Here is a 57,671-nt window from a genome sequence, read left to right as displayed (position 1 = left end):
CTGGACCGCAACGGCCGTGACCTGCCCTTCACGCTGACCTACCTGCTCCAGTCCGACGGCTCCGCCCGGCTGGCGGGCAGCACCGGCCTCCCCGCCGGGCACCCCGCGGCCCCCGGCACCTTGCCGGCCGACGGCTCCGGTGTGTGGCCCGCCGGGGCGCCGGCGAACGACGAGTCCGTGCTGGTGCCGCTCGACCGCCCCCCGTTCACCGGGCTGCCGCCCGGCGAGTGGGCCGAGCCGCCCACGCACGCCCTGATGCTGCCCCTGCCGCGGCAGGGCGGGACGCCGTACGGGTTCCTCGTCGCCGGACTCAACCGGTACCGCAGCCTGGACGACGCCTACCGCGGCTTCCTCGAACTCGCGGCCGGTCACCTCGCCGCCGGCATCGCCAGCGCCCGCAGCTACGAGCAGCAGCAGCGGAGGGCCGAGGAACTGGCCGAACTGGACCGGGCCAAGACCACGTTCTTCTCCAACATCAGCCACGAACTGCGCACCCCGCTCACCCTGATCATGGGACCGACCGAGGAACTGCTCACCCGGTTCCCGGAGCCCGCCTCGCCCGTGCGGGAGGAACTGGAGGTCATCCACCGCAACGGGCTGCGGCTGGGCAAGCTCGTCAACACCCTGCTGGACTTCTCCCGCATCGAGGCCGGCCGGATGCAGGCGCGCTACGAGTCCTCCGACCTGTCCCAGGTCACGGCGGACCTGGCCAGCGTCTTCAGGTCCGCCGTGGAGAAGGCCGGACTGGAGTTCCGCGTCGACTGTCCCGCGCTCCCCGAGGAGGTGTACATCGACCGCGGCATGTGGGAGAAGGTGATCCTCAACCTGCTGAGCAACGCGCTCAAGTTCACCTTCGACGGCTCCATCTCCGTCACCGCGCGCGCCCTGGACGGACACGCCGTGATCACCCTCACCGACACCGGCATCGGCGTGGCCCGGGAGGAGATGCCGCGGCTGTTCGAACGGTTCCACCGCATCGAGAACGCCCGCTCCCGCTCCCACGAGGGCAGCGGCATCGGGCTGGCCCTGGTGAAGGAACTCATCGACCTCCACGGCGGCACCATCACCGCCCAGAGCACCCAGGGGGAGGGCACCTCCTTCACCATCCGCCTGCCCTTCGGCGCCGATCACCTGGACCCCGGCACCCTCGTCGCCGCCGGGGAGAGCCGGGCACTGTCGACCGCGGAGCCGTACGTGCAGGAGGCGCTGCGCTGGCTGCCGGACGAGACTCCCGACGAAGGCCGCCCCGTGACGACGGCCGCCGACGCGTCCGGGTACCCCGCCGGATCCGCCCGCGTGCTGGTCGCCGACGACAACGCCGACATGCGTGAATACCTGGCACGCCTCCTGGGCGGCACCGGCTACCGGGTGGAGACCGTCGAGGACGGGCTCGCGGCGTTGCGGGCGGTACGGGCCGAGGCACCCGACCTGGTGATCAGCGACGTGATGATGCCCGGCCTCGACGGCCTCGGCCTCGTGTCCGCGCTGCGCTCCGATCCGCGGACCGCGTCGGTCCCGGTGGTGCTGCTGTCCGCCCGGGCGGGGGAGGAGGCGTCCATCCAGGGACTGCAGGCCGGCGCCGACGACTACCTCGTCAAGCCCTTCGCCGCGGCCGAACTGCTCGCCCGGGTGCGGGCCAACGTCGAGCTGGCCCGTCTGCGCAACCACCAGGCACGCTGGCGCACCGCGCTGGTCGACTCGTTGCAGGAGGCGTTCTTCGTCTGCGACGAGGCGGGCGCCGTCATCGAGATCAACGCGGCCTTCACCGACATCCTCGGCTACGCCGCCGACGGCCTGCCCTACGAGCCGGTCCACCCGTGGTGGCCGGACGCCGGCAGCGACCCCGACGCCCACCAGCAGGTCGCCGAGGCCTTCGACCAGCTGGTGGGCAACCCCAAGGGTTCCTACACCATCCCCGTCGTCCACCAGGACGGGCACCGGCTGTGGGTGACGGCCAACTTCAACCAGGCGCAGGACCCGGACACCGGGCACCGCGTGACCGTCGGCACGTTCCGTGACGTGACCGCCGAGCACTACGCCATCCAGCGGGAGAGCGCGCAGGCGGCCCTGGGCATGTGGCTGACCCGGGCGTCCAGCCTGTCCGACGCGCTGGAGGGGGCCCTGGCGGAACTGAGGAACCTCTGGCGCGCCGACCGTGTGCTCGCCGTCGTCCCGGCGCCGGACGGGCCGCCGTCCCTGTGGTCCACCGACACCGGCCTGCGGTGGGAGGACCTGTCCACGCAGGACCGTGCCAAGGTCACCGCCTGGTCCGACCGGCCGTTGCTCACCCCCCTGCACGACGCCACCGGAGCGGGCATCACGCTCAACCACCCCGAAGGTCCGATGGTGCTCTGGATCGACTTCGGCACGCGGCGTCCGTTCACCGGCGAGGACCAGCTGCTGCTGTCCCTGCTGGCCGGGCAGCTCGCCCAGGGACTGACCCGCGCGCACCAGATCGACCAGCAGCGCGAGACGGCCCTCGCCCTGCAGCGCGCCATCCTCGGCCCCGCCGGTCTCCCCGAGGGCTTCGCGGTCCGCTACGAACCCGCGACACCGCCCCTGGAGGTCGGCGGCGACTGGTACGACACCATCGCCCTGCCCGACGGCCGGATCGGCATCGTGGTCGGCGACTGCGTCGGCCGCGGCCTGGGAGCGGCCACCGTCATGGGACAACTGCGCAGCGCGTGCCGGGCCCTGCTGCTCCAGGACTCGGGCCCGGCCCAGACCCTGATGGCCCTGGACCACTTCGCGGACGGAATCTCCGGAGCGAGGTGCACCACCGTGTTCTGCGGCGTCCTCACCCCCGACACCGGCCAGCTGATCTATTCCAGCGCGGGACACCCACCGGGGATACTCGCCCTCCCCGACGGCACCACCCGCCTCCTCGACGGGGGACGGTCCGTACCGCTGGCGGTGCGGACCGGCGCCACCCGCCCCGAGGGCAGCTGCACCGTCCCGGCCCGGGCGACGCTCCTGCTCTACACCGACGGGCTCGTGGAACGCAGGAGGCGCCCGCTGACGACCGGCATCGACCAGGCGGGCGAAGCCGTCCACGCCGGCCGCGACGCCGCCGTCGACGACCTCGCCGACCAGGTCATGGTCCGCCTGGCCCCTCCCGGCGGCTACGACGACGACGTGGCGCTGCTCCTCTACCGGCGCCCGGCGCCCCTGGACATGGCCTTCCCCGCAGAATCCGCTCAGCTCGCTCCGGTCCGCAAGGCCCTGCGCACCTGGCTGGACCAGTGCGAACTTCCCCGGCACACCGCGCAGAACATCCTGGTGGCGGCGGGCGAGGCCTGTGCCAACGCCATCGAGCACGGTCACCGGAACGCTCCCGGCGCCCCTGTCCGGCTGCGGGCAGAGGCCCGGGCCGGCGATCTGCGCCTGACCGTCGCCGACTCCGGACGGTGGAAGACGCCCCGGCCCGGGTCCGGCACCCACCGGGGCCGTGGAGTGGCGCTGATGCGCGCTCTGATGCACCAGGTCACCATCACTTCCGGTGCGACCGGCACCACCGTCGACATGCAGACGAGGATCGCCTGATGACCACTCCGCTCACCCTCACGCCCGGGCGACGGCCCGACGGCACGGCTCTGCTGACGGTGGCCGGCGAGATCGACATGAACAACGTCGACGAGCTGGCGACGGCCATCGCGACCACGGACGGACGACTCGTGATCGATCTGACCGCCGTCGAGTACCTCGACAGCGCGGGCCTGAGCGTCCTCTTCCAGTACACCGATCGCATCGAACTCGTCGTCACCCCGCTCCTGGCGCCGGTGCTGGAGATCACCGGACTCGCCGACCTGACCACCGTGCACGGCCTGTGATGCCCGTCTCCCGGAACCGCCGCACCCGGTCCGCTTCCCCGGCGCACCGCCGTCGGGGCACGCCGCGGACCCGACCCGGCCCGTCCGTCCCGAGCCGGGGCATGTGATGATCTGCCGGTTGCTCCCTCCATGGCTTCTTCGAGACCGGCCGGACGTCCGGGGCGATGAACTCCCTCGGCGGGCTATCGTCGCGATCGAGGGGTGAGGAGGAGGTATGGCGGTCGACAGCACCGACTCGGGCGACGAGCAGGGCCCCGAGGCTCCCGGGACGGCGATCGGCGAGATGCTGGACGTGCTCGGCACGGGTGCCTATCTGGTCGACGCACGAGGCTGCATCGTGGCCGTCAACGCGGAGGGCGAGCGTTCCCTGGGCCGGCCCGCGGCGGAGCTCGTCGGTCAGGACGCGCACGACCTGCTGCACCGCAACGCCCGCGGCGAGGCGTTCCCCCGGGCGCAGTGCCGCATGCGTCCGGCCTTCATGGAGGGCCGTCCCGCCCAGGCCGCTCTGGAATGGTTCGAACGAGGCGACGGATCGATGCTCCCCGTCTCCTGGTCCCTCGTTCCCTGCGGCTCCGACGACGACGACACCACTCTCGTCATCTTCGCCCCCCAGGACGACCCCGTGGCGCTCGCCGATCAGCCACTGAGCGACGGCACGCTGAACGAACTGGAACGACTCGCGCTGCTGGCCGAGGTGACCACGCAACTGACCTCCACCCTGTCCGTCGACGAGGCGTTGCAGCGCCTGTTGTCCCTCGTCCTGCCGCGGCTGGCGGACTGGGCGGTGATCGACCTGATTGACGAGCACGGCGGCGTGTGGCGCAACAGGGTCGTCCACATCGAGGACGGCATCCTGACGCGCCACCGGGTACTCGAAGGGCCGATGACGCCCGTGTCCGCCGCCTCGCAGATGCCCCTCTCGCGGGCCCTGCGCGGCGTCGCCTCCACGATCGCCGAACCGCGCGTGTACGAGGGATCACCCGACACGGGCATCGCGGTCGAGCAGCACCGGCTGTTCGAGACGACGAACATGCACTCGGCGGCCATCGCGCCGATCCGGGGCCTGCGCGACGTCCTCGGTGCCCTGACCCTGGGTCGCTCCGAACGCCCCGAGAAGTTCAGCGCCGCGGATCTGGCGCTCGTGGAGGACATCACCCGGCGCGCCGGCCTGGCGCTGGACAACGCACGCCTCTACCAACGGCAGCGCAAGGTCGCCGAGACGATGCAGAGGTACCTGCTGCCGCAGCTTCCGCGGGTGGAGGGGCTGGACATGACCGCCCGCTACCTGCCCGCGCCGGACGCCTCCCACGTGGGCGGCGACTGGTACGACGCCTTCCCGCTCACCGACCATGCCACCGCCCTGGCCATCGGTGACGTCTCGGGGCACGACCTGGACGCGGCGGCGGGCATGGCCCAGGTGCGCAACGTGCTGCGCGCCTACGCCTGGTCGCAGAAGGAATCCCCCAGCCGCGTCGTCGAGCGCGTGGACCGGGCGGTCTTGAGCATCACGGACGTCCCCATGGCCACGCTGGTGTTCGGCACCGTCGCCCTGCGCGACGACGGCGCCTGGGAGTTCGAGTGGACCAGCGCGGGCCACCCCCCGCCGTTGCTGATCACACGCGAGGGCGTGACCCGGTACCTCACGGGAGGCAGCGGCATGCTCCTCGGCACCGGCACCCATCCACCGCGCGCCGACACCGCGGACGTGCTCCCGCCCGGCTCGACCCTCCTGCTGTACACCGACGGCCTGATCGAATCGCCCCGCCACTCCATCGACGACGGCCTGGAGCGGCTGCGCCGGCAGGCCGCCGCCCTGGTGCACCGCCCGCTGGAGGTCTTCACCGACGAACTGCTCCGCAGGGTCAGACCGCCCGAGAACGACGACGACATCGCCCTTCTCGCGCTGCGCCTGGGCGCACGCACCTAGACCGCACGCCGCAAGCGGTGGGACCCCCGCCCTCACACCCCTCGGCCGGTCCGATGATCGGCCGGGGGGTGTGAACGGCGGAAGAGGGGTTAGGCGGCTGGGATGAGCAGCTTCTCCGGAACGCCGAGTGAGCGCGGGTTCCCCGCGCCGGCCCCCGCGCGCGACCCGTCCGCCCGCGCGACGCCCGCGGTCTCCGCGGCGCCCATGCAGCCACGCCGCGACGGCGACGGCAGTCTCGCGCACGTCGTCGAGACCCTGCTGGACAAGGGCCTGGTGCTCAACGCCGACATCATGGTGTCGGTGGCCGGCGTCGAACTGCTGGGCATCCGGCTGCGCGCGGCGCTGGCCTCCTTCGAGACGGCCGCCCGCTACGGACTGGAGTTCCCCTCCGGCACGGACACCGAGACCGCCGCGTGGCGCGAGACGAGGGAGGAGAAGGACACCTGCCCGGCGTGCGGGAAGCGCGCGCCCGTCGAGCAGCTGCTGAACCAGTGGTGTCCCTGGTGCGGCTGGCGCAGCGCACAGGCACGGCTGCAGGAAGGATCGGACAAGCCGGAGCTGACGGCGCCTCGGCCCGCGGGCGCCGGCGAGGAGCCGGACGCCGAACCCGCGGCCGGGCGGAAGGCCGGGCGACGTGCCGACTGACCGTCCCCCCATGCGCCCCACCCGGGAACCGAGAGTGACCCTGGACGACCTGCTGGAGGTCGTCCTCAACAAGGGCGCCGTCCTGCACCTGGACCTCATCGTCGCCGTGGCCGACATCCCCCTGATCGGCGTCTCGATCCGGGCGGCCGTGGCCGGCATGGAGACGATGCTGGAGTACGGCATGATGCGCGACTGGGACGAGGCCACCCGCGCCTGGGCCGAGCGCTCGGTCGTCCGCCGCGCCCTCGACCTGCGCGAGGACGAGGGCGTCGTCCGCCGCATGAGCGGCGGTCACCTGCTGACCGAGGGCGTGTACCACGGCTGGCGGCCCGGCACCGTCTACCTCACCGATCAGCGCCTCGTCGTCCTGCGCGCGGAACCGCGGGAGATCCTCTGGCAGACCGAACTGTCCGGCGTACGCTCCGTGCGTCTGAAGCCGGAGCGGACGGTCGGGGGCGAGGACCGCCTACGCCTGGAGCTGACCCTGGCCGACGGCCGGCGCGAACTGCTCTCCGCCAAGGAACCGGAGACCCTGTGCGACCTGATCACCCGGGCCTGCGCCGGGCACCTGGCGCCCGCACTCCCGCCCGGCCCCGTCACCGACGTAGAGCCCCCGCTCGCCGAAGGACACCTGTGGTACCAGGAGCCGCGCCGATCGGGCCCGGTGTGGCGCGGCGGCACCGCACGGCTGACGTCCGGCGGACTGACCTGGAAGTCCCCGCTGGACGCCCGGCCCGCGCTCGTGCTGCCCACGGCCGACCTGGCCGGGGTGCGGCGGGTGCCCGGGCACGGGCCCGCCGGGGAAGGCAGTGTCCTGGTGGTGACCACCGCGGGCGGCGAGGACGTGCGGCTGGCCGCCGGCGACCCCGGCCTGTGGGTCCGGCGGCTGGAGGCCGCCCGACCGGTGGTGGCCGCCGGATGAACCACGTGAGGACGAGCCCGGCGGGCCGCCGGGGGAGGGGAGACGCGACATGCCGTTGACCGTGGACGAGAAGAGCCTCAAGCACGGAGTGCTGTCCCTGGTGGTCACCCTGGTGGAGGTCATCCAGGAGGCTTTGGACCGTCAGGCGATGCGCCGCATCGACGGCGGGGACCTGAACCCGGAGGAGGCCGAGCGCCTGGCCGACGCCCTGCTGGAACTGGACGAGGCGATGGAACAGATCAAGGAGGACCACGGCATCGTCGACTCCGTCGCCGACCTGCACCGCGGTCTGGACGACGTGGTCGACGACGTGGTCGACAAGCTGATCAACCCCCGGCGCTGGGCGGAGGAGGCCGGCCGATGACCGAGCACAGCGCGCTCTACGTGTACGCCCTGCTCCCGGACCGGCAGGGCGCGGCCGACGGCGTCACCGGGCTCGACGGGCGCCCGGTGCGCCTGGCCGGCGTCCCCGGCACCGGCCTCGCCGCGCTCGTGCACGACGCCGCACCGGCCCCCTTCCAGGGCGGCGACGACGAGGTGCGCCGCTGGGTCGCCGAGCAGAGCCGTGCGGTCACCACCGTCTGGGAACGCGTCGGCGGCCTCCTGCCGATGACCTTCAACGTCCTGGTCGCCGCCGACCCCGAGTCCGGACGGAGCGCCGAGCAGTGCCTGGGGGACTGGATCAGGGAGGAACACGACAGCATCACCGGCCGGCTCGAAGCCCTGTCGGGCCGCTGCGAACTCAGGGTCGAGATCACCCTGGACCGCGCGGCCGTCACCGGCGGCGACCCGGTGGACGGCACGCCTGCCGACGACGCCGACGGCAGGTCCCCCGGCATGCGCAGACTGCTCGCCAAGCAGCGGGAGCAGCGTGAACGGCACACGGCCGGCGAGCTCGCCGACGCGTTGCACGCCACGATCCGCCGCCGTCTGCTGGCCGTCGCCGAGGACGTCCGCGACCGCGCGTTCACCCGGCGCACCGCCGACGAGACGGGTGTCCTGTCCGCGGCCCTGCTCGTCCGGCACGAGGACGTCGATGCCGTCGGAGCCGTCCTGAGCGAAGCGCGGGCCGGCCGGCCCGGACTCGGCATCCGCTTCCTGGGCCCCTGGCCCCCGTACTCCTTCGCCGACAGCCCCCAGGAGGAGCACGCGGAACCCGCCTAGACGGGCGCGCGGCGGCTAGGACTTCACGAACTCCAGGATGTCCCGGTTGAGGACGTCCGGGTGGGTCGCCAGCATGCCGTGGGGGAACCCCTCGTACGTCTTCAGGGTGGCGTGCTGCAGCAGCTCGGCCGACAGCGGTGCCGAGTCCGCGTAGGGCACGATCTGGTCGTCGGTGCCGTGCGCCACGAGGACCGGGACGTCGATGGCCTTCAGATCCTCGGTGAAGTCGGTCTCGGAGAACGCCTTGATGCACTCGTAGTGGGCGTTGGCCGCCCCCGCCATCCCCTGCCGCCACCAGTTGTCGATCAGTCCCTGGGAGACCTCCGCGCCGGGCCGGTTGAAACCGTAGAACGGGCCCGACGGCAGGTCGATGTAGAACTGGGCGCGGTTCGCGGCGAGGGCCGCGCGCAGTTCGTCGAAGACCTCGACCGGCAGACCGCCCGGGTTGCTGTCCGACTTGACCATGACCGGCGGGACCGCGCCGACGAGCACCGCCTTGCCGACGCGGCCCCGCTCGGCACGCGCCACGTAGCGGGTGACCTCGCCGCCGCCCGTCGAGTGTCCGATGTGCACGGCGTCCCGCAGGTCGAGGGCGTCCGTCAGCACCGCCACGTCGGCGGCGTAGGTGTCCATCTCGTGGCCGGTCGGCGACTGGCTGGAGCGGCCGTGACCGCGCCGGTCGTGAGCGATCACCCGGTAGCCGTGGGCGAGGAAGAACAGCATCTGGTTGTCCCAGTCATCGCCGCTCAGCGGCCAGCCGTGGTGGAAGACGACCGGCGGGGCGTCGCGCGGCCCCCAGTCCTTGTAGAAGAGGGTCGTGCCGTCAGGAGTGGTGACCGTGCCCATGGTCGGTCCTTCCGCGTGAAGGCTAGGGGTCGTCGCACCCGCGGCCCGCGGACCACGGCAAACGCACCCACATCACCCTACGCTCCCCTCGGGCATGTCTCATCTCGGGTCACGTCATGCCGTACGTGTCATGATCTCGTAGCATTCCGTGCGCTCTATGGTGGTTCGATGCCGATTGTTCCCCGATGGGTCCTGCTCTCGTCCGGGTGTGCGCCGGTGCTGCTGATCGCGGGGTGGGTGGTCGCGGCGTCACTGGAGGGATCCGCGTACGACCCCGTCACCCAGACGATCAGCGTCCTGGCGGCGTACGGGGCCGCGGGGTTCTGGGTGATGACCGGCGCGCTGTTCGCACTGGGTGTCTGTCACCTGCTCACCGCGTGGGGACTGCGTCCGGCGGCGGCCGCCGGACGCCTGGCGCTGGCGGGCGGGGGAGTGGCGGCCCTGGTGGTGGCGCTGATCCCGGCGCCGAGCAGCGGTGGCTCCCTGCGGCACGGTTCGGTGGCCGTCGTCGGATTCGTGCTCCTGGCCGTGTGGCCGGTCCTCGCCGCCGTCGGCGGGAGCGCCGCGCCGTGGGCGCTCCGGCCGGCCCCGGCGTGCGCGGCGACCGCCGCGATGGTCGCCGGCGCGGTCTGGTTCCTGGTGGAGATCCACCTCGAGGGTGTGCCCGGTGTCGCGGAACGGGTGGTGACGGCCCTTCAGTCCGTCTGGCCCTTCGTGGTCGTCACCTCGTGCGTGCGCCACTGCCGGGGCCGCGCAGGGTCGCCCGCGTGAGGTGAGGACGTGCGGCAAGGGCCCGGGCCCACCGGCAGCGGGACGGTCACTCCCGCGTGCCGTCCCGGTCGTTCTCGCTGCCGATGACGCGGCGGGCCGCCTCCGCCTCGGCGGCGGGCGGTGACAGTTCGTCGAGGGAGTCGAGCGCGGTGTCGGCCTCCAGTTCCCGCTCCCACGCGGCCGCCAGCCGTTCCTGTTCCGCCCGCGGTCTGCCGCTGACGGCCTCCCGGTGCTCCGGGTCCAGAGCCGTCAGGAATCGTCCGACCGGGTCCGTGGGCATGCCGTGCTCCTCGTCGCTGGGAAGGGGCCGTCGTGACCCAGGATGGCCAGGGCACCCGGAAACGGCCTCCCGACACGGCATCCGGCCACCCCGATGGCCCTGCTCCCGGGCGGGAGAACCGTGCCGCCCGCCCCCGCGTCCCTCAGGGCCGGGAGCCGTTGTCAGAGCCCTGCTCTAGGGTTCCCGTCACTTGATCATTGTGAGTGCGGGAGGCACGCATGGGGTGGGTGTCGGCCGGCGACTACGAAGTCGCCCTCGACGACGGCAAGGTGGTGTGCCGCAACGCGGCCGGGCGGCGGCTGAAGTCCGTACCGTCGAAGATCGCCGACGATCCCGCGGTGGTGGGGCTGCGGCAGCTCGTCGAGTGGCTCGATCGGCACGAGCGGCAGTGCCTCGCCGACGTCGAGCGGTGGATGGTGCGCTCCCTGCCGGTGCCGTTCGCCGTGCTGGCGCGGGTGTGGCCCGACCCGGCCTGGCAGGCCGCCCTGCGCGACACGGTCGTCACGGGGGCCGACGGCGTGGTGGCCGGGTTCCTGCGGGACGCCGACCCCGAGCGCGGTCTCGGCGTCGTCGACCTCGACGGCGACACCGTCCGGATCACCCCCGGCCTGGTCCGCCTCCCGCACCCGGTGCTGCTCGATGACCTGGAGGACCTGCGCGAGTTCGCCGTCGAGATCGGCATCGAGCAGCGCGCCCAGCAGCTCTTCCGCGAGGTGTGGCACCGGCCCGCCGCCCTCGACACCGGCGCCGCCTCCGTCGAGGAGTACGCGGGCGGGGTCTTCAGGGAACTGAGGTTCCTGCACGGCCGTGCGACCCAGCTCGGATACCGCGTACGCGGCGGACACGCCGTGTGCTCCGTGCTGGAGGACGGCCGCGGCGTCGAGGCCCGCGTCTGGGTCGGTGACTACGACGGCTACGCGGAGACGGAGACCGGCCCGCTGGTCTTCACCGACACCGCCGGCCGGGCACTGAAGCTCGGTCAGGTCGGGCCGGTGGCCTGGTCGGAGGGCATGCGCATGGCGGCCGCGCTGTACGCCGGACGCGACATCGAGGACGAGGAGCGTGCGGCATGACCGCGTACGAGTACGACGGCGTCACCTTCGACGAGGCCACCGCGGCCGCCCTGCTCGACGCCGGCGCCGTACTGCCCCCGGGCACCACGGACCGCGAGGACGCCGATGTCCTCACCGCCCGCACCTACACCCACACCGCGCTCGGTGAGCGGACGGTCGTGCGGCTGGTGCCCGGCACCCTCGGTGAGGCCGAGGACCTCGCCCTGGACTTCCTCGGCCTCACCCGGGAGCCCGAGACCCGCGAGGTCGGACAGGTACGCCGGGAAGCCCTCGGCTTCCCCGCCTGGGCCCTCGTCAACGACCCGGCGAACGGACACCACGCGCTGGCTCTCGTCCGGGACGTCGAGCGGTTCGCCCGGCAGGCCAAGTCCCGCCCCGGCACCGCCAAGGAGGGCTTCGAGGCGCTCGGCGAGCGACTCGGCCGGGCCGTCCCGCACTTCCTGCCCACCTTCTACGAGCAGGCCGCCCGCGTCTTCCTCCAGCACGAGAACACCACCTACGCCGCCGCCTTCTTCGGCAAGGCCCGCGACGCGGAACGGGTGCACGCGCTGACCGTGGACGAGGAGCGGCAGCGCGCCGTGTTCCTGGAGTTCGCCTTCGCCGGCGCGCTGACGGTCAAGGCCCTCAAGGAACACGTGAAGGCCCTCGCGGCACGGCTCACCCCCGCCGAGGCATGGGCGCAGTTCCGGCAGCTGACCGTGGAGCGCTGCGCCGCGGGCATGCCGCCGTACGCCTCGCTGCCCCAGGACGCGCGCACCCTCATCAAGGCGGCCGGACTGGACCGGGTCACCGAGGAGTGCGCTCTCGTCGCGGACCTGCTGACCTCACCCGCCGCCGTGCGCGCCCCCGCCTCCTTCTGGAACACCTACCGGGCGACGCTCGTCGTCCTCGCCGAGCGGCAACCCGCCGTCCGGGCCCGGCTGCTGGAGATCATGCCCGCCGGGCTCGGCCGCTCCGTCGAGGACGACGAGTTCTGGCTGGCACTGCTCGCGGAGACCGGTGCCGACCGGCTGCTCACGGACGGCACCGACACCGCGGACGGCACCGACGCGGCGGACTGGCTCACCCGCTGGGCGCTGCACCGCAAGCACGGCGGCACCGCCGGTGACCGCTCACCGGCCACCCTCGCCCTCGTCCAGCGCATGGCCCCCCGCCTGCGCGCGCACGGCCGCCCCGTCGACCTCTTCACCGGCCGCTGGCACGCCGGCGCCGACCTCGACCTCGTGGACCTGTGCACGGCCGAGGACGTTCCGCTGACCCGGCCCGGCGCCGGCACGGACGTCCACCTCGCCCTCGGCCGGTGGATGGAGGACACCCGCACCGGACGGCGCGACCTGACCGCCCTGGCGGCGGACCCGTACGGACGGCGCCTGCTCTACGACGCCGTGGGCAACGTGCACCGTCAGCGGGCGAGCACCGGCCAACTGGAGAAGATCGCCGGACATCCCGTGCTCGCCGGGGTGCTCCGCGAGTGGCTGGACGACGCAGCCGCCGAGCTGGACGGCGCCGCCGGTCTCGCGGGTGCCCGCGCGGCCCTCGAACGGCTGCGGCCCTTCCGTACCGTCGCCGCCGAGGTCAGTCCGCGGGCCGTCGCCCGGGCCGCCGCACTCGACATCGCACCGCTGCTCGGCAACACCCTGCGCGCCGGCATCCCGGACGAACTGGGCTGGCCGGCACTGGAGGAGGCAGTGCTCCGTCTCGAGGCCGGGACCCGGCGTGACGGTGACGACAACCTCGCCGTCGAGGAGTCCTGGCCGGCCCTGATCCTCTCCCGCGGGCACAAGGCGATCGTGGTGGGACCGCAGGGCATCCTGCTCGAACACGACCTGCGGCTGCCGGCCGGACTGGACCGCTGGCAGCGGCCCTCCTTCCGCTACACGGACGGCGAACTGCTGGTCATGTGGCGGGAGAGCGGGAAACAGCACGGCTACTGGTCGGCCCGCCCGGCCGAGGTGTTCCCGCTCGGCGGCGAGAAGCTCCCCTCCTGGTACAGCAGCGGCGACGCCGGCGAGACCTCGATCCCGCTGCCGGACGGCGGCCGCGCCACCGGCGGGCGCACCCTGCGGGCAGGGGACACGGTCCTGCCGCCCCGCCGCCCCCTCATCGGGGACGGCACCTCGTACTGGCGCCAGGGACGGCAGGGCCTGCGGCAGGTGTGGCTCGAACACGACCCGGCGACCGGCACCCACGGCCGCGCCTCGCTGCCCGCGTTCCTGCGCTCCGCCGTCCGGGACGGCTCCACCCTGCTCCAGCAGCACTGCACGGTACTGCCCCTCCAGCCCGGCCTGGAGCACAGCCCGTTCGGCACCGACGGCACGGTCCTCGGCCGCTGGGTGCGCACCGACGGCGAGGGCGGCGAGGCCCGCACCACCGTCGGCACACCCGACGGCCGGACCACCACGCTCCCCGCGGCGGGCCACCGGATACCGGGCGTTCCGCTCGGCGCGCTGCGGCTGCCCTCGGGCGCCGAGCCCGTCGTCGCCGCCCAGCACCGCCAGGTCACCTGGTACACCACGGACCGGACCACCGGCCTGTGGGAGCTGGGCAGGGTGACACCGCTGCAGCGCGGTGGCGAGTTCGCCGCCGGCACACCGCTCGTCCCGCCGGTCGACTTCTGGCACGCGCTGCGCCCCCGCGACGAGAAGGCCTCGGCGGTCCTGCGCGCGCTGAGCGACGATCAGGCCCGGGAACTGCTGCGCGAGGGAGCCCGTGTGCTGGCCGAGCGGCAGGCCCGGATGGCGGCGGCCAGGCGGGCGAACGCGGACACCGACGGCGGGACCGGCCGGGAGCCGGACCACTCCGGTGTCCCGAGCGCCCAGGAGACCCTGCGCACGGTCGTCGCCCGCTCCCTGCCCGCCCTCACCGAGCCCCGGATACTCACCGGCGTCACCGGCCTCGTGCTCGCGGTCCTCCGCCTCGCCGAGTCCGTCGCCGCCTTCGTCGAACCCCCCGCGCGACAGCCCGGCACGCCGTCCCGGCAGGTCGCCGGCATGTTCGCCGACTACCGCCCCGAGAACGGCGACGACCAGACGCTGCGCGAGGCGACCGCGGGCCTCGCCGAGCAGCACGGCTGGTGGGGCGGCGGACAGCGGTGGAGCGTGCTGCGCCAGATCCGCGCCGTCAACCACGTCCTCACGGGGAAGCCCGCCGAGGGCAAGGCCCTGCCCGCCGCGGCCCGGCTCACCGGCCCCGCCGACGGCTGGACCAGCGACGCGCGCACCGTCCCGGCCGAGGGCCCGGCGTGGCCGTCCGTGCTGGACGCGCTGCGTCCGCTCGCCTACCGTGCCGCCTCACCCGCCCTGACGCAGACGCACCGCGCGGCCCTGCTGCTGCTCTTCGAGGCCATCGCGGAGGGCCCTCTGGCCGCATCCGGAACCGTGCTGCGCGACGTCGTGCTGAGCGAACCGCGCGGCAAGCAGGACCGCGCCGGTCAGGTGCTGCGCCGCGACGGCCGCACCGTCGTCGTCCTCGGCTGCCAGAGCGTCGACCACCATCACCAGCGCGTGAACTGGCTGGCCCTGGACCACGACCCGACCGGCACCTTCGGCGCCGTCGCCCACTTCACCTCGGGACGCGAGAGCGCGCACCCACCGGTGTTCCCGGCCGGTGATCTGGCCGCCGTGACCGCGCTCGTCCGCGACAAGGGCCCGGCGCCCTGGCAGCCGGAAGCACCCGCCGCCCTGGCCGCCGCCACGCAGGGCGGACTGGGACCGCTTCAGGCGACCCTGCTGCTCGCCGGGAAGCCGCCCCAGCTGACCGACGAGGTGAGCGCGACGACGGGCCTGAAGCCGAGGCAGAAGCAGCTGGGGGACGCACTGCTCGGCTCGGTCGAGCCAGGCGACAGGGCGGCCCTCGTCGGCGCCCTGCTGCCCCGCGACCCGGCGGACCTGTGGACCTCCGGGCCGGACACGGACGCGGCGGGCCGGGTGTGGGCCGAGCGCCTCGACGGCGTCCTCCGGCTGCCCGAGGACCTCGCCGGCGACCTGTCCCTTCCGGGGCTGCCCACCGCATCCGTCGAAGAGGTGCTCAATCCGCGCCGCACGCCCTGGCTCAGCCGCACCACCGTCCAGCGGCCCGACAAGGACGGCAACCTCGTACCGGAGGACCCCCGGGCGCTGCCCGGCCGGTACGACCTGACCCGCGCCGTGTCCTCCCTGGCCGGACTCGCCTACGCCCTGCCCTACGGACACCCGCTGCGCGCCTCGCTGCCGGCGGGACTCGGGGCGCTGCGCCGCCGCCTCACGGACCCCGGGCTGCTGCTCGACCTGGACCTGGACTGGACCGAGAAGGGCTCGTCGACCGCCGCCGAACTGCGCAGGGCGTACGGACTTCCCGCCACCGGCGGTGCCGGCCCCGACGGCCTCACCCGTGTCGGCGAGGCCCTGGTCCTGCGCCCCTGGTACGGCGACCAGGAGGCAGTCCTGGTGCGCTCCGCCGCCCTCCGGGACGCGGACGACCCCGTGTTCGGACTGCTCGACGGACTCGTCGGACCCGGACGCGGCGACGGCCTGCGGACACTGCGGACCGTCCTCGACGACGGACTCGCCCGTGCCGTGGCGGCGGGAGGGGACCCCGGGGCCCCCACCGGGTACGCCCACGATCCGTCCGTCAGCGTGCCCGGCCTGGTGGCCGAGGTCGCCTCGGCGCACGGTCTGGGCGAGGACGCGGCGGGGCTCTACCTCCAGCTGCTCGCCCTGCCCGACCCGACGGACCGCAACTGCGTCCGCCGGACCGGCTGGAAGCCCGCCCGTATGAAGAGGGCCCGCGCCGAACTGGCGGCGGCCGACGGGCTGGTCGTCGAGGCGAAGCGGGCCCGGGCCGGACGCACCCTGTTCCTGCCCTGCGGCTGGCTGGACCTGAAGTCGCCCGCGCTGCCGGTGGAGATCTGGAAGCAGGGCCTCTACCCGCCGCACGGCACCGCACCCACGCTGCCGGTCCCCGAGCTGTTCACCCGCGCGTGGGAGCGTGTCCGCGCCGGTGACGCCCCCGCCTACGAGGAACTCGCCACCCGCGCCACCCGCAAGGGCCGCCGCCGATGACCACCCGCCACCCGCACCCGGAAGAAACCGCGCCGATGACCACCACCCTGTGTCCTTCCCCGGCCCGCCAGATCGTCCCGCCCGAGGACCGGCACGCGACCGAACTGGCCTTCCTCGCCGCTCTGGACGACGGGCCGCGCCCGCCCGCCTGGCGGCTCACCCCCCGAGCCGTCGTCACCTTCGTCATGGGCAGCGCGGGCGAGGCGCTGAAGCTGCCCGACGGTGCGCAGGTGCCCGAGGGGGTGCCGCGGCGCCTGGTCGTCGAGGACAAGTTCGTCGGTGACCGGGCATTGGTCGAACGCTGCGTGGTGACCCTCGCGGGCGAGCGCGGACTGCTGCTCGTCGGCGAGCCCGGCACCGCCAAGTCGATGCTGTCGGAGCTGCTCTCCGCCGCGGTCTGCGGCACCAGCGGCCTCGTCGTCCAGGGCACCGCGGGCACCACCGAGGACCAGCTCAAGTACGGCTGGAACTACGCGCTGCTGCTGGCCCAGGGCCCCTCCCGGCAGGCCCTTGTGCCCTCGCCCGTGCTCACCGCGATGGCCCGTGGCGCGGTGGCCCGCGTCGAGGAGATCACCCGCTGCCTGCCCGAAGTGCAGGACGCGCTGGTGTCGTTGCTCTCCGAACGGCGGATCGCCGTACCCGAACTCGCCGGCAGCGAGGACGCGCTGGCGCACGCGGCGCCCGGCTTCAACCTCATCGCCACCGCGAACCTCCGCGACAAGGGTGTCTCCGAGATGTCCGCGGCCCTCAAGCGCCGCTTCAACTTCGAGACGGTGGGGCCCATCGGGGACCTCGACGCGGAGACCGCGCTGGTGCGCGGCCAGGCCCGGGCGTCCGTCGAGCGGGCCGGCGCGCCCTTCCAGGTCGACGACGCCGTGCTGGAGGCGCTGGTCACCGCGTTCCGGGACCTGCGCGAGGGCCGCTCGGCGGAGGGCTGGGAGGTCGAACGGCCCTCCACGGTGATGAGCACCGCGGAGGCCGTGTCCGTCGCCGGGGCCCTGGCCCTCGCCGCGGCCTACTTCCCCGGCGACCGCGACGTGCTCGGACTGCTGCCCGGCCACCTGCTCGGCGTGGTCCGCAAGGACGACCCGGCCGACGCCGCCCGGCTGCGCGGCTACTGGGACGGACCCGTCCGGCGCCGCGCCGAACAGGGCTCCGCCACCTGGCGCACCCTCTGGGACCTGCGCACCGTGCTGGAGGGCTGACCGCCGTGCCCCTCACCCACCCGGCCGCCCCGCAGGGCAGCCCCGCCACGCCCGACGAGGTGCTCGCCGCCCTCACCGACCCCTCCGGGCCCTGTCTCGTCGGCGTACGGCACCACGCGCCCTCCCTGGCCGCCGCCCTGCCCGCCCTGCTGGACGAGGCGGCACCGGAGGTGCTGCTCGTCGAACTGCCCGCCGAGATGCAGCAGTGGCTGCCCTGGCTGGGACACGAGGAGACACGCGCGCCGGTGGCGCTCGCCGCCGCTCCCGCCGACGGGAGCGGCCGGGGACCGGCGTTCTACCCGTTCGCCGACTTCTCGCCCGAACTGGCCGCGGTGCGCTGGGCCACCCGGCGCGGCGTACCGGTGGTCGCCTGCGACCTGCCGCTCGCCGACCCGGCCTGGGGCGAAGGACGGCGGACCGCGGCGACGGGACCCCTCGGGCCCGGGCTCGCCACCGCCGTACGGGCCCGGCTGACCGGCCGCCCGGGGGACGACCTCTGGGACCGGCTCGTCGAGGCGACCGCTCCCGGCTCCCCGCCCGAGGCCCTCCGCCGGGCCGCCCTCCTCACCGGGTGGGCCCTGCGCGAGGACGCGGCCGCCCGGGGCGGCGTGCCCGCACTCGACCTGCGGCGCGAGCGCTGGATGCGGGCCCGGCTGGCCGAGGCCACCGCGGCGGGCCGGCGGGCCGCCGTGGTGGTGGGAGCCTTCCACGCCCCGGCGCTCCTGCGGCCGGTCGCGGGAGAGGACACGGAGCCGGACGCGGGGGACGACGCGACGCCGGACCCGCAGGCGCGGCAGCCCGCCTGGACCACCTCGCTGATCCCGTACACCTACGCGCTCCTCGACGAGCGGTCCGGCTATCCGGCGGGCATCCGCGACCCGGAGTGGCAGGACATGGTGCTGCGCGCGGCGGGCGACCCGGCGGCGCTCGAAGAGGCCCTGACGCGGGCCGCCGTACGCGTCTGCGCCGAACTGCGCGGCCTCGGCCACCCCGCCGGGCCCGCCGACGCGCGGGAGATCAGCCGGCTCGCCTCGGACCTCGCCCGGCTGCGCGGCCTCCCCGCGGCAGGCCGCGGCGAGCTCGTCGAAGCCGTGCAGACGGTGCTCGCGCAGGGCGAGCCCTACGGCAGGGGACGGGCCGTGGCGCGGGCGATGGAACGCGTCCTCGTCGGCACCCGCGGCGGGCGTCCCGCCCCCCGGGCTCCGCGCAGCGGCCTGGCCCCCGCGGTCGAGGCCGACGTGGCCCGACTGGGCCTGCCGGGCCCCGGGGCGGACGGCCCCGCACGCGACCTGCGGCTCGACCCGCTGCGCTCCGACCTCGACCGGCGCCGTGAACTGCTGCTGCGCCGGCTGACGGTGTGCGGGGTGCCCTACGGCGAGCCCAGGGAGGTCGCCGGCGCGGGCGGCGCCGAGGCCCTCACCTCCCGCTGGGAGGTCCGCTGGACACCCGCCACGGCGGCGATGCTGACCGCTGCCGGCATCCGTGGAGTCACCCCGGCGCAGGCCGCCGAAGGGGTGCTGCGGGAGCGTCGGCGCCAGGAACTCGACGAGGGCGGCCCGACGGCTGCGCAGGCCCTCGAAGGGCTCGGACGAGCGGCGGAGTGCGGCCTGACCGCACTCTCCGACGAGCGGCTCGGCGACATCGCCGCGGTCCTGCCCGGAGCCGGCACCCTGCCCGACCTCCTCGCCGGCCTGGCCCTGCTGGACCGGCTGCGGGCAGGCCACGTCCCCGGCCTCGCCCCCGACCCGGACCGCCGGGCCCGGGCGGCCGACGTCGCGGACCTGCTCACGGCGGCGGCGGTACGCCAGGTGGACGGCCTCACCGGATCCGAGGACCCGGCCGACGCCCACGCCCTGCTCGCACTGGCCCAGCGCGCCGACCCGCTGGGCGGCATCCGGCTCACCGACGCCCTGGAGCGCCTGTCCGCGGCCGGCTCCCCGATGATGCGCGGCGCCGCCGGGGCCGTGCGGGTCCTGCTCGGCCACGAGGACGCGCGGGCTCTCGGTGACCGGGTGGCCTCCTGGGTCGACGGGGCCACCGGCCCCGACTCCCGCGCCGCGCTCACCGCCCGGCTCGGCGGACTGCTGACCGCCGCGGGTCCGCTCCTGGAGACGGCGGAGCCCGCCCTGGAACCCCTCCTCACCCGGGTGACGGAGCTGTCCGACCGGGACTTCCTCGACCGGCTGCCCGCGCTGCGCGGCGGTTTCGACACGTTGAGCCCCGCGGCCCGCGACCGTCTCTTCGCCACCGTCGAGGCGCGCCTCGGCACCACGCACGTCGCCGACACCGCCGGCGTCGACCCGGTCGCCCTCGCCGCCTGGACGGAGGCGGATCTCGCGGCCCGCGAGCGGCTGCGCTCCCTGGACCTCCTGCCGCGTCCCGGCACCGGGACCCGCACCCCGGCCGTCCCCCCGGCCGGAGCGCCGGGGGCGTCGGCGCGACCCGGGCCCGGGACCGGGTCGCGGTCCGGACCGGGAGACACCGCGGCCGAGGGCGGCCTCGGCCGCGGTGCCGCGCGGGGCGAGACGCACGTCCTCGCTCCCGCCGACCGCTGGCGCCTCCTCCTCGGCCGCCGCACCGACGCGCTCCCGCGGTCGGCCGCACCGCTCGCGACCGCGCTGGACGAGCTGTACGGCAGCGGACGCGGCGAAGGCAGCCGGGGCGGCCTCGGCACGCCGGGACGCGGCGGGGGACGCCAGGCGCCCTACCCGGGGGCCCGGGAGTGGTCGGAGGAGCTGGCCGCGCTGTTCGGCCCGGGCATCCGTGAGGAAGTCCTGGCCGCGGCCGCCGCCTCCGGCCGCAGCGACGTCCTCACCGAACTGGACCCGGACGGGGTGCGCCCCTCGGTGGACCTGCTGCGCACCGTGCTGCGGCACGCGGGCGGCCTGCCCGAGGCCCGGCTGGCCGCGCTGCGCCCGCTGGTCCGGAGCCTCGTCGAGGCGCTGACCCGGCAGCTGGCCACCCGTCTGCGCCCGGCCCTGCACGGCACCGCCCTGCCCCGCCCCAGCAGACGGCCCGGCGGGGCCCTGGACCTGCCCCGCACCCTGCGGGCCAACCTGGCGACCGCCCGCCGCGGCCCGGACGGCACGGTCGGGGTGATCCCCGAGCGTCCGGTCTTCCGCACCCGGGCGCGCCGGGCCGCCGACTGGCGGCTGATCCTCGTCACCGACGTCTCCGGCTCCATGGAGGCGTCCACGGTGTGGGCCGCGCTGACCGCCTCGGTGCTGGCGGGGGTGCCGACCCTGTCCACCCACTTCCTGGCCTTCTCCACCGAGGTCATCGACCTCACCGGCCACGTGGACGACCCCCTCTCCCTGCTGCTGGAGGTCTCCGTCGGCGGCGGCACCCACATCGCCGCCGGACTGCGGCACGCGCGCGAACTCGTCACCGTGCCGTCCCGCACCCTCGTCGTGGTCGTCAGCGACTTCGAGGAGGGCTATCCGCTCGGCGGTCTGCTCGCCGAGGTCCGCGCGCTGGTGTCGGCGGGCTGCCACGTCCTGGGCTGCGCGAGCCTCGACGACACCGGCAGGCCCCGCTACTCCACGGGGGTCGCCGGCCGGCTGGTCGCCGCGGGGATGCCCGTCGCCGCCCTCAGTCCGCTCGAACTCGCCCGCTGGGTAGGGGAGAAGATCGCATGAGCCCGGACCTGCCTCCGGTCGCCCCGTCCGTCACCGCCGCACTCGTCGCGGCGCTCCCGCCCCGGCTCCGCAAGCGCCTGGACGCGGGCGTCACCAAGCTCCTGGCACGTCCCGTCACCCGGGACGGCGACACCGTACGGATCGCCGTGGACGACGGGACCGACGTCGTCCTGCACGCGCCGGGCGGGTCGGTGACCGGTGCGGACGCGATCCGCTGCGGATGCCTGCTGGCACCCGACTGCCTGCACCGCGCGGCGGCCGCGTCGGCGGCACCCGTCGCCGAGGACACCCCGGACCCGAATGCCGCCGGGGAGTCCGGCTCCGCCGAGGACCCGGGCCCCGCGGGGGAGCCCAACCCCGGTGCGGACGGGGACGCGACCAAGGGGACGGCGGAGGGGGAGCAGCGGGAGCCCGAGACCGCCACGTCCGCACAACACGCCGCCGCCCACGCGGTGTTCGACGCCGCCGCCGCCGTGCTGGAAGCCGGCACCGACGGCGCCGGGGCCGTCCTCCAGGCGGAGCTCCTGCACGCCGCGCACACCGCCCGCCTCGCCGGCCTCCCGCGGGCGTCCGCCGCGGCCGTCGCCGTGGTGACCGCCGTCCGGGCGGCCCGCGCCGCCGACCCCGCGTACCGGCTCGGCGACCTCGCCGGCGCCCTCACCGCCGTCCTCGACGTCGCCCACCGCCTCCCGCACGCCACCGGTCCCGAGCTGTCCGCACTGCGCGGCACCGTCCGGCAGCCGTACCGCCCCGACGGGTCCCTGCGCCTGTACGGGCTGTTCTCCGAACCCGTCCTCACCGCCACCGGCTACGCGGGCGCGGTCACCTGGACGGCCGACGCCGACGGACGCCTCTACACGGTGTCCGACGTGGCACCCGGCGGCCCCGCCCGGGCGACCGGCGCCGCCGACCGGGCCGTACGCGTCGGTGACACCACCCTGACCCACCGCGAACTGTCCCGCGCGGGGCTGGCCGTGTCCGGCGCCACCGTCTCCCCGACGGGCCGCCTCGGCGCGGGCGCGGGCGTGCGGGCGGTCCGCGCCTCCGGCGCCGCCTGGCAGGACGAGCCCCTGGACCGCCTGTGGGCCGTCCCCGCCGCCGACCAGGTCACCAGGGCCCTGGAGGGCGGGCAGGACGTGCTGTTCCTGGAGGTGACCCTCACCGGCACGGTGCGGGAGACGGCGGGCGACTGTCTGCTCGCCGACTGCGCGGGCGTGTCCCTGCGCCTGGCCGCCGCCCATGACGACCCGGCGCTGCCCTGCCGCGAGAACCTCCGCCTGCTCGCCGCCGCCGCGGGCAGCAGGCTGCGGATCGTGGCACGCCTGACACCGGGCCCGCACCCGCGCGCCCTGCTCCTCGCCGTCGCCCACCCCACCGACCCGGCGGCCCGCGTGGACCTGGGCCTGGACCGGCTCCAGCACGCCGACCTGCCCCGGGAGACCTTCGTGCCACCGGGCGGGGGCGCGGCCGGCGGGGACGAGGCGCCGCTGCACCTGCTGCGCCGCCGCGTCCACCAGGCCGTGCCGGGAGGGCGCCGGGTGCTCGCCCTCGCCGCCGGCACGCCGGGAGACGCCGCCCGCCTGCGCCGCCTCGGTCTCGCCACGGCGGCCGACCTGCTCGACGACCTCCGCACCGCCGCCGCGGACCGTTCCCGCGACGTCTTCGGACGCCTGGTCCCGGCCGACCGGGGCCGCTTCGCCCGGTCCTGGCTCGCGGCGGCCGTCTACACCGAGGTGGTCGAACAGGCGCTGTGCGTCCACGCGTGGGGAGGCGCCGCCCGAGCGGCGGCCGCACCGGCCACCGCCTGACCGAGGGGGCCCGAGGGTCCTCCCTCCCCGCCGGGGGCATGGTCCCCCGGCGGCCTCGGTGTCGCCCGGCGGTCCGCGGCCATCACGCCAGGCAGCCCGGACACCGTCGCGGCCGGCACCCCGTACCCGGTCGGACCGGACCACGCCGGCCGGCGTCCAGGGGCACCGGACGACCCGGGGCGCGAGCGCCCTCGCGGCCACGCCCGCCGGGAGTTCACGGCCGTGTCGCGGACGGGACCGGCCCGGCCTCCTGCTCCAGGCGCAGCAGCGGCCAGTGCGCGAGGTCCCGCAGGAGCTGCCGGTCGTGGGTCGCGACGGCCACGGCGGCGCTCGTCCCGCGGATCGCGTCGGTCAGCTCGTCGACCAGCCGCGCCGACAGGTGATTCGTCGGCTCGTCGAGCAGGAGAAGCGTGGGCCGGCCGGACAGGGCGAGCGCCAGGTCGAGGCGCCGCCGCTGCCCCTGGGACATCCGCCCCACCGGTGTCCGCGCCGCCTCGGCGTCCAGCAGTCCGAGCGAGGCGAGCGACCCGGCCTCGCTGGCCCGGAGCTCCCCGCGGGCCGTCAGCCGGCCCACGTGACGCTCGTACACCTCCCGGGCGGTCAGCGACGGTTCCTGACCGGCCGTCTCCTGGCCGACCCGCACGACGCGCGCCCCGCTCGCCGCCCTCACCTGTCCGTCCGTGGGCCGGAGAGCACCGGCCAGCACCGCCAGCAGCGTGGACTTCCCCGCGCCGTTCGGTCCGGTGACGAGCAGCCGGTCGCCGCCGTCGAGGACGACGTCCACCGGACCGGCCAGCCGCCCCCGCACCCTCACACCGTGCGCCCGCACCTGCGGCGCGCCCGCGCGTATCTCCGGTTCCGGCCACCGCAGCGCGGGCGGCGGCTCCGGCACGTCGATCCGGTGCGCGCGCAGGGCCGCCTGCTGCCGGTGCAGGGCCTGTACGACGCCCGGCGCGCGGGACTGACGCCGGTGCTTGCCGGTGCCCTTGTCCGGCCGCCAGCCGGTGGAGAGCCGGTCGCGGGCCTGCGACACCGCGTCCCGCAGCCGCAGGTGCTCGGCCTGCTGCTGCTCGTGCTCCTGCTCCCAGCGCTCACGTTCCCGGCGCCGGGCGTCCTGCCAGGCCTCGTAGCCGCCGGCGTAGAGGAGCGGCTTTCCCTCACGGGACGGGTCGAGGTCGACGAACCGGTCCGCGACGTCGCGGAGCAGCGCCCGGTCGTGACTCACGACGGCGAGGCCGCCGGCGTGCTCCCGCAGACGGCGGGTGAGGAAGTCCAGCCCGGCGGCGTCGAGATGGTTGGTCGGCTCGTCGAGCAGCAGCACGTCGTGGCGGGCACCGAGCAGACAGGCCAGGCGGACGCGGTAGCGCTGTCCGACCGAGAGGGTGGACAGCGGACGGTCACGGTCGGTGCAGGCGCCGAGGGCGTCCAGGGCCACGTCGACCCGGCGTCCGGCGTCCCAGGCGTCGAGGCGGGTGGCGGCGTCGAGGGCGGCGGCATAGCGCTCGTCGGCGGCGGAGTCGCCCCCGGCCAGGGCGAGGGCCGCCTCGTCCAGCGCACCGAGTGCCGCGAGGGGGGCGGCCAGTGCGGCGGACGTCAGGGTGCCGACGGTCTCGCCGTCCCGCGCGGACAGCTCCTGCCGGGCCAGGCCGACCGTGCCGGTCCGCCGTACGGTGCCCTCGTCGGGCACGACCAGACCGGCGAGGACGTGCAGCAAGGTGGTCTTGCCCCGGCCGTTCTCGCCCACGACGGCGATCCGCGACCGGGCGGACACGGTGACGGACAGGCCGTCCAGGACGCACCGTGACCCGCGGGTCACGGTGACGTTCTCGGCGCGGACGTGCGCGCCGGCGCCCGCGTCGACGGGCAGGGACAGGGTTTCCGGGGTGACATCGGGGTTCAACGGACGCTCCGCAGCTCGCAGGGGAGCCGGGCAGCACGGAAAAGCCGCCCGGCGGGAACCGGAACGGCGTGCGCGTGTTCCGCAGGAAGGGCGCCGCCGTCAGCGGGCGGAGCGGACCTTCTGCGACCAGATGCCTCGTGCCATACGGGAGAGGCTAACAAGAGCGGTGCTCTCGTCTCACCCGCTTTTCACACGCCCATGGCACGGGCGGTCCCGGGCGGCCTCCACAATGACGCCCATGATCTCGCGCCCCCGTACCCCCGTTCGTAACCCCGGCCGTCCGGGTCGCAGACGCCTCGTGGCGGCGCCGGCCGCGCTGATGATCGTCGGCGCGGGGCTGGGCCTCAGGGCCGTGGCGACGGGGGACGTGGCGAAGTACGGCGGAGATGCCCTGTACACCCTGCTGATGCTCGCCCTCGTCGTCCTGGTGGCGCCCCGGACGCCGCCGTCGGCCGCCGCGGGAGCGGCGCTGGCCGTCAGCTGGGGAGTGGAGTTCCTGCAACTCACCCCCCTGCCCGCGGAACTCGCACGGCACAGCACCCTCGCCCGACTGGTCCTCGGCTCCACCTTCAACGCACCCGACCTGTTCTGGTACGCGGTCGGCGCGGCAGCGGGCGGGCTCGTGATGAAGGGCTGTGCGCTGCTGTGCCGCACCCCACCCCTTGCTCAACCTATCGAATCTCGATAGGTTCCTATCGTGGTTCGATCGAGGCGCCGGTCATGGGCGAGCGCCCGAGCCGACCACTGCCACGACACACGCCGACGACCCGCACCGACGGCGCGCCCACGTCGACCCCCGACCCACCCCGCAGGGAGCACAGCCATGCCCGCAGCAGCCCGCACACCCCACCTCCCCGCCGGCACGACGACGGCCGACGTCCTGGTGGTCGGGGCCGGACTGGCGGGCCTGCACGTCGCCACCGTCCTCGCCCGCCAGGGCCACGACGTGCTCCTCGTCGACCGGCGGACCACCCTGGCCGGAGCGATCCGCACCACGGGCATCTTCGTGCGCAAGACGCTCGACGACTACCCGCTGCCCGACGAACACCTCGGCCCGCCCATCCGGCGGGTCCTGCTCTACCCCCCGGACCTGCGCCGCCCCGTCAGCCTGGTCAGCGACCGCGACGAGTACCGCGTGGGCGACATGGCGCGGCTGTACGAGGCGGGGGCAGCGGCAGCGGCCGACGCCGGTGTGCGGCTGTCGCTGGGCACCCGCTACGCCGGCCGGCACGGCCGCACCTTCCACCTGATCGGCCGCGACGGCCCCACCGACGTCCGGGCCCGGTTCGTCGTCGGGGCCGACGGCGCCCGCTCGACCGTCGCCCGCGACCTCGGTCTCGACCGCAACCGCCGGCTGCTGGTCGGAGCCGAAGAGGTCTACGAGGTCCGCCCGAACGGCGAACCGCCCACCTTCCACTGCGTCCTCGACCCCGCGCTCGCCCCCGGCTACCTCGCCTGGGTGGTCCACGACGGGCAGCACGCCCACGTCGGCACCGCGGGCTACGCCCACCGCTTCCCGGAAGGGCTGCGCCGGGCCGTGGCACGCTTCAGCGCCTCAGCACCCGGACTGGCCGGCGTCGAGCGCCCCGAGGCGGTCGAGCGCCGCGGCGGCCCCATACCCGTCGGCGGTGTGCTGCGCCGCATCAGCTGCGCCGACGGGCTCCTGGTGGGGGACGCCGCGGGAGCGGTCTCCCCGCTCACCGCCGGCGGCCTGGACCCCTGCCTGCGCCTGTCGGACCTGGCCGCCCGCGTCCTCGACGACGCGCTGACCGCCGGGAAACCGGACGCGCTAGCCCACTACGACGGGGCCGGCCTGCGTGCCGCCTTCCGGGGGCGGCTGTCGCTGCGCAGGGGCCTGTCCCACGTACGGACCCCGGCAGCGACGAACGCCGCGTTCACCCTGCTGCGCACACCGCTAGGCCGGGCGGCGGCATCCCGCGTCCTCTTCGGCGACCGCTCCTTCCCCGACCGGCCCACCGCCCCCCGCGTCCACGCCGCGCACCGGTGACCGCGGGAGCACGGACCACCCCCGCATGCGCGCCCCCGACCCCCCGTGCACGCTGGTGTCATGGCGAGCGACCAGCCCATCGTGATCTACCCGCCCGGCGACGACGGGGGACGACGGGTCCGCGCGGGGGCACGGTTCCTGGGGATGGCCTACGGGCTCCTCGACGTCGTGGAGTTCCTGCGCCTGGCCGGGCTGGACGACGTCGACGACGCCTGGATGCGGCAGTCCGCGCTGGTCGAGTGGCGCGGTGGCGGCCCCGACGCCTGGAGCGGGTGACCCGGCCGGCGGAGCCGTCCGGCAGCATGCGGTCCCATGGGTGAACGAGTGGAACGCGTCGACGAGCACGACGAGGTCCTCGCCGTCGTCGGCAGGGACGACGCGGTACGCCACGGATGGCTGCACCGCATCGCGACGGTCGTGTGCCGGGACACCGCCGGACGGTACCTCGTGCACCGCCGCCCCGACGGCGCCGCGCGCTTCCCGGGCAGTTGCGACATCAACTTCCACTGCACCCCGCGTCAGCCCGGTGGTGAAGCGAATCCCTGACTCGCCTCGCAAACCAACTGTGTATCGTGATCCGCGTGCAGCTTCGGTACGGCTTTCGCTTGTACCCGAGTGCGGGTCAGCGCACAGCGTTGGCGAGGGCGTTCGGGTGTGCGCGGGTGGTCTACAACGACGCGCTCCGCGCTCGGGAGACCGCCCGCGCTGAAGGGCTGCCGTTCCCGAAATCAGGAGACCTGTCGAAGACGGTAATCACCAGGGCGAAGCAGACGCCGGAACGGGCGTGGCTCGCTGAGGTGTCGGCGGTTGTGCTCCAGCAGTCTCTGAGGGACCTGGACGCCGCGTACAGGAACTTCTTCGACGGCTTGAAGGGCAAGCGTCCGCGCATGGGCGCGCCTCGGTACAAGTCCCGTAAGGACACCCGGCAAGCTGTCCGGTTCACCGCGAACGCCCGCTGGTCGATCACCCGGGGTGGGAAGCTGCGCCTGCCGAAGATCGGTGACCTGAAGGTGAAGTGGTCCCGTGCTCTGCCGTCGACGCCGTCCACGGTGACGGTGGTCAAGGACAGCGCAGGCCGGTACTTCGCGTCGTTCGTCGTGGAGACCGGTCCGGAAGAGGTGTTGCCGGAGACGACGCCGGAGCTGGGCATCGATCTCGGGCTCGGGCACTTCGCTGTCCTCTCGGACGGCACGAAGATCGACAGCCCGCGCTTCCTGCGCCGGGCCGAGAAACGAGTGAAGAAGGCGCAGCGCGCCCTGTGCCGTAAGGAGAAGGGCAGCAAGAACCGGGACAAGGCGAGGATCCGCGTTGCACGGGCGCACGCCCGCGTTGCGGACGCGCGCCGCGAGTTTCACCACCAGCTCTCCACGAAGTTGATCCGCGAGAACCAAGCGATCGCTGTGGAGGACCTGGCGGTGAAGGGACTCGCGCGTACGCGCCTGGCCAAGTCCATCCACGATGCCGGATGGTCGGTGTTCGTGGCCATGCTGGGGTACAAGGCCGCACGGTACGGGCGCGTCTTCGTGAAGATCGGCCGGTTCGAGCCCACCTCGCAGGTGTGTTCGCAGTGCGGCGTGAAGGACGGCGCCAAGCCCTTGCGCGTTCGTGTGTGGGCCTGCGGGGCATGTGGGGCCGTTCTGGACCGGGACATCAATGCGGCGGTCAACGTCGCCAGGGCGGCCGGACTGGCCGTGACAGCCTGTCGAGCGCAGGTAAGACGGGCATCCGTGCCCGCACCGCGCAGCGAAGCAGGAACCCACCCGACACCACAGCCTGCAACGGCACGGTAGACGGGAATCGCCGCCCGTCAAGGCGGCGAGGATGTCAAAACTGGATGCTCGGCGGGTGGCGGCGGCGCGGCCGGCGGCCGGCGCGGCGGGCGGCGACGCGCGCCCGCCCTGCGCCCCCCCGCCCGGGGCGCCCGAGCCAGCGGCCCGGCGCGCGCCGCCGCACGCGAACTCGCGGAGTATCTCGGTGCGGGGCTCGTCCGCACTGCGTGCTCAAGTTCCGGTGCGCGGGCGCCATCAACCCGTACCCCGACGCACGCGCGGCGTTCCACCGGTACCTCGTCACCGTCCGCGGCGAGCGGCCGTGCCACGCCTGACACTCGGCCGGCCCGGTCACACGGGTGACGCGACGTGCGCCCTCGGACCGCCCGGGTCACCATGGCGGGGAGCGGGGGGCCGACTCGTCGCTCCGGAGGATGCCCACGGTGGACTTGCTGGTGCCGGTCCTCTTCGCCCTGGGCGCGGCGCTGAGCAACGCCCTGGCGACCGTCCTCCAGCGCAAGGCGGCGCTGAGCGTGCCACGCTCGGACTCCCTGCGGGCCGGGCTCATGCTCGATCTGCTGCGGCGCCCCGTCTGGCTGGCCGGCATGGCCACCGTCATCGCCGCCGCGGTCTGCCAGGCGGTGGCCCTCGCGACGGGTCCGATGACGGTCGTTCAGCCCCTCTTCGTCCTGGAGCTGCCCCTGGCCCTCGTCATCGCCACCGTGCTGCTCCACGGGCGCCTGTCGCCCTCCGGCTGGGGGGCGGTCGGTGCGGTGGTGACAGGGCTCGCCGTGGCCCTGTTCGCCGCCTCACCCGAGGGAAACCGCACACACGCCCCGATGGACCGCTGGATCCCGGTACTGGCGGTGTGCGCCGCCGTGCTCGCCGGCCTCGTCCTCGCCGCGCTGCGCAGACCCGAGGGCCGGGGGCGCGCCGCCTGTTTCGGACTGGCCACCGCCGTCGCCTACGCGGCGACGGCGGCCCTGATGAAGACGTCCATGCACACCCTCGACGACGAGGGCGTCACCGCCTTCCTCGGCACCTGGCAGACCTACGGTTTCGCCCTTTTCGGCGCCTGTGCCCTGTTCCTCCTGTCGAACGCCATGCAGGCCGGGCCACTCGTCGCCTCCCAGCCGGCCATCACACTCGGCGACGCCGGAGTGAGCCTGGCGCTCGGCATCACCCTCTGCGCCGAGCATCTGCGAGGCGGCTGGTGGGTCCCGCTCCAGCTGCTCGGCGCCGCGGTGATCGCCGCGGGCGTGCTGGCCCTCTCGCGGCTGCCGCTCGCCCGGGCACTGACCGGTGAGGGGCGCCGGGCCGCCCCCGCCGAGGCCCCGTGACGGCCGCCCGGCACCTGTGTGTACCGTCCACCGGTATGGATCAGCCGTCGTACCCGCCCACCCGGCGCCGCGCCCGCGACCTCGGCATCGTCATCGGGCGTACACCCGCCGGCCCGCTCGACGCGATCACGGACGTGCCGGGCGTCCGGATCGGCCACACCACGGTCCGGCGGGAGCCCGACGTGCACAGCGGGGTCACCGCGGTGGTGCCGGACGGGGTGGGCCCCGGCACACCGCTCCCGGCGGGCGTGTTCACGGGCAACGGTTACGGCAAGCTCGTCGGGACGACCCAGCTGACCGAACTCGGCACCCTGGAGACCCCGGTACTGCTGACCTCGACCCTCTCGGCGTTCCGCGTCGCCGACGCCCTCGTCGGCTGGATGCTCCGGCGTCCCGGCTGCGAGGGGACACAGAGCCTCAACCCGGTCGTGGGGGAGTGCAACGACGGCTTCCTCTCCGACATCCGTTCCCGGCCCGTCCTCGAGGAGCACGTCCGGGCCGCCCTCGACGGAGCGTCCGGCGGGCCGGTGGCCGAGGGCTGCGTCGGCGCGGGCACCGGCACCGTCGCCCTGGGCTTCAAGGCAGGCATCGGCACCGCCTCGCGCACACCGCACGTGGGGGAGCGGCGGTTCACCGTCGGCGTCCTGGTGCAGGCGAACTTCGGCGGCACCCTGCGCGTACTCGGCCGCACCCTCACCCCGCGCTCCCTCGGGCTCGGCCCGGACGACGCGGCACCGGCCGCGGAGACGGGCTCCTGCATGATCGTGGTGGCCACGGACGCCCCGCTCGACGCCCGGCAGCTCACCCGGGTCGCCCGTCGGGCCGTGTTCGCCCTCGCGCGCACCGGCGCCGCCTACAGCCACGGCAGCGGCGACTACGCCGTCGCCTTCGGCACACGTCCCGGCCCACTCGTGGCCGACTCCGAACTCGGTGCGCTGTTCGAAGCGGTCCTCGACGGGGTGGAGGAGGCGGTGCTCAACAGTCTGCTCGCGGCGACGGCGACGACGGGCGTACACGGCCGGACCGTGCCCGCCCTCCCGGCCGACCTGCTGCTCGATGCCCTGGCCACGCCCGCGACCGGACCGGGGTGACGCGACGCCGGACGGGCGCGCGGGAACCGGCCGCCGGTCAGTCCCGTCGCCCCCAGGCCATCGCCATGCCCGGCCCCAGCTCGGCGAGCCCCGGCGAGTCCAGGTACGCCGTCGCCTCCGCGACGGTATCCGCGTCGACCAGACCCGTCGCCGTCAGCTCCGGCCGCATCCGGCTCCAGGTCTCCGACCAGAAACGGGCCAGGGGGCTGCCGGCGGTCAGGGGCGGACAGAACACCTCCGCGGCCACCTCCCGCAGCCCCTCCTCCCGCAGGAACCGCGGATAGGCGGGCACGTCGCAGATGTCGGTGCCGATCGTCGTCCGCAGAGCCCGCCACATGGCGTCCATGGTGCGCCGGTACGGGGAGGAGGCGTCGCGGGCGTCGGGCAGTTCCACCGCGTCGCCCAGCACCAGTGCTCCGCCCGGGTTCAGCCAGCCGGCCAGCCGTGAGACGATCCGCCGGCGGCCGGGCAGGTGCATCAGCACGAACCGGGCGTGGATCAGGTCGAACGCGCCCGGCCGCAGGTCCTCGTCCGTGAGGTCCGCGCGGAGCACCCGCAGCCCGCGCCCGGCGACCGCGGCGAGCGCGTCGGTGTCCCGGTCCAGCGCGACCACCTCCTCCGCGCCCGCCTCGTCCAGCAGCCACCGCGCGACCGTGCCGGTCCCGGCGCCCACCTCGAGACAGCGATGGCCTGGGCCCACGCCCAGCGCCCGCAGACGGTGCGTGGTGAGGGGGTCGTACACCAGCGCGGCGGCGTCGATGCGCCCCGCCTCGCGCGGGTGCTCCGGTGCGAACAGGTCCTCGCCGTACCGGCCGGCCGCGCCCGCGGAACGTGAGTCGGTCATGACCGGACCTCCTGGCCTGTGCGACCCGCACGGCGCGCCGGGCTCGCTCCCGCCCGCGGTGCCGCCGCCCGCCGCCGGCGCCCCACCGCCCCCGGGGCCGGGCCCGTCCCCACCGTCTCACGGGCCGCATCCGGCCGCGCGGGGGAGGGCGGGGTGCGGCCCGGCGCCGTTACTGTCGCTGCATGAGCGAAGACTCCCAGCGTTCCGTCCACGTCGAGCGCACCGCCACCGGTCACTTCGTCGCCACCAACGCCCGCGGCGGCACCCTCCCTTTCGGTACCGCCTCCGACGACGGCGGCGCGGCGTTCACCCCGGTGGAACTGCTGCTGGCCGCCATCGGGGGCTGCACGGCCGCGGACGTCGACGTGGCCACGGCCCGTCACGCGGAGCCCGACCGGTTCTCGGTGTCGGTGACGGGCGACAAGATCAGCGACGAGCTCGGCAACCGCATGACCGGCCTCGTCGTCAGCTTCGACGTGTCCTTCCCCGACGGTGAGGGAGCGGAGCGCGCCCGCGCCATCCTGCCCCGCGCCGTGCGGACGTCCCACGAGCGGCTCTGCACGGTCAGCCGCACGATCGAGACCGGCACGCCCGTCACGACGGTGATCGAGGGCGGCTGACGGGGTGGCCGGCGCCGTGCGGGGCCGGTGGTCGAGCCGGCGTCCCGTCGGCCCCGTTCAGCTGACACCGCTGGGCGTGGGCCGGGGGGTGCGGCCGGCGCGCACTTCCTGGAGCCGCTCGGTGCCGTTCTCCACGGCGGCCGAGGTGCTGTCGTGCGAGGCGCCGTCGAGCCCGCCGTTGGTGACGGTGATCGCGTCCGCGCCGAGCTGGACGGCGGCGACGTCGAGGGTGAGCGTCGTCGGGGCGCCGCCGCTGTCGCCCTTGACCGTCATGGTGAGGCCCTGCCGGGCGTCACCGGTCTCCGGCAGCTTCAGCCCGATGACCTGGACGGTGCGGTCGCCGCTGTCACCGCCGGTCAGGGTGAACTGGTCGCAGGTGTCCGGGAGCGACTTCAGCCACCGCATCGACTCGTCCAGGTCGGCCTCGTCGTAGGCGGCGACCTGGTAGAGCAGCCGGGACTCGCCGTCCTGGAACCCGGTGAGCGCCGATGCCCCGGACGGAGTACCCAGCAGTGTCTCGTCGTAGAGGGCGTCGACGAGACGCTGGCACTCGGAGGCGTCGCTCCTGCCGGTGAGGAACGCGGCCACGTCGACCTCGCCCACCAGCAGCGAGTCCCGCCACTCCCGCGGGTTGTCGGCCTGCGTCCAGTCGTCCTCCAGGTCCTCCGCGGTGATCAGCGCCTGGCGCGCGCCCCTCTCGGTGAGTTCCGGACCCGGAGACGCGGAGGCGGAGGGCGAGGTGGAGGTGGGCGAGGCGGTCTGCGCGGCGATGCCCCGCTCGGCGACCGTGGAGGCGGTTTCCGAGCCGGACGGCGCGCCGGTGTCGCCGTCGGAACAGGCCGCCGTGGCCAGCAGCGTCCCGGCGGCCAGCGCGAGGGCCAGGACGCGGGACGAACGGACGAGCGGACGAGGGGTGGTCACGAGTGCCTCCTGGGAACGGGACGACCGCCCGGCGCCGACCTGCCCCGGGCGTTTCCTCCCCCGCCTCTCAGCGCATCACCGCCGCGCGCCGGTGACCAGCGCAGCGGAGGCATACAGGTGAGGGCGACGCCCGGGGCCCGGGGACCGCAGGTGGCGGCTCGTCGTGGACACGCGGTTCCCGGCGCCCGCCCGGATGCGCTGATACGTTCCCTTTGCTGCGACCTGTCCCGGAAAGGAACGCGACCACGTCCCCCACCGAGAACGAGCCGGCGCCGGACACCGCGGCGGCCAGGCGTCACCCCGCCCTCTTCCGTGCCGTCCGGCGTCGCCAGAACCCGCGACTGCGCCGGTCGGACATCACGGTGACGGACGAACGGGCGGTCAGGCGCGCGGTGAAGGCCGCCTCGCTCGGCAACGCCATGGAGTGGTTCGACTTCGGGATCTACGCCTACCTCGCCGGCACCATCGGCCGCGTCTTCTTCCCCTCGGGAAGCGAGACCGCGCAACTGCTGTCCTCCTTCGCCACCTTCGCGGTCGCCTTCCTGGTGCGCCCGCTCGGCGGCATGGTCTTCGGGCCGATGGGGGACAGGGTCGGGCGCAAGAAGGTGCTCGCGCTGACCATGATCCTCATGGCGGTCGGCACCGCCGCCATCGGCATGCTCCCGACCTACGCGGCCGTCGGCTTCTGGTCGCCCCTGCTGTTGATCTGCTTCCGGTTGCTCCAGGGCTTCTCCACGGGCGGCGAGTACGGCGGCGCCTCCACGTTCATCGCGGAGTACGCCCCGGACCGGCGGCGCGGCTACTTCGGCAGCTTCCTGGAGCTCGGGACCCTCGCCGGGTACACCGGCGCGGCGGGCCTGGTCACCGCCCTCACCGCGTGGCTCGGAACCGACACCATGGACGCCTGGGGCTGGCGCATCCCGTTCCTGCTCGCCGGGCCGCTCGGGGTCGTCGGCATCCACCTGCGGCTGAAGCTGGACGACACCCCCGCGTACCTGAAGCTGGAGGAGGGCGCCGTCCCCGCGCCCGAGGCCTCGAACACGTCGGCAACCGCCGCCCGCGGCGGCCTCGCCAGGATCTTCCGGGAGCACTGGCGCACCCTGGTGCTGTGCGTCGCCCTGGTCGGCGCCTACAACATCACCGACTACATGCTGCTGTCCTACATGCCGACCTACCTCTCCGACGAGCTGCACTACAGCGAGACCCACGGGCTGCTGGTCCTGGTGGCCACCATGGTGGTGCTGATGCTGGTCATCGGTCAGGTGGGCCGGCTCAGCGACCGCTACGGTCGCAAGCCGCTGCTGATGACCGGCATGCTGAGCTTCTTCCTGTTGGCCGTCCCCGCGTTCCTCCTCGTGCGGCAGGGCGGTCTGCCCGCCGTCTCGGCCGGCACGCTGATGCTCGGTCTGTCACTGGTCTGCCTGCTGGGCACCATGTCGGCGGCGCTGCCGGCCATGTTCCCCACGCCCGTGCGCTACGGCGCCCTGTCGGTCGGCTACAACCTGTCGGCGTCGCTGTTCGGCGGCACCACTCCCTTGGTGATCACCGCTCTGATCGGCGCCACCGGTTCGGACATGATGCCGGCGTACTACGCGATGGCCGCGGCGCTGGCCGGCGTCGTCGCGGTGGCCTGCATGAAGGAGACGGCCCGGCAGCCGCTCGAAGGCTCGCCCCCTTCGGTGCAGACGGAGGAGGAAGCGGCGGCACTGGTCCGGTCACAGACGACGGCACCGAGGTTCTGACCGCACGCCACCGAAGTGGGGCGCCGACCCGGGGCGCGGGCCGTCGCCGTCAGAGTCCGGCGAGCAGGCGGTCGAGGGGGTCGGGCACGTCGTCGGGGCCGAGCGCCTCGACGAGCACCCGGCCGTAGTGGATCTTGCGTCCCTTCTTGGTGCCGAGGAACCGCCTGAGTTGTCGCGGTGCCGCGCGGCCCTGCTGTGCGGGCTGCCGCAGGAAGGTGTGCAGGGCGCGGTCGTCGCCCTCGGCGCGGATGATCTCCCGCACCCGTGTCGTGCCCAGGGCCCTGATGAGTTCGTCCTCCAGGTCCGCCGCACAGACGAAGAACCCCTGCCCCGGCGCGCCGGCCCGCTCCAGACCGCGTCGGTAGTAGCCGAGTTCGGCCTCGTCGCACAGTCCGGTGAGCCGCAGGTCCAGACCGGGTGGCCCCACCAGGGCGGCGAAGCGTCCGACGCTCATCGCGCCGCCCATGGGCAGGACGCAGACACCCTCGGCCGCGAGGTCGCGACCGCGTGCTCCGGCCAGCGCCTCGACCGCCGCCGCGTCGCTCAGCCCTTCCAGCAGGACGGCGGTGCGCACGTCGAGCCGTGCGGCCAGTTCGCGTGCCGGGTCCCCGGAGGCCCCGGCCGCCCACGCGGTGACCGCGTCCCGGAACGCGTCCATGTCTGCCATGGGGCGAGTCTCCGCCCTTTCCGGCCGGGGCGGTAGCCGATTTCCGACCGTGCCGTTGTCGCGCTCCTGACAAGGTGGGATTTCTCTGGCACTCTGCGTCACGCACGTCCGTCCGCACAGCTCTTCGTTCCCCCACCCTGCCCGGACCCGACCCGGTCCGGGCACGGCAGAAGGAGACATGCGTGAGACGCCACCGCACCGCCCCTGGCTTCCTGCTCGCCCTCGCGGCCCTGCTCGCCGGCACGGTCGCCGCCACCGGTTCCGCCGGCGCCGCACCCGGCGGACCGGCCGGGGAGACACCGGCCGGGACGGCACCCGCCGCCGCCCGTGCCGTCCCGCTCGCCGAACAGCGCGCCTCCGCCGCGTTCTGGACCGCCGACCGGATGCGCGGCGCCGCGCCGCTCGATCTGTCCCTGACGCCCGCGGCCGCCCAGAGCCTCAGGGCCCCGGCGGCCGAAGGAGGCGCGACCACCGTCGTGCCGGGCACCGCTCCCGCGGCCTTCCCGCAGGCGGGCGCCCCCTGGACCGGCGGGGGAGCGGTCGTGTCGACCTCGGGCCGGGTGTTCTTCACCTTCCAAGGGCGCACCGCCTCCTGCTCCGGCAACGCCGTCACCAGCCAGAACGCCGGCACCGTCATCACGGCCGGGCACTGCGTGAAGTACCAGGGCAGCTGGCACACCAACTGGGTGTTCGTGCCCGGGTACGACAACGGGCAGGCCCCGTACGGCCAGTGGGCCGCCTCCCGGACGCTGACGACCCCGCAGTGGGAAGCGAGCGAGGACATCAATCACGACATCGGGGCCGCGGTCGTGGCCCCGCTCGACGGACGGACGCTCACGTCGGTCGTCGGCGCGCAGGGCCTGCAGTTCAACGGCGGCTACAACAAGCGGATGTACGCCTTCGGCTTCCCGGCCGCCTCCCCGTACGACGGCACGAAACTCATCCACTGCAGCGGCAACAGCTCGAAGGACTTCCTCCTCACCCAGGACCACGGTCTCGGCTGCAACATGACGGGAGGCTCCAGCGGCGGCCCCTGGTTCACCGGCTTCGACGAGGCGACCGGCAGGGGCCTGCAGGTCTCCGTGAACAGCTTCGGGTACACCTTCCTGCCCAACCGCATGTTCGGCCCGTACTTCGGTGACGTGGCCAAGGCCCTCTACGACAGGGCGCAGACCTCCTAGCCCGCGACCCGACGGCACCCCGGGGCGCGTACGGACCGCGAAGGCCGTACGCGCCGCAGCCGGCGCACACCGGCGAGGGGCCGGACGGCCGCACCCCCCTTGCGCGTGGCGCAGCGCGACCGGCCGTCGTCTTGCGCATCCCGGGAGCGCGCCGACCGCACGCCGGCGGCCCGCCTAGCGTGATGCGCATGGACCACCCCACCCCGCACACGCAGCACGCCCACCCGCACGGCACCGCGCACGGCATGGGCGACCAGGCCGACTTCCTCGACCTGGAGGCGGAGGTGCTCGCCGAGCACACCGCGTCCATCACCGCCTGGCTGCCCCTCGGGGCCGGCCCCCGCCACATCGTGGACCTCGGCTGCGGAACCGGTGCGGGCACCCTCGCCCTCCTCGAACGCTTCCCCGGGGCCCGGCTCACCGCCGTGGACTCCTCCGCCGCCCATCTGCGCCGCCTGGCCCGGAAGGCGGAGGCGGCCGGCGCGGCCGACCGCACGACCTGCGTCCGCGCGGACCTCGACGCGCCGGAGTGGCCCGCCCTCGGCACGCCGGAACTCGTCTGGGCTTCGGCCTCCCTGCATCACATGGCCGACCCCGCCGGCACCCTGCGCAAGGTGCACGGGCTGCTCGCCCCGGGCGGGCTGTTCGCCGTCGTCGAGCCGGCCGGCTTCCCCCGCTTCCTGCCCGGGGACGCCCCGGAGACCGCTCCCGGCCTGGAGGAGCGCTGCCACGCCGCGCTCGCCGGCGACCACGCCGCACACGTGCCCCATCGCGGCGCGGACTGGTCGGGGGCGCTGGCCGCGGCCGGTTTCGCCGTCGAGGGCGAGCGCACCCTCACGGTCGCCGTGACCCCGTCGCGCACCGACGCGGTGGGCCGCTACGCGATCAGCGGCCTGAGCCGCATGCGCGAGCGCGCGGCCTCCTCGCTCACGGCCGCGGACCTCACCGCTCTCGACGGACTGCTCGACACCGGCGGACCGCACAGCATCCTGCGCCGCGACGACCTGAGCGTGCGCACCGAGCTCACGGTGTGGGCCGCGCGCCGCCGCTGAACCCGGAGGCGGAATACCGGGCCCGCCCCCACCGTTGACCCCGTCGGCTGACATGCCTGAGCCAATGGGATCGGGCAGTGGCGGAAGGAGAACCCATGGCACGCAGTACCGCGCGGCCCGTCGTCAAGCTGAGGTCGACGGCCGGCACGGGCGTCACCTACGTGACGCGCAAGAGCCGGCTGAACGACCCCGACCGGCTCGTCCTGCGGAAGTACGACCCGGTCGCCGGTGGGCACGTCCTCTTCCGCGAGGAGCGGTGACACCCGCTCCGCCCGCCCCCGTACCGTCCCGTGGAAGGAGAGCGCGATGAAGGTGCGCAAGTCCCTGCGCTCGCTGAAGTCCAGGCCCGGCGCCCAAGTGGTGCGCCGGCGCGGCGTGACGTTCGTGATCAACAAGAAGGATCCCCGTCACAAGGCCCGCCAGGGCTGATCGGCCTGCTCGCCACCCGGCGGCCCGGTACCGCGTGCGCGGAACCGGGCCGCCGCGGCGTGGTGCGGCGCCCCGGCGGCCGTCGCACCGGTCAGGATGGGCACGCGAGCGGACGTCCAGGAGGCGGAGATGACGGTGGACCGGGTCGGCATGGTCGTGCACGGCGGACGGCCCGAGGCCGCGGAGGCGGCCCGCACGGTCCGGGCCTGGTGCGCCGAGCACGCCGTCGCCTGCAAGGACATCGACGTGTGGAACGACGGCGGGCGGCACAGCGCCCGGGAGGAGGTGGCGGCGGCCGGTGACCCCGACCTCGTCGTCACGCTCGGCGGGGACGGCACCTTCCTGCGCGGTGCCCGCCTGGCCGCCGCCATCGACGCGCTGGTGCTCGGAGTCGACCTCGGCCGGGTGGGATTCCTGACGGAAGTGCCCATGACCCAGGTGCGCACCGCCCTGGACGCCGTGCACGAGGACCGGATCGACGTGGAGCGGCGCATGCTGCTGACCCTGCGGGCCTCCCGCCGCCTGGAGGTGCCCTCGGACATCGGGGCGCTGATGCGCTACGGCCGGGGTCCGCTCCTGCCGCCGACGAGCGTGCGCACCGACTGCGAGACGGGAGGCGAGTGGGGTGTCCCGCTGGACGTGACGGCCCTCAACGACGTCGTGCTGGAGAAGCTCGCCCGGGACCGGCAGGTCTCGGTCGGCGTCTACATCGCGGGCAGGCTGCTGGCCTCGTACTCCGCCGACGCGCTGCTGGTGGCCACGCCGACCGGCTCGACCGCCTACAGTTTCGCCGCCGGCGGCCCGGTGGTCTCACCGGGTGCCGAGGCGCTGGTCTTCACGCCCGTGGCTCCGCACATGACGTTCAACCGCTCGGTCGTCGCCGCCCCGGACGAACCCGTCGGGCTGCGGGTGCTCGAACGCTCGGGCCGTGCCGCGGTCAGCATCGACGGCCAGCTCCGCGGCGTGATCGGCCCGGGGGACTGGCTCGGGGTGTACGCCTCGCCGCGCAGGCTGCGTGCCGCCCGGCTCGGCACCATGGACTTCTACGGCCGTCTCCGTGAGCGGATGAACCTCACCGACGCCCCCGCGGCGGTCGCCGACGGCACACCGGCGCCGCTCTGGCCCGTCGCCGGCCCACCACCGGGAGACCTGGCCCATCTCGCCCTGCCGCACCACCCCGCCGCGTCGGGGTGACACGGAGGACCTCCCGTCGCCGGCCGGGTGCGCCGGGCGTCGCCGGGCCACCTCCCCCCGCCCGTTCGGCCGGCATGTGGCCTCAGCCGTCTCCGCGGCCTCGGCGGCGCCGGCGGCGGACGAGCCGGCGGAACGCCTTCGGACCGGCGGCCGGTGCGGGCAGCGCGCCCGCCACCGCGTCGGCCAGCAGGGAGCCGACGGTCTCGGCCGCGCACACACGGTTGGCGCCGATGCCGCCCGACGGCCCGCGCTTGCTCCACCCCACGACGTACGTCCCGGGCCGGTCCCGCACCCGCCCGAGCTCGTTCGGCACGGTGCCGGTGGCCTCGTCGAACGGCAGCCCCGCCTGCGGGACCCCGCGGTAACCGATCGCGCGCAGGACCAGGGCGGACGGGATCTCCAGCTCCCCGGAGCCTCCGGTGACGCGCACGGCGCGGGTGTGCCCGCTCCCGCACACCCGCACCGGGGCCGAGAAGAACCGCAGCACGATGCGCCGCCGTCGGGGGGAGTCCGGCGGCAGGGACCAGTCGACGGCCCCGCGCGCCACGTCCCGCAGCACCGCCGCCTTGTCCCCCGGCCCGGCGGCGTCGACGGCCGGGCCGACGCGCGGATCGTGGTCGTCGACGAGCAGGTCCACGCCGGGAAGGTGCTTCAGGGCGAGCAGTTCGGACCGGGTGTACGCCGCCTCCCCCGGACCGCGGCGCCCGAGCACCACCACCTCGCGCACCTTGCTGCGGCGCAGCTCCGCCAGCGCGTGGCCGGCGATCCCCGTGCCGGCCAGCGTGTCCGGGTCGGTGACCAGGAGGCGGGCGACGTCGAGCGCGACGTTGCCGTTGCCCACCACGACGACCCGCTCCGCCGACAGGTCGACGGCGTCCGGGGCGACCTCCGGGTGCGCGTTGTACCAGGCGACGAAGGCGGTCGCGGAGACGCAGCCGGGCAGTTCCTCGCCGGGGATGCCGAGCCGCCGGTCGGTGGCCGCGCCCACCGCGTAGATCACCGCGTCGTGGTGGGCGGCGAGCTCCTCCGCCGTGATGTGGACACCCACGTCGAGCCCCAGGTGCATCCGCACCCGCGGATGGGTGTGGAAGCGGGCGAAGGTCTCGCCCACCTTCTTGGTCGACGGATGGTCGGGTGCCACGCCGTACCGGACGAGTCCGCCGGCCAGGGGCAGCCGGTCGACGAGTGTCACCTCGGCCGGTGTGTGCAGCAGCAGGTCCCTGGCGGCGTACATCCCGGCCGGGCCGGTGCCGACGATCGCGACCCGCAGCGGCCCGAAGTCCGAGGGCAGTACCCGGTCGAAGGAGGGCTCTCCCCAGTCGTGGAAGTTCGGGCCCGGCTCCGCAGGACTCCCCTCGCCGCTCTCCGCCCGGTCCGGGGACTCCGGTGTCCCGCCCGGCTCGAAGTAGGCGGCGTTGATCCGCGCGTACTCCCGCTGCGTGGCGGGCAGCCGGTCGACGGGGAAGACGGCGTCCACCGGACAGGCGTCGGCGCAGGCCCCGCAGTCGATGCAGCTCCTGGGGTCGATGTGCAGCATCTCCGTGCTGCCGAAGGCCCGTTCCTCGGGCGTGGGGTGGATGCAGTTGACCGGGCAGACGGACACGCAGGTGGCGTCGCTGCAGCAGGTCTGGGTGATCGCGAAGGCCATGGTCGTCCGCTCCGCAGGAGGCCGGGACAGGTGCAGGGGGTGGTGCGGTCGTCAGACGAGGTGGGCGCGCCGGTAGAAGAAGAGCGCCGGCCGGGTGAGCAGACCCACCGAGGCGAGGAACTCCATCAGGCCCGAACAGCTCGCCCGCATCATCGACTTGTGGTGCTCGTTCGCCTTCGCCTCGCGCAGTGCGCGCTCCTCGTCCAGGCCGGCGTTGGCGTACACCTTCCGGTTCACCATGCTGGTGACGATGACGTACGCCGCGACGGAGATCAGGACGGCGTGGATCCGGCGGCGCAGCCGCCCCGCCCGCGACAGGTGGCGGCGCGTCTCGTCGCGGGCGAACTTCATGTGCCGCGACTCCTCGACGACATGGATGTTGTTGATGGTGCGGACGAACGGTACGACCCGCTCGTCGCGCATCCAGTCGCGCTGCATGACGTCCAGGACCTCCTCGGCCACCAGGATCGCCGCGTACGCCGCCTCACCGAAGGCGACGGTCTTGAAGAACCTGCCGAGTTCGAGCGCCACCCGGTGCGGGCGGTAGGCCGGGGCGCCGAGTTTCTTCGCGCCCCGGGCGAACATGATCGAGTGCCGGCACTCGTCGGCGATCTCGGTGAGCGCCCACTGGACGGTGTCGTCCGTCGGGTCCTTGGCGTAGATGTCCCGCAGCACCATCTGCTGGAGGATCATCTCGAACCAGATGCCGGTGCTGGCGACGGACGCCGCTTCCTGGCGCGTCAGCGCCTTGCGCTGCGCCTCGCTCAGCTCGTTCCAGTACGGCGTCCCGTAGAGCGTGCTCCACTCTGGGCTCGCGCCGTGGAAGTCCGTGTCGAGGGGGGTGTCCCAGTCGACCTCGGTCAGCGGGTCGTAGGAGAGCTGCGCGGACGAGTCGAGCAGCCGCCGGGCCACACCGTCGTCCGAGGGACGGGTCCGGGCCTCCGGCTGAGAGGTGCTGCTGGCCATGCTGAGGGCTCCTCCGGGTCGAGACCATGCGTGTTACCACGGGTAACGGCCGCCGCTTGCTGACGAACTGTATAGCAAGAGGGCGCGGCTTCCTACCCCTCGGCAGTGGAGGATCGAGGGGGGAATCACGGGGGCGAGAGGGAGGGGGACGCGGGCGAGGGGAGACAGTCGTGATCAGCGGCCCGGCCGCGCGGGGCGCCCGCCGTGCCGGACCACGGCCTCCCTCACCGGGCGGTCAGAGACCGGTGACCTTGCTGCTCGCCGACACCTCGTACACCAGGGTGACGGTGCGCCGGCCGCCCGGGCCGAGCGGGATGTCCCACCGGACGATGCCGTCCTCGTCGACCGCGTCGGGCACGGGTGAGCAGGCGTCCCGGCGCAGCCGCACGTCCACCGCCGACACCTCCGGGACCGGGACGCGCTCCCGCAGGGAGATCACCCGGTCCTCGTCGTCGCCGGGGGCGGAGAACCGCGACAGGTGCAGGCGGACGGTGCGGGTGAGGACGGTCCGCTGGCTGATACCGGTGGTGTCCCGGGTCTCCTCGGTCCGCCGCAGGACCCGGTGGTCGTCCCGGCTGCCGAAGGACAGCTCGACGGGGGCGCCCGGGGCGGTGAAGTCCAGGGTGCCGCGTCCGGCGAAGCCGCTGCCGCCGACGAGGTCGACGGGCCCGGCGAGGAGCGCGTGGCCGGACCGGTTGTCGCACCGCACCACCTGGCTGACCAGCGGCGACAGTTCGGGCGAGCAGGAGTACTCGCTGCGCGCGGGGGAGGTGAAGGAGGACAGCGGTACGCGGTGGGCGCGACCGTCCGCCGGCACGGTGACCGGAGCGGGGGAGCGGAGCACCCGTACCTGCCCGCCGTCGTCCACCCCCGGCAGTCCGGGCTCGGGGGCGGGACCGAGATCGCCGATCTCCTCCTCGCGCAGTCCGACGTGGACGGTACGGCGCTCCGCGGCCGTGCGGTCCGTCAGCGTCAGCCGGTCCTCGCCGAGCCGCGGCGGCTCCCCCGCCGAGGCGGAGCGGGCGGTGGACAGGGTCAGCCGTACGTCCGACCAGTCCTCACCGGTCCGCTGCCAGACGATCGCGTCCGTCTCCAGGGTGAGCTCCCGGCCGTCGAGTACGGCCCGGTAGGCGGGCCGCCACAGGGCGCACGGGGCCAGATGGCTCAGGCGCACCTCGGCCGGCCCGTCGGCAGGGGCGTGGACGGTCAGCTCGATGTGTGCGGTCAGCTCCGCGGGTTCCGTCCCGTGCAGGTCCAACGCCCCGTGCGCCTCGGAGAGTTCGGCGGCGACGCGGGCCAGCCCGGCCTCCGCCGCGCGCAGCCGCTCGCCGCAGGAGTCGCGTTCGCCGTCGACGCGGTCCAGCTCCCGGCTCCAGCGTTCCCGTTCCGGCTCCCCGCAGCCGGCGCCCTCGGCGATGTCCCGCAGCAGGTCGGCGGCGACGCGGCCCAGCAGTTCGGCACGGGCCCGCAGCCGGTCGCGGTGCTGCTCCAGGACCGACCGCTCCTCCTCCAGGGCCGTGACCCGGTGGCGCAGCGCGGAGTCGTCGTCGGCGGGCCCCGGCCCGCGCGGGGTCCAGCTCCGTACGAGCCGCACGTCGAGCACGGTCGCCGGATGCCCGGCGGGCAGTTCGGCGTGCAGGGTGCGGTCCACGGCGAGCGCGCTGACCGGTCCGAGGCGCAGGCGCCGGGTGCCGGCCCGCAGATCGAGTACCGCGGTCCGCTCCACGTGGGCGCGGTCCTCCGTGCAGGTGACGGCGGTGACGGGAAGGGCGATCAGCGGGATCGGCTCCGATGACGTGGACATGGCTGTGTCAGCTCCTGCGGTTGCCGCCGGTGAGGGCCTTGCCGGCCGGGATGCGGATCTCGTAGCCGCCGTCGCGGACGGCGGTGCCGCCGGCGGGCAGGTCCACCCGCCACAGCCGGGTGCCCGGCGTGTGCCGCTCCGGGGCGTCGTCGTTCTCGGGCGCCGTCCAGTCGGCCCGCTCCTCGATGCGGACGTCCGCGTCGGACGTCACGGGCACCCGCTCGCGCACCTCCACGCGGACGGGAACGGCGAGCCGGTTGGCCAGTTCGACGTGGACCCGGTGGTCGAGCACGGTGACGTTGTTGCGCAGTCCCGACGTCGACTCGTGGAGAGCCGTGCGGCGGGTGACCGCGACGGCCTCGGCCGGTCCGAGCCCCACCCGGCACGCACCGCCCGGGGCGAGCGTGGGCAGCGAGGCGGTCAGCTGGTACTCCTCGTCCACGACTACTTCCACCGGGCCGGCGAGGAGTGCCTGCCCGGTGGTGTTGGAGAGCAACAGCGTCGCGTACACGGTCTGTTCCACGGACGGCACACAGACGTGTTCGGTACGCAGGCCGACCGCGATCTCGCCGACCGTGACGGTGTGCCAGGTGCCGTCCGAGGGGATGTCGGCAGGCGCGGCGGCATCGAACCGGTGGTCGAAGGAACCGGCCGACTCGCGGGGCCGCACGGCGTGCCCGGGAAGCGGCAGCGCGGCCACCGCTTCGGCACGGCGGCGGTGTTCGGCGGTCACCGGGTCGGGACCGGAGCCGGGGAAGAGCCTGCCCCGACGGCCCTCCGGTTCCTCCGGGCCGCACAGGACGAGTGCGGTGTAGTCGAGTTCGGCAGTGCCCGGTCGCGGCGACCCGGCGGCGGGCGGCGCCGCGGGCGCGAATCCCGCGGACGCTCCGGGCGGAGGCGGTGCCGCCCCGGGAGCGGCGGGGGCCAGGGCGGCGGGGGCCGCGGCGGGCCGTGCCCCGGTGCGCGGCCGGGCACGAGTGGGGGGTGCGGCCGGCGGAACGGGTGCACCGTAGGCCTGGGGGAAGACGCCTTCCGCGCCACCGGGGGCCGGCGGCGCTCCGTAAGCCATCGGTGCCGGCGGGGGCGGCAGGGGAGGGGGCGGAGCGGCTGCCCCGGCGAGCGCGGGCACGGCGTGGCTGTCGGGCCGGGGGCCCGCCGTGTCGTATCCGGTGAAGAGCCCGTTCAGTCCTTCGGGCTGCCCGCGCCAGCCCGAGGGCGCGGGTGGGGGCTGACTGCGTCCGATGCGGAGCGAGCGGAGCCGGGGCAGCTCCGTGCGACGGCGCAGGTCCGCGGTGGCCAGCGCGATCCGTACCCCGGTCCAGTCCTCGCCGGTGCGCTGGGCCACCGAGGCCCGCAGCAACAGGCGCCCCGACTCGTCACCCTGACGGTACGCCAGCCGGTAGGCGGGCACCCAGACGGCGCCGGGGACCCCGTACTCCACCTCCACCTCGACCTCCCCCGTGCCGTCCAGCGTCAGGACCGCGCCGAACGAGGTGGCCACATGGGCCGGGGGCCGATCGGTGGAGGCGCGGGAGAGCCGGTCCACCGCGACGGTGAGCTCGTGCTCGACCCGGCGCAGCTCCTCCTCCAGTTCGCGGAGCCTGCCGTGCAGCACGGTCATGCGCGACTCGACGAAGTCGGCGAGTTCCAGCCACGCGTCGACGGGCGTACGGCGGTGCGGATCGTCCCGCTTGCGGCCCGGGGGCACCGGACGCAGCGCGCCCGCCTCCTCGATCAGGGTCAGCTGCCGGTCCCGGCGCCCCTGCGCGGCCGCGCACGCGTCGCGCAGACGCTCCACCTCGCGCAGCAACTCGTCCCCGGGGCCGCCGTCCCGGGGTTCGGCCTCGGCCTCGACCCGGGCGCCGGTGACCCGCACCCCGGGCGCGCCGACGACGCGGGCCCGCAGCGAGTCCGGGTCCAGGGACCGGGGGAGCCCCGCCACCCGGACCCGTCCCCCCACCGGTACCGTGCCGCGGGCCAGTCGGCGGCAGAGCGCGCCCTGCGCGTACACCACCACCGAATCGAGTGCCGACGCCCACACCGGGACCGTGCCAGCCGCCATGTGTTCCCCCACCCAGCCGTCTGCGTGCCGAGGGCAGCCTACGCCGTGCCGCGCCGGCCCGGCCGGGGCAGTGCCGGTCCGCCCGGCGCCGGCCCGCCTCGGCTCACCAGATCAGGCACCAGTAGGCGCCGTGGTGTCCGATGCCGATCCTGCTGTTCCGCGGCAGCAGGAGGGGATCCGGCCGGCCGGCGGCCGCCATCGAACAGGCGGGATCGCCGACCGTCGCGCCGGCGGCCATGCGCCGGGCTGCGGCGGTGGCGGCCTGCGAGGTGTACCACGTGGTGGCGCCCGGTTCGCGGCCGTCCGCCGTCGGTGCCGGAGTCGGGTGCCGGCCGCCGGGTGACGCCGGTGCGGACGTCGGTGGGTGCGGCGCCGGGGTGGACGTCGCGGCGGGCGGCGGCGGTACGGGGTTCGGGGGGACGGGGCGTGAGGTCGGCGTCCGTGTCGCCGGGGGCCGCGCGGGTGGTGCCGGGGGTTCCGCCGTCCCGGTCCGTGCCGGGGGACGGGACGTCGTGGACCGTCCCGGGGCTTTCGTCGCGGGGGACGGATCGGGGGATGCGGGCCGGGCCGAAGCCGCCGGGGGGCCGGACTTCGTGGGCCGTGCGGAAGGCTCGGGCCGCGGGGACCCGGCCGGCGGCCGGGGCTTCCCGGGCGGGGCCGCCGACGGTGCCGAGGTGGCGGGGGTGCGTGACAGGTGGCCTGCCGACGCACCGGTCGCGGGCGGACGGGGCTGTGGCTCGCCGTCGCCCGGTGCCGTTCCGGCCGACGGCCTGTGGCCCGGCGGTACCGGCTGAGCCGTCGGCCGTTCGAGGGACGGCGCCGGCGCGGTCGTCGCGGGCCGGCCCGGCGGCACCGGCCCCGGCGAAGGCCGGCCCGGCGGCACCGGTCCCGTGGAGGGTTCCTGCTCCGGTGGCTCCGGCCGGGGCGGCGGATCCGACCCGGCCGGCTGACGAGGCCGTGACGTCGGCTCGGGCAGCCGTGTGTCCGGCGGTGTCCGCCGGTCCGTGCCGGACGGCTCCGTCTCGAAGGTCCACGACGGCAGTGGGTTCAGCGTCGGCAACGACAGGTCGGCCGACGCCGAGGGCGTCGGGCTGGGCGTGCCGTCGTCCTGCGCGACCCACACCCACACCCCGATGCCGCCGAGGACGAGCACGGCGGCACCTCCTGCGACCCAGGGGGCCCGCCGGGGTGGGCGTCGGTGACGGTTCATGCTCTCACTGTCCTACGCGCGACGTCGGGGCGCCTGTCGCGTCGTCTGGACGGTGCGCCGCACGCCGTGCCGCTGCCACCCGTCCGGGTGACGCGGCCGGCTGCGCGGCAGCCGTCTCCGACTGCCGCGTCCTCCGGCCCGGAGCAGGGATCGCCGGCCGTCGCCGCCCGGCCCGTCCCGCTCCGGTCAGTTGTTCATGTCGCGGTCGAAGTCCTCGGCGCACGCGTCCCGTTCGCTCTTAGTGTCGGCGTGCCGGACACAGTCGTCGAAGTCCTTGAACTCGTCCGAGTTGAGGATCGAGGCACCGATCGCGAGGATCACCGCGGACGCGATGAGACCCAGCGCGCCGAGCACCGCGCCGACGATCGACATCACGCCGTGCGGGGCCCGGCCGCCCCGCGCCCGGCGGGCGCCGATGATGCCGAGGACGAGGGCCAGCAGGCCCAGCACCACACCACCGACGACGGTCCAGAACAGGAGGATCGCCAGGACGCCGAGAACGAGCGCGGCGACGGCCAGTCCGTTGCCTCGTCTCCCGCCCGCGGCGGGGGCCGCGGGCACGGAGTCGGTTCGCGTCGGCGGGTGTTCCGGGTAGGACATGTCGTCACCCTCATCTCTGTCTGGGTCAGGGCCAGTTGCGTACGGGGCCGGTTGCCCCGATACGGGCGGTGAATGCCTCCCGGCCGGACCGCGGCGGACAGCGCACCCCGCGGGACGCCCGCTGGGGCGGCGACGCGACAATGGCCGCCTCAGGGCACCTGCCCCTTCGCGCTGTCGAGTGAGGTGAATGAGCCGTGTGGCCACGGGTCGACGGTATGCGGGCCATGGAACTGGGCACTCCGGACGGCCTGCGGGCCCGGCTGAACGCCCTGGTGCTGGCCGGGCGGAAGACGGCGACGACCGGTCTGCTGGCCGAGTACGCCGAGGAGGCGGAGGGCCTCGAGTACGTGGGGGAGCGGCTGGCGCTCCTGGACGACGACGGCCGGCCCGTCGCCACGCTCGAGATCACCGGTGTGCGGCGGACCACCTTCGGCGGGATCACCTGGGAGCACGCCCTGGCCGAGGGCGAGGGTGACGCCACGCTCGAGGAGTGGCGCGAGGGCCACCGCCGGTTCTGGGAGCGCGCGGGCACCCCGGTCGACGACGGCACGCCGGTCGTGTGTCTCGCCTTCCGCGTCGTGGAGACGCCTGCTCCCTAGGACGTGCGCCGGGCGCCCTCGGTCGCTCCGCGCCACGGGACTCAGGTGCTCAGGCACGCCGCACGGGTGCCATCGTCTCGACGGCGTCCTGCTCCAGGTGATCGAGGATCAGCCGGTTCACCAGCGCGGGCTTCTCCAGCGGGACCAGGTGGGACGCTCCGGGGACGACGGCCAGTGCGCCGTCCGGCATCGCGCGGTACAGGGCGGCCGTGTGCTCGAGCGTCATCATGTCGTCGTCGCCGACGAGGACGAGGGCCGGTGCCCGTACACGGGCCAGGTCGTCGGTGGTGAGTGTCGGCCCGGTGCGCCACAGGCCGGTGACCTTGGCCGCCACGACCGGCCAGTGGTCCGCTCCGTCGGGTGTCACGGCCTCGTACAGTTCGCGGAAGAACGCCAGGCCGGGGCTGTGCGGCGTCAGCGCGTCGAGCATCGACGGCTCGACGAAGCACTCGGGCGCGGGGCGGAAGTTGGCGCCGATCACCACGATCCTGCGGACGAGGTCGGGCCGTGCGAGGGCGACGAGCAGCGCGACGATGCCGCCGTCGCTCCAGCCGAGCAGATGCGCGGGCGCCCGGACGACCTTCTCCAGGAAGGCCACCGTGTCCTCGGCCATGTCTTCGTAGCGGAGCGGGCCTTCGACGTCGGGGGTGTGTCCGTGCCCGCGCCGCTCGGGCAGATGGAGGCGGTACGCGGCGGCGAGGTCGGCGCGCTGCGCCCCCCAGGTGTCGTTGGTGCAGAAGCCGCCGTGGAGCAGGACCAGCGGATCGCCGGTTCCCTCTGTCTCGTACCAGGTCCTGACCCCGGGAAGGTCCGCGTAGTCACCCATGCTCCACGCTCTCCTGCGGACCGTCGCCGCTCCTGGCTCAGTCTCCGCCGGCTTGCCGCGGGCCGCAACGCGAACCGGGCCGCCGGCCGCGGCGCCGCCGTCCCGCGACCCGCTAGCGGGCCTGTCCGGGGGTGGGCGCGGAAGAGGCGTCACCGCGGCGGAGCAGGCCCGGAAGGCTCAGGGAGCCCGGCCCGAAGAAGACCAGGAGCAGGAATCCCCAGCAGAACAGGGCGGGGGCCAGACCGCCGTTCTGCAGGGGGAAGAGTCCGTCCTGCTGGTGCTCGGTGAAGTAGGCGAAGGCCATGGCGCCCGAGCTGAGGAAGGCGGCGCCGCGGGTCGCCACCCCGAGGAGGACGAGGACACCGCACACGAGCTCGATCACGCCCGCGTACCAGAACGGCCAGTCGCCCGTGGGACTGGCCTTCCTGCCCAGGACGCCGAACAGGGTGGCTGCCCCCTCGCTGGCGAACAGCAGGCCGAGGACGATGCGGAACAGCCCCAGGACGAGAGGTTGGTGGCCGGCGAGCCGGTCGCTCAGGCGGTCGGTGCTCATCGCTGGGGACTCCTTGGACGGGTCGGTTCGGCGCAGGGGGCCGCGCGGGCGCGCGGCCGTCTGTCCCTCTGTACGCGCGCGGTGGCCCAACGGTTCAGCCGGGCGCCCCTCACCGGCGGAAAGCCGCTGCCGGACGGGCCGTACGGTGCCTGGACCCCGTCGCCCCGATGGCTCATCATGACGCTGTCATGACATCTCAGTCCGCGAGGACGACCGGGAGGGTGACCGTGCGCGGCTCCCTGACCAAGGCGGTTCTGACCACCGCCCTCCTGCTGGCGCTCTCGGCGCCCGCCCCCGCGGCCGCGTCCGCGGCCCCGGGGGGATCCGGCCCAGGAAGGGCGGTCGTCGCCGCCGACGACTGGACGGCGCCGCTCAGCACGCGCGGCCGCTGGATCGTCGACGCGGAGGGGGACCGTTTCAGGCTCCGGTCCGGCAACTGGCACGGTGCCAGCGGCACCTGGAACGGCACCGGCAGCGCGGACGACGACGGCAACCACCACGCGGGGGAGAACTCCCACCGCATACCGCTCGGTCTCGACCGCGCCCCGATGGCCGAGATCATCGCCGGCTTCCGGGAGATCGGGATCAACAGCGTCCGGCTGCCCTTCTCCAACGAGATGATCCATGACACCCGCCCCGTCACGGACGGCGCCGTCGCCGCCAATCCCGCCCTCAGGGGGAAGACCCCGCTCCAGGTGTACGACGCCGTGGTACGCGCCCTCACCGACGCCGATCTCGCCGTGATCCTCAACAACCACACCAACACCACCCGTTGGTGCTGCGGAGTCGACGGCAACGAGCGCTGGAACGCGAGCAGGACCACGGCGGCCTGGGAGAGCGACTGGCTGTTCATGGCCGGCCGCTACCGGGAGAACAAGCGCGTCGTGGGCGCCGACCTCTACAACGAGGTCCGCCGCGACATCTGGAACGACCCCAACTGGGGCCTCGGCGACAACCACGACTGGTTCACCGCCTCGCAGCGCGTCGGCGACCGCATCCTCACCGAGGCCAACCCCGACCTCCTCGTCGTCGTCGAGGGCATCAACTGGACCGGCATCCCCGTCGACGGATTCGCCCACGGGCGGCCCACCCTGGAACCCGTCCGCGCGCTCTCGCACACCCTCGTCGACTCGGGCAAACTCGTCTACTCGGCCCACTTCTACGGCTACACCGGCCCGCGTCACAGCGGCGCCACCGGAATCGGCGAGACCACCGACCCCCGCTACCAGGACCTTTCCCCCGGCGAGCTGACGGCCGTGCTGAACCGCCAGGCGTTCTTCGTCTCCGCCGAAGCGGACCGGCACTTCACCGCCCCCGTCTGGATCAGCGAGTTCGGCGCCGGCGGACGGGAGGAGACGGGTGCCGCGCAGCGTGCCTGGTTCGAGAACTTCGTCGACCACCTGATCCGCACGGACGCGGACTTCGCGTACTGGCCGCTCGTCGGCCTGCACGAGAACCGCCGGGGCAACGGCTGGGCGCTGCTGCACTGGGATTCCGCGGGCCGCCGCATGGGCCCCTACGACGGGGACGACTGGCGGGCCGGCGCATGGACGCGGCTGGTGCGGAGCGGCGGCCGCTCCGGACACGTCGCCCCCGTGGCCGGCTGGTCGATGCTCAGCCCGGACCACGCCGATTTCGTCGCCTCCCGGCGCATGCGCGCGTTGCCCGACTGGGACCCGGGCGCACGCAAGGCCGTGTGCCCCGACGGCCGGCGCCTCCTCGGTCTCAGTCACACGGGCAACCGCGGCCTGTGCTCCGACGTGACGGCGGGGAACCTGGGTGACCCGGCCGGCGGGCACGAAGTGGTCAGGGACGAACGGCACGTCGCACCGGGCGGCGACTGGGCGTCCGGCTACACCAAGCTGCAGTGCCCCGCGGGTCACTTCCTCACCGGTTACAGCGTCCGCGGTGCCGCCGTCTCGGCCGCCCTGTGCGCGAAGGCCGCTCCCGACGGCGTCACCGGCACCGGCGGCCGGACGGTCTGGTTCGACCGGAGCGACAACCGGGGGGCCCACCCCAAGGGCGGTGACTTCGCCCAGGGCCACTACAAGGGCCAGTGCGCCGACGGCGAGTACGCCGCCGGCATCGCCTTCACCGGCCGCATCGGCTCCTCACGCACGCCGGACGCCCTCTACTGCCGGACACTGCGCTGACACCGTCCGCATCCCGGTGAGCCGCGCCGGCGCCCTTCTCACCCGTGCGGACGGTCCCTGCCTGCACTCCGCCGCACACGGGACCACCATGGGACGAAAGACGCGGCGACCTCGTGGGGAGTGCGGTGATGCACGACAACGCCGGGAACGATGAGGAACCCGTCGGGACGGACGACGAGTACACCGGGCCCGCGCAGTACGACGAGGAGCCGGAACCCCAGGACGAGGAGTACGCGGCCACCGACGCGAGCCCGGACGTCTTCCTCGACGTGCCCCTGCTGAAGGTCGACGAGATCGACCTCGACGTCGAGGACCTGCGGGCGCACGTGTCGCTGCAGGCCGAGGTGCTGGATCTGCTGAGGCTGAACGTGGGTGCCGACGTCACGCTCGGCCGGGTGCACCTCGGGATCTCGGGCGTGGAGGCGCAGGCCCAGCTCAAGGTACGACTCGACAACGTCGCGCTGATCATCAACCGGGTGCTCACCACGCTCGACCGCAACCCGGAGCTGCTGCGGGAACTGGCGCGGGGAGTCGGATCCGCCGTGCGCGACGTCGGCGGCGGTGCCCGCCAGGCGGTGGGCGAACTGGGCACGGGCGCCGGAGCGGCCGTCCGGGACGTGGGCCGTGGCGCCGGGACGGCGGTGGAGGACGTGGGCCGTGGAGCGGGTGGTGCCGTCCGGGATGTGGGCCGTGGTGCGGGGACGGCGGTCGAGGATGTGGGCCGTGGTGCGGGGACGGCGGTGGAGGATGTGGGCCGTGGTGCGGGGACGGCGGTGGAGGATGTGGGCCGTGGAGCGGGTGGTGCCGTCCGGGACGTGGGCGGTGAGACCGGGCGTACGGTCCGGGAGGTCGGTGGTGAGGCGGGCCGGGCCGTCCGGGAGACCGGCGAAGAGGCCGGCCGCGCCGCGGGAGACGTGGTCGGCGAGACCGGCGAGGTGACCCGGGCGGCGAGCCGGACGGCCGGCAGGAGCACCGACGCCGTCGCCGACGTCCCGTCCGTCGAGGACGCCCCCGCGAGCGGAACCCGGCCGGCCCGCAGTGCCGCCCCCCGCAGGTCAGCGGACCGTGACCGCGACACACCCCCCGGGAAGCGTGCCGCCGCCCGCCCCCGCCGGGCGCGGGGCGAGGACGGGAAGCTGCCCCCGCGAGCCGGCCGCCGCCGCACCGGCGAGGAAGCGCAGGAACCGCCCTGAACGCGGGCCGCTCGCCCACCGCACCAGGAGCCGGACATCTCGTTCGGTGCCACCGTCCGCTCCGACCGGCTCCGCTTCACGGAGCGGCCCAGCACATCCGTCCGCTTCCCCGGCACGGGCGAGCGCCGGTCGTCGAGCCGCAGCGACCGCACCAACCTGCCCGACAGGGTTTCCCCCGGCCAGGAATACCGCGACGTCACCGTCGCCTACCGCCTGGCGAGCCGGCTCACCGGGGAACCGGAGCCCGCGCGGAGCGACGCCGACGGCACGGCCGGCTGACCGGGCCGCGAGGCCCGCGGACGCCAATTCGACCGACGCACACCGAGGGCGCCATGCACGACGGGAAGAACGGGACCGGGAACGACGGCCCGCCGGCCACCGAGGACGAGCCTCCCGGTGCGACCTTCCGCACCGAGCTGCGCCGCGCGGTCACCCCGCGGGCCACGATCCTGCTCTGCGGCGTGCTGCTCCTCGAGATCGCGTTCGTGGTGTCGTTCATCGGTGCCTTCCACTCTCCCCGGCCGAGGGACCTGGCCGTGGCCGTGGTGGCCCCCGGGCAGGCGCAGGCCGGCCTGATCGACGAACTCAACGCCCTGCCCGGCGAACCGCTCGCGGCCCGGGCGGCGGAGAGCGCGAGCGAGGCGCGTGCCATGGTGCTCGACCGCCGTGCGGATGCCGCGCTGCTGGCCGGGCCCGGCCCGGACCGACTCCTGGTGGCCTCGGCCGGCGGACCGGCCGCGGTGCAGTCCCTGCAGGCCGTGTTCGAGAAGACGGGCGGCGGTGACGTGGTGGTCACCGACCTCCGGCCGCCCCACCCCGCCGACGGCCGCGGACTGAGCAGCTTCTACCTGGTCCTCGGCGTGGTGATCGGCGGCTACCTCGCCTCCGCCGCCCTCTCCGCCTCGTACGGGGCACGTCCCGCCAATCCCCACCTCACGGTCGTCCGGCTGCTCGCGCTGGCAGCCCTGTCGGTCGTCTCCGGACTCGCCGGGGTGATCGTCGTCGACCCGGTGTTCCACGCCCTGCCCGGCCACTTCGGCGCGCTCTGGGGTATCGCGACCCTCATCACCTTCGCCGCGGCCGCCGCAGGCATGGCCTTCCAGGTGCTGCTCGGCACCCCCGGGATCGCCCTGTCCGTACTGGTCTTCGTCGTCCTCGGCAACCCCAGTGCCGGCGGCGTCTACCCCTCGACGCTCCTTCCCCCCTTCTGGTCGGCCATCGGACAGGCCCTGCCTAACGGCGCCGGAGTGACCCTGGTGCGGAACTACGCGTACTTCGGCGGCCACGGGACGTCCGCCGCCTGGTGGGTCCTCGCCGCCTGGGCCGCGGGAGGCGTCCTGATCAGCTGCCTCGCGTCCTTCCGCAGGCCACCCGGGGCGGACCTGCTGCCCTGACCGGCCACCACGCCCGGTCACTTTGTCCCGGGCGAGGAAGAAGTTGCGGGATCGGGCGCCGAAGGGGTTACGCGTTCGGTCGAGGCCCGCTAACTTCCTTGAAATGAACCGGTCATGAGCCCGTCGGGGCGAACCGGCCGGTGCTCGACGGCGCGACGGCGCGCGCCCAGACTCCTCACGGCAGGTCCCCGGACCGCCGCAACCCCCACGACCAGGAGATCTCTGTGCGCACGAGACCGCTCGGACACAGACGTGTCCGCACGCTGCTGATCGCCGTGGCCTGCGCGATGGGCCTGGCACTGCCCGTGGGCCCCGCCACCGCCGCTCCCACGACCGCCCCGCCCGCACCGGGCGCCACCGCGGCGGCCGAGGACTTCCAGCAGGTCACCCTCGCCAAGGGCGTCGCCGAAACGGGCGAACCCATGACCCTGGCCGTCCTGCCCGACCGCTCGGTGCTGCACACGTCGCGCGACGGCACACTGCGGCGCACGGACGCGGCCGGCACCACCACCGTGGCGGGCAGACTGGACGTCTACAGCCACGACGAGGAGGGCCTCCAGGGCGTCGCGGCCGACCCCGCCTTCTCCTCCAACCGCTTCGTCTACCTCTACTACGCACCCCGGTCGAACACCCCGGCCGGAGACGCTCCCGCCGACGGAACCGCATCCGACTTCACCCCGTTCGACGGCGTCAACCGGCTGTCCCGCTTCGTCCTGAGGACCGACGGCACCCTGGACACGGGAAGCGAGAGGAAGATCCTCGACGTGCCCGCCTCCCGCGGCCTGTGCTGCCACGTCGGCGGCGACATCGACTTCGACGCGGCGGGCAACCTCTACCTCTCGACGGGCGACGACACCAACCCCTTCGCCTCCGACGGCTACACCCCCGTCGACGAGCGCGCCTCGCGCAACCCCGCCTACGACGCCCAGCGTTCCTCCGGGAACACCAACGACCTGCGGGGCAAGATACTCCGCATCAAGGTCAACGCCGACGCGACCTACAGCATCCCCGCGGGCAACCTGTTCGCCCCCGGCACCGCGCGGACCCGCCCCGAGATCTACGCCATGGGCTTCCGCAACCCCTTCCGGATGAGCGTGGACAAGGCCACGGGCATCGTGTACGTCGGTGACTACGGTCCGGACGCCGGAACCGCCAACCCCTCCCGCGGCCCCGCCGGACAGGTCGAGTTCAACCGCGTCACCCGGGCCGGCAACTTCGGCTGGCCCTACTGCACGGGCACCAACAAGGCGTACGTCGATTACGACTTCGCCACCGGCACGCCGGGCGCGGCCTTCAACTGCGCGGCGCCGAGGAACACCTCACCGCGCAACACCGGCCTGACCGACCTGCCCCCCGCCCAGCCCGCCTGGATCCCCTACGACGGCGGCTCCGTCCCCGAGTTCGGCAACGGCTCCGAGTCACCCATGGGCGGACCCGTCTACCGCCACGACGCCGCCTCCACCTCCGAGGTGAAGTTCCCGGCCGAGTACGACGGCGACTTCTTCGCCGGTGAGTTCGGCCGCCGCTGGATCAAACGGATCGAGGCCGGCGGCGACGGAACCGTGCAGACCATCAACCCCTTCCCCTGGACCGGCACCCAGGTGATGGACATGGCCTTCGGCCCGGACGGAGCCCTCTACGTCCTGGACTACGGCACCGGCTACTTCAACGGCGACGCCAACTCCGCCCTGTACCGCATCGAACACGTCACCGGCGGGCGCGCCCCGGTCGCCCAGGCCCGCGCGAACACCACCTCCGGCACGGCGCCCCTCACCGTCGCCTTCTCCTCGGCCGGCACCTCGGACCCCGACGGCGACACCCTCACCTACGCCTGGACCTTCGGCGACGGAGCCACCTCCACCGCCGCGAACCCCTCCCACACCTACACCACCAACGGCCAGTACACGGCCACCCTCAAGGCCACCGACCCCTCAGGCAGATCCGCCACCGCCTCCGTGCAGATCACCGTCGGCAACACCGCCCCGACCGTACGGATCGACGCACCCGCCGACGGACGGATCCACGACTTCGGCGACGCCATCCCGTTCCGGGTCACGGTCACCGACCCGGAGGACGGCACCATCGACTGCGCCCGGGTGAAGGTCACCTTCGTCATCGGCCACGACAGCCACGGACACCCGCAGACCTCGGCCACCGGCTGCACCGGCACCCTGCAGACCCTGGCCGACGGCGAACACGACCCCAACGCCAACATCTTCGGCGTCGTCGACGCCGAGTACACCGACAAGGGCGCGGGCGGCCAGCCCGCACTCACCACCCACGACCAGCACATCACCCAGCCCAGCCACCGCCAGGCCGAGCACTACGGCGACTCCGCCGGCGTCGCGGTCGTCAACCACACCCCCGCCCACGGCGGCAAAACCGTCGGCGACATCCACAACGGCGACTGGATCTCCTTCACGCCCTACAGTCTCGACAACGCCACCGCCTTCACCGCCCGCGTCTCCTCCGGCGGCAGCGGCGGCACCCTCGAGGTCCGCGCGGGCTCACCGGCCGGCCCCCTGCTCGGCACGGCCACCGTCCCGGTCACCGGCGGATGGGAGACCTTCCAGGACGTCACCACGTCCCTCACCGGCGCACCGGCCGGCACCACCACCCTGTACCTCGTCTTCAAGGGCGGCACCGGAGCCCTGTACGACGTCGATGAGTTCTCCTTCACCACCTCCACCGGCACACCCCGTGCGGGTGAGGTGAAGGGGGTGGGTGGCAAGTGTCTGGACGTGTCGGGTGGTGCGA

46 protein-coding genes (1 of these 46 running past the window's edge) are annotated in these 57,671 nt (G+C 74.6%); 32 read left to right on the top strand and 14 right to left on the bottom strand.

The window, feature by feature from the left end; all coding sequences use genetic code 11:
- The 7 genes from IE118_RS23270 to IE118_RS23240 all read left to right on the top strand — a co-directional run.
- On the top strand, nucleotides 1-3,543 hold the 3' portion of the coding sequence (locus tag IE118_RS23270; RefSeq protein ID WP_189559958.1) for a SpoIIE family protein phosphatase. Its footprint begins 606 nt before the window's first position; 3,543 of the gene's 4,149 nt are visible here — the last part of the coding sequence; its start codon lies off the left edge, out of view; it ends in the stop codon at nucleotides 3,541-3,543.
- Nucleotides 3,543-3,830, top strand: coding sequence for an STAS domain-containing protein (locus IE118_RS23265; RefSeq protein ID WP_189559957.1), 288 nt, complete (start codon nucleotides 3,543-3,545; stop codon nucleotides 3,828-3,830). Before IE118_RS23270 ends, IE118_RS23265 begins: the two co-directional genes overlap by 1 nt.
- 214 nt (nucleotides 3,831-4,044) lie before the next feature.
- Nucleotides 4,045-5,757: a SpoIIE family protein phosphatase gene (locus IE118_RS23260; RefSeq protein ID WP_189559956.1), complete on the top strand. Its 1,713-nt coding sequence runs from the start codon at nucleotides 4,045-4,047 to the stop codon at nucleotides 5,755-5,757.
- A 102-nt stretch (nucleotides 5,758-5,859) separates the two neighbouring features.
- Nucleotides 5,860-6,402 (top strand): gas vesicle protein, encoded by a 543-nt coding sequence (locus tag IE118_RS34625; RefSeq protein WP_308431847.1) that lies wholly within the window; start codon nucleotides 5,860-5,862, stop codon nucleotides 6,400-6,402.
- A gap of 10 nt (nucleotides 6,403-6,412) precedes the next feature.
- Nucleotides 6,413-7,324: a gas vesicle protein gene (locus IE118_RS23250; RefSeq protein ID WP_189559955.1), complete on the top strand. Its 912-nt coding sequence runs from the start codon at nucleotides 6,413-6,415 to the stop codon at nucleotides 7,322-7,324.
- A gap of 49 nt (nucleotides 7,325-7,373) precedes the next feature.
- Nucleotides 7,374-7,688: a gas vesicle protein K gene (locus IE118_RS23245; protein WP_189559954.1), complete on the top strand. Its 315-nt coding sequence runs from the start codon at nucleotides 7,374-7,376 to the stop codon at nucleotides 7,686-7,688.
- A complete protein-coding gene (locus IE118_RS23240) occupies nucleotides 7,685-8,488 on the top strand; it encodes a GvpL/GvpF family gas vesicle protein (protein ID WP_189559953.1) in 804 nt (267 codons plus the stop codon). Before IE118_RS23245 ends, IE118_RS23240 begins: the two co-directional genes overlap by 4 nt.
- Nucleotides 8,489-8,503: 15 nt before the next feature.
- Here IE118_RS23240 and IE118_RS23235 read toward each other — a convergent pair whose 3' ends face one another.
- Nucleotides 8,504-9,334 carry an alpha/beta fold hydrolase gene (locus IE118_RS23235; RefSeq protein WP_189559952.1) on the bottom strand — a complete coding sequence of 277 codons (831 nt, stop codon included), beginning with the start codon at nucleotides 9,332-9,334 and terminating at the stop codon, nucleotides 8,504-8,506.
- Nucleotides 9,335-9,502: 168 nt separating this feature from the next.
- Here IE118_RS23235 and IE118_RS23230 point away from each other — a divergent pair, with 168 nt between their 5' ends.
- Nucleotides 9,503-10,105 (top strand): DUF998 domain-containing protein, encoded by a 603-nt coding sequence (locus IE118_RS23230; protein WP_189559951.1) that lies wholly within the window; start codon nucleotides 9,503-9,505, stop codon nucleotides 10,103-10,105.
- A gap of 46 nt (nucleotides 10,106-10,151) precedes the next feature.
- On the opposite strand, the gene IE118_RS23225 is transcribed toward IE118_RS23230, so the two are convergent.
- Complete coding sequence (locus IE118_RS23225) at nucleotides 10,152-10,385, bottom strand: hypothetical protein (RefSeq protein ID WP_189559950.1); 234 nt, start codon at nucleotides 10,383-10,385, stop codon at nucleotides 10,152-10,154.
- A gap of 218 nt (nucleotides 10,386-10,603) precedes the next feature.
- Between IE118_RS23225 and IE118_RS23220 the strand changes: the two genes are divergently transcribed.
- Genes IE118_RS23220 through IE118_RS23200 form a run of 5 tightly spaced genes read left to right on the top strand, consistent with a single transcriptional unit; the run spans nucleotide 10,604 to nucleotide 23,148 of the window.
- Nucleotides 10,604-11,458 (top strand): DUF4132 domain-containing protein, encoded by an 855-nt coding sequence (locus IE118_RS23220; protein ID WP_189559949.1) that lies wholly within the window; start codon nucleotides 10,604-10,606, stop codon nucleotides 11,456-11,458.
- Nucleotides 11,455-16,497, top strand: coding sequence for a hypothetical protein (locus IE118_RS23215; protein ID WP_189559948.1), 5,043 nt, complete (start codon nucleotides 11,455-11,457; stop codon nucleotides 16,495-16,497). The genes IE118_RS23220 and IE118_RS23215 overlap by 4 nt, the downstream gene beginning before the upstream one ends.
- Nucleotides 16,498-16,532: 35 nt before the next feature.
- A complete protein-coding gene (locus IE118_RS23210) occupies nucleotides 16,533-17,702 on the top strand; it encodes an ATP-binding protein (protein WP_189559947.1) in 1,170 nt (389 codons plus the stop codon).
- A 5-nt stretch (nucleotides 17,703-17,707) separates the two neighbouring features.
- Nucleotides 17,708-21,340 carry a vWA domain-containing protein gene (locus IE118_RS23205; RefSeq protein WP_229846914.1) on the top strand — a complete coding sequence of 1,211 codons (3,633 nt, stop codon included), beginning with the start codon at nucleotides 17,708-17,710 and terminating at the stop codon, nucleotides 21,338-21,340.
- Nucleotides 21,337-23,148 carry a hypothetical protein gene (locus tag IE118_RS23200; RefSeq protein ID WP_189559946.1) on the top strand — a complete coding sequence of 604 codons (1,812 nt, stop codon included), beginning with the start codon at nucleotides 21,337-21,339 and terminating at the stop codon, nucleotides 23,146-23,148. Before IE118_RS23205 ends, IE118_RS23200 begins: the two co-directional genes overlap by 4 nt.
- Nucleotides 23,149-23,362: 214 nt before the next feature.
- Here IE118_RS23200 and IE118_RS23195 read toward each other — a convergent pair whose 3' ends face one another.
- Nucleotides 23,363-25,048 (bottom strand): ATP-binding cassette domain-containing protein, encoded by a 1,686-nt coding sequence (locus tag IE118_RS23195; RefSeq protein WP_189559945.1) that lies wholly within the window; start codon nucleotides 25,046-25,048, stop codon nucleotides 23,363-23,365.
- 238 nt (nucleotides 25,049-25,286) lie between these two features.
- Between IE118_RS23195 and IE118_RS23190 the strand changes: the two genes are divergently transcribed.
- The 7 genes from IE118_RS23190 to IE118_RS23160 all read left to right on the top strand — a co-directional run bounded on the left by IE118_RS23190 (nucleotide 25,287) and on the right by IE118_RS23160 (nucleotide 31,256).
- Nucleotides 25,287-25,736: a ribosomal maturation YjgA family protein gene (locus IE118_RS23190; RefSeq protein ID WP_229846913.1), complete on the top strand. Its 450-nt coding sequence runs from the start codon at nucleotides 25,287-25,289 to the stop codon at nucleotides 25,734-25,736.
- 135 nt (nucleotides 25,737-25,871) lie between these two features.
- Complete coding sequence (locus tag IE118_RS23185; protein ID WP_189559944.1) at nucleotides 25,872-27,056, top strand: FAD-dependent oxidoreductase; 1,185 nt, start codon at nucleotides 25,872-25,874, stop codon at nucleotides 27,054-27,056.
- A 60-nt stretch (nucleotides 27,057-27,116) separates the two neighbouring features.
- Nucleotides 27,117-27,332 carry a hypothetical protein gene (locus tag IE118_RS23180; RefSeq protein ID WP_189559943.1) on the top strand — a complete coding sequence of 72 codons (216 nt, stop codon included), beginning with the start codon at nucleotides 27,117-27,119 and terminating at the stop codon, nucleotides 27,330-27,332.
- A gap of 36 nt (nucleotides 27,333-27,368) precedes the next feature.
- A complete protein-coding gene (locus tag IE118_RS23175) occupies nucleotides 27,369-27,602 on the top strand; it encodes an NUDIX hydrolase (protein ID WP_373303216.1) in 234 nt (77 codons plus the stop codon).
- A 35-nt stretch (nucleotides 27,603-27,637) separates the two neighbouring features.
- Nucleotides 27,638-28,846 carry an RNA-guided endonuclease InsQ/TnpB family protein gene (locus IE118_RS23170; protein ID WP_189559942.1) on the top strand — a complete coding sequence of 403 codons (1,209 nt, stop codon included), beginning with the start codon at nucleotides 27,638-27,640 and terminating at the stop codon, nucleotides 28,844-28,846.
- Nucleotides 28,847-29,268: 422 nt separating this feature from the next.
- Nucleotides 29,269-30,165: a DMT family transporter gene (locus tag IE118_RS23165; protein WP_229846912.1), complete on the top strand. Its 897-nt coding sequence runs from the start codon at nucleotides 29,269-29,271 to the stop codon at nucleotides 30,163-30,165.
- A 35-nt stretch (nucleotides 30,166-30,200) separates the two neighbouring features.
- On the top strand, nucleotides 30,201-31,256 hold the full coding sequence (locus IE118_RS23160; protein ID WP_189559940.1) for a P1 family peptidase: 1,056 nt from the start codon (nucleotides 30,201-30,203) through the stop codon (nucleotides 31,254-31,256).
- Nucleotides 31,257-31,293: 37 nt separating this feature from the next.
- Here IE118_RS23160 and IE118_RS23155 read toward each other — a convergent pair whose 3' ends face one another.
- Nucleotides 31,294-32,100, bottom strand: coding sequence for a class I SAM-dependent methyltransferase (locus IE118_RS23155; protein ID WP_189559939.1), 807 nt, complete (start codon nucleotides 32,098-32,100; stop codon nucleotides 31,294-31,296).
- A 182-nt stretch (nucleotides 32,101-32,282) separates the two neighbouring features.
- Between IE118_RS23155 and IE118_RS23150 the strand changes: the two genes are divergently transcribed.
- Complete coding sequence (locus IE118_RS23150) at nucleotides 32,283-32,720, top strand: OsmC family protein (protein WP_189559938.1); 438 nt, start codon at nucleotides 32,283-32,285, stop codon at nucleotides 32,718-32,720.
- Between the two features lie 57 nt (nucleotides 32,721-32,777).
- On the opposite strand, the gene IE118_RS23145 is transcribed toward IE118_RS23150, so the two are convergent.
- A complete protein-coding gene (locus tag IE118_RS23145; protein WP_189559937.1) occupies nucleotides 32,778-33,641 on the bottom strand; it encodes a hypothetical protein in 864 nt (287 codons plus the stop codon).
- Between the two features lie 215 nt (nucleotides 33,642-33,856).
- On the opposite strand from IE118_RS23145, the gene IE118_RS23140 reads away from it, so the two are divergent.
- A complete protein-coding gene (locus IE118_RS23140; RefSeq protein WP_373303222.1) occupies nucleotides 33,857-35,383 on the top strand; it encodes an MFS transporter in 1,527 nt (508 codons plus the stop codon).
- Between the two features lie 49 nt (nucleotides 35,384-35,432).
- Here the strand turns inward: IE118_RS23140 and IE118_RS23135 are convergent, their stop codons facing one another.
- Nucleotides 35,433-36,050: a TOPRIM nucleotidyl transferase/hydrolase domain-containing protein gene (locus IE118_RS23135; RefSeq protein WP_189559935.1), complete on the bottom strand. Its 618-nt coding sequence runs from the start codon at nucleotides 36,048-36,050 to the stop codon at nucleotides 35,433-35,435.
- A gap of 182 nt (nucleotides 36,051-36,232) precedes the next feature.
- Here IE118_RS23135 and IE118_RS23130 point away from each other — a divergent pair, with 182 nt between their 5' ends.
- The 5 genes from IE118_RS23130 (at nucleotide 36,233) to IE118_RS23110 (ending at nucleotide 39,906) form a co-directional block, all read left to right on the top strand.
- Nucleotides 36,233-37,231: a trypsin-like serine peptidase gene (locus tag IE118_RS23130; RefSeq protein WP_189559934.1), complete on the top strand. Its 999-nt coding sequence runs from the start codon at nucleotides 36,233-36,235 to the stop codon at nucleotides 37,229-37,231.
- A 188-nt stretch (nucleotides 37,232-37,419) separates the two neighbouring features.
- On the top strand, nucleotides 37,420-38,283 hold the full coding sequence (locus IE118_RS23125) for a class I SAM-dependent methyltransferase (RefSeq protein ID WP_189559933.1): 864 nt from the start codon (nucleotides 37,420-37,422) through the stop codon (nucleotides 38,281-38,283).
- Nucleotides 38,284-38,378: 95 nt separating this feature from the next.
- Entirely contained in the window at nucleotides 38,379-38,543 is a 165-nt protein-coding gene (rpmG, locus tag IE118_RS23120) for a 50S ribosomal protein L33 (RefSeq protein ID WP_189559932.1), read from the top strand.
- 46 nt (nucleotides 38,544-38,589) lie between these two features.
- A complete protein-coding gene (gene ykgO / locus IE118_RS23115; RefSeq protein ID WP_189559931.1) occupies nucleotides 38,590-38,712 on the top strand; it encodes a type B 50S ribosomal protein L36 in 123 nt (40 codons plus the stop codon).
- 129 nt (nucleotides 38,713-38,841) lie between these two features.
- Entirely contained in the window at nucleotides 38,842-39,906 is a 1,065-nt protein-coding gene (locus IE118_RS23110; protein ID WP_189559930.1) for an NAD(+)/NADH kinase, read from the top strand.
- 82 nt (nucleotides 39,907-39,988) lie between these two features.
- Here IE118_RS23110 and IE118_RS23105 read toward each other — a convergent pair whose 3' ends face one another.
- The 6 genes from IE118_RS23105 to IE118_RS23085 form a co-directional block, all read right to left on the bottom strand.
- Nucleotides 39,989-41,554, bottom strand: a complete 1,566-nt coding sequence (locus IE118_RS23105) for an FAD-dependent oxidoreductase (RefSeq protein WP_189559929.1) — start codon at nucleotides 41,552-41,554, stop codon at nucleotides 39,989-39,991.
- Nucleotides 41,555-41,605: 51 nt separating this feature from the next.
- Nucleotides 41,606-42,520, bottom strand: coding sequence for an AurF N-oxygenase family protein (locus IE118_RS23100; protein ID WP_189559928.1), 915 nt, complete (start codon nucleotides 42,518-42,520; stop codon nucleotides 41,606-41,608).
- Between the two features lie 235 nt (nucleotides 42,521-42,755).
- Complete coding sequence (locus IE118_RS23095) at nucleotides 42,756-44,324, bottom strand: mucoidy inhibitor MuiA family protein (RefSeq protein ID WP_189559927.1); 1,569 nt, start codon at nucleotides 44,322-44,324, stop codon at nucleotides 42,756-42,758.
- Nucleotides 44,325-44,331: 7 nt separating this feature from the next.
- Nucleotides 44,332-46,386, bottom strand: coding sequence for a DUF4139 domain-containing protein (locus tag IE118_RS23090; RefSeq protein ID WP_189559926.1), 2,055 nt, complete (start codon nucleotides 46,384-46,386; stop codon nucleotides 44,332-44,334).
- Nucleotides 46,387-46,489: 103 nt separating this feature from the next.
- Nucleotides 46,490-46,624, bottom strand: coding sequence for a hypothetical protein (locus tag IE118_RS34495; protein WP_268248962.1), 135 nt, complete (start codon nucleotides 46,622-46,624; stop codon nucleotides 46,490-46,492).
- Between the two features lie 1,158 nt (nucleotides 46,625-47,782).
- Complete coding sequence (locus IE118_RS23085) at nucleotides 47,783-48,196, bottom strand: DUF4190 domain-containing protein (protein ID WP_189559925.1); 414 nt, start codon at nucleotides 48,194-48,196, stop codon at nucleotides 47,783-47,785.
- A gap of 224 nt (nucleotides 48,197-48,420) precedes the next feature.
- Here IE118_RS23085 and IE118_RS23080 point away from each other — a divergent pair, with 224 nt between their 5' ends.
- Nucleotides 48,421-48,795 (top strand): ASCH domain-containing protein, encoded by a 375-nt coding sequence (locus IE118_RS23080; RefSeq protein ID WP_373303215.1) that lies wholly within the window; start codon nucleotides 48,421-48,423, stop codon nucleotides 48,793-48,795.
- A 49-nt stretch (nucleotides 48,796-48,844) separates the two neighbouring features.
- On the opposite strand, the gene IE118_RS23075 is transcribed toward IE118_RS23080, so the two are convergent.
- Nucleotides 48,845-49,621 (bottom strand): alpha/beta fold hydrolase, encoded by a 777-nt coding sequence (locus IE118_RS23075; protein WP_189559924.1) that lies wholly within the window; start codon nucleotides 49,619-49,621, stop codon nucleotides 48,845-48,847.
- Nucleotides 49,622-49,733: 112 nt separating this feature from the next.
- Nucleotides 49,734-50,174, bottom strand: coding sequence for a DoxX family protein (locus IE118_RS23070; protein ID WP_189559923.1), 441 nt, complete (start codon nucleotides 50,172-50,174; stop codon nucleotides 49,734-49,736).
- 188 nt (nucleotides 50,175-50,362) lie between these two features.
- On the opposite strand from IE118_RS23070, the gene IE118_RS23065 reads away from it, so the two are divergent.
- The 4 genes from IE118_RS23065 to IE118_RS23050 form a co-directional block, all read left to right on the top strand.
- Entirely contained in the window at nucleotides 50,363-52,327 is a 1,965-nt protein-coding gene (locus IE118_RS23065) for a glycoside hydrolase family 5 protein (protein ID WP_189559922.1), read from the top strand.
- A gap of 128 nt (nucleotides 52,328-52,455) precedes the next feature.
- Complete coding sequence (locus tag IE118_RS23060; protein ID WP_189559921.1) at nucleotides 52,456-53,520, top strand: TrbL/VirB6 family protein; 1,065 nt, start codon at nucleotides 52,456-52,458, stop codon at nucleotides 53,518-53,520.
- 332 nt (nucleotides 53,521-53,852) lie between these two features.
- On the top strand, nucleotides 53,853-54,914 hold the full coding sequence (locus tag IE118_RS23055; protein ID WP_189559920.1) for an ABC transporter permease: 1,062 nt from the start codon (nucleotides 53,853-53,855) through the stop codon (nucleotides 54,912-54,914).
- Between the two features lie 224 nt (nucleotides 54,915-55,138).
- Nucleotides 55,139-57,671: PQQ-dependent sugar dehydrogenase (locus tag IE118_RS23050; protein WP_189559919.1), on the top strand; the 2,533-nt coding region annotated here is incomplete at its 3' end.

Origin of the sequence: Streptomyces pilosus (assembly GCF_014649835.1) — a bacterium.
In the GTDB taxonomy this organism is placed as follows: Bacteria; Actinomycetota; Actinomycetes; order Streptomycetales; family Streptomycetaceae; genus Streptomyces; species Streptomyces pilosus.
Note: the sequence above shows the minus strand (reverse complement) of the source record. Positions and strands in the feature narration are given on the sequence as shown.

Coding starts and splice junctions, on each gene's coding strand:
- IE118_RS23085 (WP_189559925.1), bottom strand. CDS start 48,196: ATGTCCTACCCGGAACACCCGCCGACGCGAACCGACTCCGTGCCCGCG.
- IE118_RS23070 (WP_189559923.1), bottom strand. CDS start 50,174: ATGAGCACCGACCGCCTGAGCGACCGGCTCGCCGGCCACCAACCTCTC.
- IE118_RS23080 (WP_373303215.1), top strand. CDS start 48,421: ATGGAACTGGGCACTCCGGACGGCCTGCGGGCCCGGCTGAACGCCCTG.
- IE118_RS23200 (WP_189559946.1), top strand. CDS start 21,337: ATGAGCCCGGACCTGCCTCCGGTCGCCCCGTCCGTCACCGCCGCACTC.
- IE118_RS23245 (WP_189559954.1), top strand. CDS start 7,374: ATGCCGTTGACCGTGGACGAGAAGAGCCTCAAGCACGGAGTGCTGTCC.
- IE118_RS23260 (WP_189559956.1), top strand. CDS start 4,045: ATGGCGGTCGACAGCACCGACTCGGGCGACGAGCAGGGCCCCGAGGCT.
- IE118_RS23110 (WP_189559930.1), top strand. CDS start 38,842: ATGACGGTGGACCGGGTCGGCATGGTCGTGCACGGCGGACGGCCCGAG.
- IE118_RS23190 (WP_229846913.1), top strand. CDS start 25,287: ATGATCTCGCGCCCCCGTACCCCCGTTCGTAACCCCGGCCGTCCGGGT.
- IE118_RS23225 (WP_189559950.1), bottom strand. CDS start 10,385: ATGCCCACGGACCCGGTCGGACGATTCCTGACGGCTCTGGACCCGGAG.
- IE118_RS23220 (WP_189559949.1), top strand. CDS start 10,604: ATGGGGTGGGTGTCGGCCGGCGACTACGAAGTCGCCCTCGACGACGGC.
- IE118_RS23180 (WP_189559943.1), top strand. CDS start 27,117: ATGGCGAGCGACCAGCCCATCGTGATCTACCCGCCCGGCGACGACGGG.
- IE118_RS23125 (WP_189559933.1), top strand. CDS start 37,420: ATGGACCACCCCACCCCGCACACGCAGCACGCCCACCCGCACGGCACC.
- IE118_RS23150 (WP_189559938.1), top strand. CDS start 32,283: ATGAGCGAAGACTCCCAGCGTTCCGTCCACGTCGAGCGCACCGCCACC.
- IE118_RS23235 (WP_189559952.1), bottom strand. CDS start 9,334: ATGGGCACGGTCACCACTCCTGACGGCACGACCCTCTTCTACAAGGAC.
- IE118_RS23210 (WP_189559947.1), top strand. CDS start 16,533: ATGACCACCACCCTGTGTCCTTCCCCGGCCCGCCAGATCGTCCCGCCC.
- IE118_RS23075 (WP_189559924.1), bottom strand. CDS start 49,621: ATGGGTGACTACGCGGACCTTCCCGGGGTCAGGACCTGGTACGAGACA.
- IE118_RS23065 (WP_189559922.1), top strand. CDS start 50,363: ATGACATCTCAGTCCGCGAGGACGACCGGGAGGGTGACCGTGCGCGGC.
- IE118_RS23135 (WP_189559935.1), bottom strand. CDS start 36,050: ATGGCAGACATGGACGCGTTCCGGGACGCGGTCACCGCGTGGGCGGCC.
- IE118_RS34495 (WP_268248962.1), bottom strand. CDS start 46,624: ATGGCCGCCGGCGCGACGGTCGGCGATCCCGCCTGTTCGATGGCGGCC.
- IE118_RS23185 (WP_189559944.1), top strand. CDS start 25,872: ATGCCCGCAGCAGCCCGCACACCCCACCTCCCCGCCGGCACGACGACG.
- IE118_RS23055 (WP_189559920.1), top strand. CDS start 53,853: ATGCACGACGGGAAGAACGGGACCGGGAACGACGGCCCGCCGGCCACC.
- IE118_RS23105 (WP_189559929.1), bottom strand. CDS start 41,554: ATGGCCTTCGCGATCACCCAGACCTGCTGCAGCGACGCCACCTGCGTG.
- IE118_RS23250 (WP_189559955.1), top strand. CDS start 6,413: ATGCGCCCCACCCGGGAACCGAGAGTGACCCTGGACGACCTGCTGGAG.
- IE118_RS23160 (WP_189559940.1), top strand. CDS start 30,201: ATGGATCAGCCGTCGTACCCGCCCACCCGGCGCCGCGCCCGCGACCTC.
- IE118_RS23155 (WP_189559939.1), bottom strand. CDS start 32,100: ATGACCGACTCACGTTCCGCGGGCGCGGCCGGCCGGTACGGCGAGGAC.
- IE118_RS23265 (WP_189559957.1), top strand. CDS start 3,543: ATGACCACTCCGCTCACCCTCACGCCCGGGCGACGGCCCGACGGCACG.
- IE118_RS23100 (WP_189559928.1), bottom strand. CDS start 42,520: ATGGCCAGCAGCACCTCTCAGCCGGAGGCCCGGACCCGTCCCTCGGAC.
- IE118_RS23230 (WP_189559951.1), top strand. CDS start 9,503: ATGCCGATTGTTCCCCGATGGGTCCTGCTCTCGTCCGGGTGTGCGCCG.
- IE118_RS23215 (WP_189559948.1), top strand. CDS start 11,455: ATGACCGCGTACGAGTACGACGGCGTCACCTTCGACGAGGCCACCGCG.
- rpmG (WP_189559932.1), top strand. CDS start 38,379: ATGGCACGCAGTACCGCGCGGCCCGTCGTCAAGCTGAGGTCGACGGCC.
- IE118_RS23240 (WP_189559953.1), top strand. CDS start 7,685: ATGACCGAGCACAGCGCGCTCTACGTGTACGCCCTGCTCCCGGACCGG.
- IE118_RS34625 (WP_308431847.1), top strand. CDS start 5,860: ATGAGCAGCTTCTCCGGAACGCCGAGTGAGCGCGGGTTCCCCGCGCCG.
- IE118_RS23175 (WP_373303216.1), top strand. CDS start 27,369: ATGGGTGAACGAGTGGAACGCGTCGACGAGCACGACGAGGTCCTCGCC.
- IE118_RS23060 (WP_189559921.1), top strand. CDS start 52,456: ATGCACGACAACGCCGGGAACGATGAGGAACCCGTCGGGACGGACGAC.
- IE118_RS23095 (WP_189559927.1), bottom strand. CDS start 44,324: ATGTCCACGTCATCGGAGCCGATCCCGCTGATCGCCCTTCCCGTCACC.
- ykgO (WP_189559931.1), top strand. CDS start 38,590: ATGAAGGTGCGCAAGTCCCTGCGCTCGCTGAAGTCCAGGCCCGGCGCC.
- IE118_RS23090 (WP_189559926.1), bottom strand. CDS start 46,386: ATGGCGGCTGGCACGGTCCCGGTGTGGGCGTCGGCACTCGATTCGGTG.